This window comes from Streptomyces sp. NPDC050743, from assembly GCF_044456925.1.
GTDB lineage: Bacteria > Actinomycetota > Actinomycetes > Streptomycetales > Streptomycetaceae > Streptomyces.
On record NZ_JBITGJ010000040.1, the window covers coordinates 1 to 56,564 of the forward strand.

General features: G+C 72.7%; 48 protein-coding genes and 3 pseudogenes (1 of these 51 running past the window's edge). 28 read left to right on the top strand and 23 right to left on the bottom strand.

The genetic code is table 11. The annotated features are described in order from the left end of the window. Positions 1 to 221 precede the first annotated feature (221 nt). Genes ACIBJF_RS30570 through ACIBJF_RS30580 form a run of 3 tightly spaced genes read left to right on the top strand, consistent with a single transcriptional unit; the run spans position 222 to position 2,772 of the window. On the top strand, positions 222 to 1,457 hold the full coding sequence (locus tag ACIBJF_RS30570) for an ABC transporter ATP-binding protein (protein ID WP_399178511.1): 1,236 nt from the start codon (positions 222 to 224) through the stop codon (positions 1,455 to 1,457). Next, positions 1,454 to 2,107, top strand: coding sequence for an ABC transporter permease (locus ACIBJF_RS30575; protein ID WP_399178513.1), 654 nt, complete (start codon positions 1,454 to 1,456; stop codon positions 2,105 to 2,107). Before ACIBJF_RS30570 ends, ACIBJF_RS30575 begins: the two co-directional genes overlap by 4 nt. Then, positions 2,104 to 2,772, top strand: coding sequence for an ABC transporter permease (locus tag ACIBJF_RS30580; RefSeq protein WP_399178515.1), 669 nt, complete (start codon positions 2,104 to 2,106; stop codon positions 2,770 to 2,772). Before ACIBJF_RS30575 ends, ACIBJF_RS30580 begins: the two co-directional genes overlap by 4 nt. Here the strand turns inward: ACIBJF_RS30580 and ACIBJF_RS30585 are convergent. Further along, positions 2,738 to 2,890, bottom strand: a complete 153-nt coding sequence (locus ACIBJF_RS30585) for a hypothetical protein (RefSeq protein WP_399178615.1) — start codon at positions 2,888 to 2,890, stop codon at positions 2,738 to 2,740. The genes ACIBJF_RS30580 and ACIBJF_RS30585 overlap by 35 nt on opposite strands. A 107-nt stretch (positions 2,891 to 2,997) precedes the next feature. On the opposite strand from ACIBJF_RS30585, the gene ACIBJF_RS30590 reads away from it, so the two are divergent. Further along, positions 2,998 to 3,957 carry an ABC transporter substrate-binding protein gene (locus ACIBJF_RS30590; protein ID WP_399178517.1) on the top strand — a complete coding sequence of 320 codons (960 nt, stop codon included), beginning with the start codon at positions 2,998 to 3,000 and terminating at the stop codon, positions 3,955 to 3,957. 149 nt (positions 3,958 to 4,106) lie between these two features. On the opposite strand, the gene ACIBJF_RS30595 is transcribed toward ACIBJF_RS30590, so the two are convergent. Beyond that, on the bottom strand, positions 4,107 to 4,562 hold the full coding sequence (locus ACIBJF_RS30595) for a TerB family tellurite resistance protein (RefSeq protein WP_351806638.1): 456 nt from the start codon (positions 4,560 to 4,562) through the stop codon (positions 4,107 to 4,109). A gap of 191 nt (positions 4,563 to 4,753) precedes the next feature. Here ACIBJF_RS30595 and ACIBJF_RS30600 point away from each other — a divergent pair, with 191 nt between their 5' ends. The 3 genes from ACIBJF_RS30600 to tatA are packed head-to-tail and all read left to right on the top strand — an operon-like array spanning position 4,754 to position 8,011. Beyond that, the gene (locus ACIBJF_RS30600; protein WP_399178519.1) at positions 4,754 to 5,122 is read left to right on the top strand and encodes an ArsR/SmtB family transcription factor; all 369 of its coding nucleotides are present in this window, start codon (positions 4,754 to 4,756) and stop codon (positions 5,120 to 5,122) included. After that, positions 5,112 to 7,691, top strand: coding sequence for a magnesium-translocating P-type ATPase (gene mgtA / locus ACIBJF_RS30605; protein WP_399178520.1), 2,580 nt, complete (start codon positions 5,112 to 5,114; stop codon positions 7,689 to 7,691). Before ACIBJF_RS30600 ends, mgtA begins: the two co-directional genes overlap by 11 nt. A 56-nt stretch (positions 7,692 to 7,747) precedes the next feature. Further along, entirely contained in the window at positions 7,748 to 8,011 is a 264-nt protein-coding gene (gene tatA, locus ACIBJF_RS30610) for a Sec-independent protein translocase subunit TatA (protein ID WP_399178522.1), read from the top strand. A gap of 28 nt (positions 8,012 to 8,039) precedes the next feature. Here tatA and ACIBJF_RS30615 read toward each other — a convergent pair whose 3' ends face one another. Further along, entirely contained in the window at positions 8,040 to 8,510 is a 471-nt protein-coding gene (locus tag ACIBJF_RS30615) for a DUF6114 domain-containing protein (protein WP_399178524.1), read from the bottom strand. 5 nt (positions 8,511 to 8,515) lie between these two features. Beyond that, on the bottom strand, positions 8,516 to 9,229 hold the full coding sequence (locus ACIBJF_RS30620; protein WP_399178525.1) for a DUF6230 family protein: 714 nt from the start codon (positions 9,227 to 9,229) through the stop codon (positions 8,516 to 8,518). 586 nt (positions 9,230 to 9,815) lie between these two features. On the opposite strand from ACIBJF_RS30620, the gene ACIBJF_RS30625 reads away from it, so the two are divergent. Next, positions 9,816 to 10,469: a Tat pathway signal sequence domain protein gene (locus ACIBJF_RS30625; protein ID WP_399178527.1), complete on the top strand. Its 654-nt coding sequence runs from the start codon at positions 9,816 to 9,818 to the stop codon at positions 10,467 to 10,469. 30 nt (positions 10,470 to 10,499) lie between these two features. Here ACIBJF_RS30625 and ACIBJF_RS30630 read toward each other — a convergent pair. Further along, positions 10,500 to 11,323: pseudogene (locus tag ACIBJF_RS30630) on the bottom strand (lytic polysaccharide monooxygenase). Positions 11,324 to 11,756: 433 nt separating this feature from the next. On the opposite strand from ACIBJF_RS30630, the gene ACIBJF_RS30635 reads away from it, so the two are divergent. Next, complete coding sequence (locus ACIBJF_RS30635; RefSeq protein ID WP_351806622.1) at positions 11,757 to 12,404, top strand: ScbR family autoregulator-binding transcription factor; 648 nt, start codon at positions 11,757 to 11,759, stop codon at positions 12,402 to 12,404. Positions 12,405 to 12,426: 22 nt separating this feature from the next. Beyond that, positions 12,427 to 13,617, top strand: coding sequence for a damage-control phosphatase ARMT1 family protein (locus ACIBJF_RS30640; protein WP_399178529.1), 1,191 nt, complete (start codon positions 12,427 to 12,429; stop codon positions 13,615 to 13,617). Here ACIBJF_RS30640 and ACIBJF_RS30645 read toward each other — a convergent pair. Both ACIBJF_RS30645 and ACIBJF_RS30650 read right to left on the bottom strand, forming a co-directional pair. Further along, positions 13,610 to 14,872, bottom strand: coding sequence for a cytochrome P450 (locus ACIBJF_RS30645; RefSeq protein WP_399178531.1), 1,263 nt, complete (start codon positions 14,870 to 14,872; stop codon positions 13,610 to 13,612). The genes ACIBJF_RS30640 and ACIBJF_RS30645 overlap by 8 nt on opposite strands. Further along, entirely contained in the window at positions 14,869 to 15,705 is an 837-nt protein-coding gene (locus ACIBJF_RS30650) for an alpha/beta fold hydrolase (RefSeq protein WP_399178532.1), read from the bottom strand. The genes ACIBJF_RS30645 and ACIBJF_RS30650 overlap by 4 nt, the downstream gene beginning before the upstream one ends. 180 nt (positions 15,706 to 15,885) lie before the next feature. Between ACIBJF_RS30650 and cyc2 the strand changes: the two genes are divergently transcribed. Beyond that, positions 15,886 to 18,048, top strand: a complete 2,163-nt coding sequence (gene cyc2, locus ACIBJF_RS30655; RefSeq protein WP_399178534.1) for a germacradienol/geosmin synthase Cyc2 — start codon at positions 15,886 to 15,888, stop codon at positions 18,046 to 18,048. A 702-nt stretch (positions 18,049 to 18,750) separates the two neighbouring features. Here cyc2 and ACIBJF_RS30660 read toward each other — a convergent pair. Further along, positions 18,751 to 19,473, bottom strand: coding sequence for a hypothetical protein (locus tag ACIBJF_RS30660; RefSeq protein WP_399178536.1), 723 nt, complete (start codon positions 19,471 to 19,473; stop codon positions 18,751 to 18,753). Between the two features lie 94 nt (positions 19,474 to 19,567). Here ACIBJF_RS30660 and ACIBJF_RS30665 point away from each other — a divergent pair, with 94 nt between their 5' ends. From ACIBJF_RS30665 to ACIBJF_RS30680, 4 genes are all read left to right on the top strand, one after another. Next, positions 19,568 to 20,434 carry a LysR family transcriptional regulator gene (locus ACIBJF_RS30665; RefSeq protein ID WP_399178538.1) on the top strand — a complete coding sequence of 289 codons (867 nt, stop codon included), beginning with the start codon at positions 19,568 to 19,570 and terminating at the stop codon, positions 20,432 to 20,434. A 159-nt stretch (positions 20,435 to 20,593) separates the two neighbouring features. Further along, the gene (locus ACIBJF_RS30670) at positions 20,594 to 21,163 is read left to right on the top strand and encodes a PDZ domain-containing protein (RefSeq protein WP_399178540.1); all 570 of its coding nucleotides are present in this window, start codon (positions 20,594 to 20,596) and stop codon (positions 21,161 to 21,163) included. 249 nt (positions 21,164 to 21,412) lie between these two features. Then, entirely contained in the window at positions 21,413 to 22,540 is a 1,128-nt protein-coding gene (locus ACIBJF_RS30675; RefSeq protein WP_399178542.1) for an aminopeptidase P family protein, read from the top strand. A 65-nt stretch (positions 22,541 to 22,605) separates the two neighbouring features. Beyond that, positions 22,606 to 23,541, top strand: a complete 936-nt coding sequence (locus ACIBJF_RS30680) for a phosphotransferase family protein (RefSeq protein ID WP_399178543.1) — start codon at positions 22,606 to 22,608, stop codon at positions 23,539 to 23,541. Between the two features lie 105 nt (positions 23,542 to 23,646). Here ACIBJF_RS30680 and treZ read toward each other — a convergent pair whose 3' ends face one another. Then, a complete protein-coding gene (treZ, locus tag ACIBJF_RS30685; RefSeq protein WP_399178545.1) occupies positions 23,647 to 25,392 on the bottom strand; it encodes a malto-oligosyltrehalose trehalohydrolase in 1,746 nt (581 codons plus the stop codon). A gap of 221 nt (positions 25,393 to 25,613) precedes the next feature. Between treZ and ACIBJF_RS30690 the strand changes: the two genes are divergently transcribed. Both ACIBJF_RS30690 and ACIBJF_RS30695 read left to right on the top strand, forming a co-directional pair. Continuing rightward, entirely contained in the window at positions 25,614 to 26,165 is a 552-nt protein-coding gene (locus tag ACIBJF_RS30690; protein ID WP_399178547.1) for an FHA domain-containing protein, read from the top strand. Between the two features lie 110 nt (positions 26,166 to 26,275). After that, the gene (locus ACIBJF_RS30695) at positions 26,276 to 26,689 is read left to right on the top strand and encodes an SSI family serine proteinase inhibitor (protein ID WP_399178549.1); all 414 of its coding nucleotides are present in this window, start codon (positions 26,276 to 26,278) and stop codon (positions 26,687 to 26,689) included. Between the two features lie 55 nt (positions 26,690 to 26,744). Here ACIBJF_RS30695 and ACIBJF_RS30700 read toward each other — a convergent pair whose 3' ends face one another. Together ACIBJF_RS30700 and ACIBJF_RS30705 are read right to left on the bottom strand one after the other, a co-directional pair. Next, positions 26,745 to 27,995 carry a M14 family zinc carboxypeptidase gene (locus ACIBJF_RS30700; protein ID WP_399178551.1) on the bottom strand — a complete coding sequence of 417 codons (1,251 nt, stop codon included), beginning with the start codon at positions 27,993 to 27,995 and terminating at the stop codon, positions 26,745 to 26,747. Positions 27,996 to 28,132: 137 nt separating this feature from the next. Beyond that, the gene (locus ACIBJF_RS30705) at positions 28,133 to 29,683 is read right to left on the bottom strand and encodes a dihydrolipoyl dehydrogenase (RefSeq protein ID WP_399178552.1); all 1,551 of its coding nucleotides are present in this window, start codon (positions 29,681 to 29,683) and stop codon (positions 28,133 to 28,135) included. Between the two features lie 96 nt (positions 29,684 to 29,779). Here ACIBJF_RS30705 and ACIBJF_RS30710 point away from each other — a divergent pair, with 96 nt between their 5' ends. Continuing rightward, on the top strand, positions 29,780 to 30,721 hold the full coding sequence (locus ACIBJF_RS30710) for a LysR family transcriptional regulator (RefSeq protein WP_399178554.1): 942 nt from the start codon (positions 29,780 to 29,782) through the stop codon (positions 30,719 to 30,721). A gap of 6 nt (positions 30,722 to 30,727) precedes the next feature. Here the strand turns inward: ACIBJF_RS30710 and treY are convergent, their stop codons facing one another. Both treY and glgX read right to left on the bottom strand, forming a co-directional pair. Further along, positions 30,728 to 33,103 (bottom strand): malto-oligosyltrehalose synthase, encoded by a 2,376-nt coding sequence (treY, locus tag ACIBJF_RS30715; RefSeq protein WP_399178555.1) that lies wholly within the window; start codon positions 33,101 to 33,103, stop codon positions 30,728 to 30,730. Between the two features lie 189 nt (positions 33,104 to 33,292). After that, positions 33,293 to 35,404: a glycogen debranching protein GlgX gene (glgX, locus tag ACIBJF_RS30720; RefSeq protein WP_399178556.1), complete on the bottom strand. Its 2,112-nt coding sequence runs from the start codon at positions 35,402 to 35,404 to the stop codon at positions 33,293 to 33,295. Positions 35,405 to 35,600: 196 nt separating this feature from the next. Between glgX and ACIBJF_RS30725 the strand changes: the two genes are divergently transcribed. The 4 genes from ACIBJF_RS30725 to ACIBJF_RS30740 all read left to right on the top strand — a co-directional run bounded on the left by ACIBJF_RS30725 (position 35,601) and on the right by ACIBJF_RS30740 (position 40,018). Next, entirely contained in the window at positions 35,601 to 36,401 is an 801-nt protein-coding gene (locus ACIBJF_RS30725; RefSeq protein ID WP_399178557.1) for a Tat pathway signal sequence domain protein, read from the top strand. A gap of 48 nt (positions 36,402 to 36,449) precedes the next feature. Beyond that, positions 36,450 to 37,835: a copper amine oxidase gene (locus ACIBJF_RS30730; RefSeq protein ID WP_399178559.1), complete on the top strand. Its 1,386-nt coding sequence runs from the start codon at positions 36,450 to 36,452 to the stop codon at positions 37,833 to 37,835. A gap of 116 nt (positions 37,836 to 37,951) precedes the next feature. Continuing rightward, the gene (locus ACIBJF_RS30735; RefSeq protein ID WP_399178560.1) at positions 37,952 to 39,190 is read left to right on the top strand and encodes an SAV2148 family HEPN domain-containing protein; all 1,239 of its coding nucleotides are present in this window, start codon (positions 37,952 to 37,954) and stop codon (positions 39,188 to 39,190) included. A 102-nt stretch (positions 39,191 to 39,292) separates the two neighbouring features. Continuing rightward, the gene (locus ACIBJF_RS30740; RefSeq protein ID WP_399178561.1) at positions 39,293 to 40,018 is read left to right on the top strand and encodes a 3'-5' exonuclease; all 726 of its coding nucleotides are present in this window, start codon (positions 39,293 to 39,295) and stop codon (positions 40,016 to 40,018) included. A gap of 34 nt (positions 40,019 to 40,052) precedes the next feature. Here ACIBJF_RS30740 and ACIBJF_RS30745 read toward each other — a convergent pair whose 3' ends face one another. After that, on the bottom strand, positions 40,053 to 40,916 hold the full coding sequence (locus ACIBJF_RS30745; protein WP_399178562.1) for a phosphotransferase enzyme family protein: 864 nt from the start codon (positions 40,914 to 40,916) through the stop codon (positions 40,053 to 40,055). Positions 40,917 to 41,074: 158 nt separating this feature from the next. On the opposite strand from ACIBJF_RS30745, the pseudogene mgt reads away from it, so the two are divergent. Further along, positions 41,075 to 42,332: pseudogene (gene mgt, locus ACIBJF_RS30750) on the top strand (macrolide-inactivating glycosyltransferase). Positions 42,333 to 42,449: 117 nt separating this feature from the next. Here the strand turns inward: mgt and ACIBJF_RS30755 are convergent. Beyond that, positions 42,450 to 44,708: an MMPL family transporter gene (locus ACIBJF_RS30755; protein WP_399178564.1), complete on the bottom strand. Its 2,259-nt coding sequence runs from the start codon at positions 44,706 to 44,708 to the stop codon at positions 42,450 to 42,452. A 424-nt stretch (positions 44,709 to 45,132) separates the two neighbouring features. Here ACIBJF_RS30755 and ACIBJF_RS30760 point away from each other — a divergent pair, with 424 nt between their 5' ends. Beyond that, the gene (locus tag ACIBJF_RS30760; RefSeq protein ID WP_399178566.1) at positions 45,133 to 45,684 is read left to right on the top strand and encodes a DUF1697 domain-containing protein; all 552 of its coding nucleotides are present in this window, start codon (positions 45,133 to 45,135) and stop codon (positions 45,682 to 45,684) included. On the opposite strand, the gene ACIBJF_RS30765 is transcribed toward ACIBJF_RS30760, so the two are convergent. Continuing rightward, positions 45,650 to 46,519, bottom strand: coding sequence for a transglutaminase-like domain-containing protein (locus ACIBJF_RS30765; protein ID WP_399178567.1), 870 nt, complete (start codon positions 46,517 to 46,519; stop codon positions 45,650 to 45,652). The genes ACIBJF_RS30760 and ACIBJF_RS30765 overlap by 35 nt on opposite strands. Before the next feature lie 98 nt (positions 46,520 to 46,617). Here ACIBJF_RS30765 and ACIBJF_RS30770 point away from each other — a divergent pair. From ACIBJF_RS30770 to ACIBJF_RS30785, 4 genes and pseudogenes are all read left to right on the top strand, one after another. Beyond that, a pseudogene (locus ACIBJF_RS30770) lies at positions 46,618 to 47,662 on the top strand (ketopantoate reductase family protein). Positions 47,663 to 47,770: 108 nt separating this feature from the next. Beyond that, positions 47,771 to 48,718, top strand: a complete 948-nt coding sequence (locus ACIBJF_RS30775) for a sigma-70 family RNA polymerase sigma factor (protein ID WP_399178611.1) — start codon at positions 47,771 to 47,773, stop codon at positions 48,716 to 48,718. Positions 48,719 to 48,773: 55 nt separating this feature from the next. Next, positions 48,774 to 49,409, top strand: a complete 636-nt coding sequence (locus ACIBJF_RS30780) for a DsbA family protein (RefSeq protein ID WP_399178569.1) — start codon at positions 48,774 to 48,776, stop codon at positions 49,407 to 49,409. 571 nt (positions 49,410 to 49,980) lie between these two features. Beyond that, the gene (locus ACIBJF_RS30785; protein WP_356308937.1) at positions 49,981 to 50,289 is read left to right on the top strand and encodes a hypothetical protein; all 309 of its coding nucleotides are present in this window, start codon (positions 49,981 to 49,983) and stop codon (positions 50,287 to 50,289) included. A 22-nt stretch (positions 50,290 to 50,311) separates the two neighbouring features. Here ACIBJF_RS30785 and ACIBJF_RS30790 read toward each other — a convergent pair whose 3' ends face one another. The 7 genes from ACIBJF_RS30790 to cysC all read right to left on the bottom strand — a co-directional run. Next, entirely contained in the window at positions 50,312 to 51,049 is a 738-nt protein-coding gene (locus ACIBJF_RS30790; protein WP_399178571.1) for a sirohydrochlorin chelatase, read from the bottom strand. Positions 51,050 to 51,057: 8 nt separating this feature from the next. After that, the gene (locus tag ACIBJF_RS30795; RefSeq protein WP_399178572.1) at positions 51,058 to 51,942 is read right to left on the bottom strand and encodes an ABC transporter permease; all 885 of its coding nucleotides are present in this window, start codon (positions 51,940 to 51,942) and stop codon (positions 51,058 to 51,060) included. Then, a complete protein-coding gene (locus tag ACIBJF_RS30800) occupies positions 51,929 to 52,732 on the bottom strand; it encodes an ABC transporter ATP-binding protein (RefSeq protein ID WP_399178574.1) in 804 nt (267 codons plus the stop codon). The genes ACIBJF_RS30795 and ACIBJF_RS30800 overlap by 14 nt, the downstream gene beginning before the upstream one ends. A 12-nt stretch (positions 52,733 to 52,744) precedes the next feature. Continuing rightward, the gene (locus ACIBJF_RS30805) at positions 52,745 to 53,854 is read right to left on the bottom strand and encodes an aliphatic sulfonate ABC transporter substrate-binding protein (protein WP_399178576.1); all 1,110 of its coding nucleotides are present in this window, start codon (positions 53,852 to 53,854) and stop codon (positions 52,745 to 52,747) included. A gap of 235 nt (positions 53,855 to 54,089) precedes the next feature. Continuing rightward, a complete protein-coding gene (locus tag ACIBJF_RS30810; protein ID WP_365329110.1) occupies positions 54,090 to 55,424 on the bottom strand; it encodes a GTP-binding protein in 1,335 nt (444 codons plus the stop codon). A 2-nt stretch (positions 55,425 to 55,426) separates the two neighbouring features. Next, complete coding sequence (gene cysD / locus ACIBJF_RS30815) at positions 55,427 to 56,362, bottom strand: sulfate adenylyltransferase subunit CysD (RefSeq protein ID WP_399178579.1); 936 nt, start codon at positions 56,360 to 56,362, stop codon at positions 55,427 to 55,429. Beyond that, positions 56,359 to 56,564, bottom strand: partial view of an adenylyl-sulfate kinase gene (cysC, locus tag ACIBJF_RS30820; RefSeq protein ID WP_351806550.1) — the 3' end only. It continues 331 nt past the right edge of the window; the window shows 206 of its 537 coding nt (coding positions 332–537); its start codon lies beyond the right edge, outside the window; it ends in the stop codon at positions 56,359 to 56,361. The genes cysD and cysC overlap by 4 nt, the downstream gene beginning before the upstream one ends.

Genomic DNA, 56,564 nt, shown 5'->3' on the forward strand with positions numbered 1-56,564 from the left:
GCAGCTGGCACCTCACCCCGGCCACCGCATAGCGAAAGGGCCGCCCGGCCCACAGCCGAGCAGCCCCTCAAACAAGATTTTCAGCAGCCTTCTAGCCGGTCGTTCGCCCGCCAAAGCGTCGCAACATTTGCGGTCTAGACTCTCCCCGCAACGGCCTGCGCATCGACGACCGTGGCCGAAAGCGGGCGGAAATCCGCCAAACCCGAAGGGCATTCGGCGTTTTGATACGGATAGAGTCAGTCACGAAGCGGTATCCGGACGGCACGGTCGCGGTCGACCGGCTGTCGCTGGAGATACCGGACCGCGCGATCACCGTGCTCGTCGGGCCCTCCGGCTGCGGCAAGACGACGACCCTGCGGATGATCAACCGGATGGTGGAACCCACCGAGGGCGGCATCCTCCTCGACGGCACGGACATCCGGCAGCAGCCGGTCAACACCCTGCGCCGCTCGATGGGGTACGTCATCCAGAACGCCGGACTCTTCCAGCACCGCACCATCCTCGACAACATCGCCACCGTGCCCCGGCTGCTCGGCTGGAGCAAGCACAAGGCCCGCGCGCGAGCCGCCGAGCTGATGGAGCGGGTGGGGCTCGACGCCGGGCTCGCCAAGCGGTACCCGTACCAGCTCTCCGGCGGCCAGCAGCAGCGCGTCGGCGTGGCCCGGGCCCTCGCCGCCGATCCGCCGGTGCTGCTGATGGACGAGCCGTTCTCCGCCGTCGACCCCGTGGTGCGCAAGGGACTCCAGGACGAACTGCTCCGCATCCAGGACGAGTTGGGCAAGACCATCGTCTTCGTCACGCACGACATCGACGAGGCGATCAAGCTCGGCACGATGGTCGCCGTGCTGCGCACCGGCGGCCGGCTCGCCCAGTTCGCCCCGCCGGCTGACCTGCTCAGCGCGCCCGCCGACGCCTTCGTGGAGGACTTCCTCGGCGCCGACCGCGGCATCCGCCGGCTGTCCTTCTTCCCTTCCACCGGCCTGGAGCTCGAGACCGGGCCGATCGTGGGCGTCGACGCCGACGCCGACCGGCTCGCCGCCCGCGCCGACGCCCCCTATCTCCTCGTCACCGACCCCGACGGCAGGCCGCTCGGCTGGAGCGAGCCGGGCCGGCTCACCGCCGGGGCCGTCGACCCGGCACAACTCCTCGACCACGGACGGCCGTTCGTGCCCGGCAAGGACTCGCTGCGCACCGCGCTCGACGGGGCGGTGCTCTCGCCGACCGGCTGGGCCGTCGCCGTGGACGGCGAGGGACGCGCCGTGGGTGTCGTCTCCCAGCAGGTCATCGGCGAGGCCATCCGCGCCGCCCACAGCCGGGTCGCGGACGGCGGCACCGACACCGGGCGCGCCCGGCCCGCGGACGACACCGATGCCGCACCCGCCGCGGCTGCGGACGACACCGCCGCCCCACCGGGCCAGGGCACGGACGGCGACGCCGACCTCAAGGCCGCCCGATGAACGGCTTCTTCGACCTCCCGAGCGACCTCCAGCACAGCTACCTCGGGCTCGTCGGCCTGCATGTGCGCGAGGGCCTGCTGCCGGTGCTGGCCGCGCTGCTCGTCGCACTGCCCGTGGCCCAGCTCTGCGTACGCTTCCGCTGGGTCTACCCACCCGTCCTCGGCATCACCACCGTGCTGTACTCCGTCCCGTCGCTGGCCTTCTTCGTCGTGCTCATCGACTACTTCGGGCAGAGCGAGACGACGGTGATGATCCCGCTCGCGGTCTACAGCCTGGTGGTGCTGGTGCCGGGCATCGTGGACGGCGTCCGCTCGGTGCCGCCGGAGACCCTGGCCGCCGCGCAGGCCATGGGCTTCGGGCCCGTACGCCGCTATCTCCAGGTCCAGTTGCCCATCGCCGCCCCCGCGATCATCGCGGGCCTGCGGGTGGCCGTGGTCTCCAGCCTCTCCCTGGTCAGCGTCGGCATGCTCATCGGCAACCAGGGCGCGCTGGGCAACATGCTCAACGACGCCACCACGTATCACCGGCCCGCCCTGGCCGTGAACTCGGTGCTGACGACCGCGGTGCTCGGCATCCTCGCCGACGCGCTGCTGGTCCTCGTCCGCCGTCTCCTCACCCCCTGGATGCCGAGGAAGGGTGCCTCCCGGTGAACGTCCTGAACTTCGCGCACTCATTCTTCAGTGACAGCGCCCACTGGCACGGCTACGACGGCATCCCCACCCGGCTCGCCGAGCACGTGAAGTACTCCCTGGAAGCACTGCTGTTCGCCGCGCTGATCGGACTGCCCGTCGGCCTGGTCACCGGCCACTACGGCCGCGGCGGCAACGCCCTCGCGCTGATCGCCACGGCGGGCCGGGCCCTGCCCAGCTTCGGTCTGCTGGTCCTGATGTTCATCTGGATCGGATTCGGTCTGCTGCCGGTGATGATCCCGCTGGTCGTGCTCGCCGTACCACCGATCCTGGTCACCACCTACGAGGCGATCCGCTCCGTCGACCCCTCGCCCGTGGACGCCGCCCGGGGCATGGGTATGCCCGAGGCGCGGGTGCTGTTCCAGGTCGAGCTGCCCGTCGCCCTTCCCCTCATCCTGAGCGGCCTGCGCACGGCGGCCATCCAGATCGTCTCCACCGCCACCATCGCCGCCTACGTCAGCCTCGGCGGGCTCGGCCGCTACATCATCGACGGTCTCTACCAGAAGAACTACGAGAAGGTGGTGGGCGGCGCCACCCTGGTCGCCGGACTCGCCCTGACCACCCTCGTGGTGTTCTGGGCCGCCTCCCGGATCACGGTCTCGGCGGGGGTGCGGCGCAGCGGCTGAGGCCCAGCGGCCGGTGCGGGCGCGCCTGTTCGAGGACGACGAGCAGCGCGTCCCGCACCGAGCCGCGCTCCCGGGCGTCGAAGGCCCCGACCGGAGTCGGGGAGGGCACCAGGGTCATCGATGAGCCTGCGCGGCACGGGCGCGTCGCAACTGACCGCAGATCGAGGCCAATCGGTGATCCGGAGCCCCTTGACTGACCGAGAACCGGCTGGATTGGATCGGTGAGTGACTTCCACCAACCGCATCAGCAGGTCCATCCGGAGGAACCGAGGCGCGGCGGTGGTCGCCCTCGCGGCGGCGACGGCTCTGCTGACGGGCTGTTCCTCCAACGACAAGTCCGGCGGCAACCCGTTGACGGACAGCAAGGCGAGCGGCGACACCGTGGTCGTCGGATCCAACAACTTCCCCGAGAGCACCCTGCTCGCCGACATCTACGGCGAGGCCCTCAAGGCCAAGGGAATCAAGGTCAGTTACAAGCCGAACATCGGCAGCCGCGAGACCACCTACGGGCTGATCAAGAACGGGTCCCTCTCGGTGCTGCCCGAGTACAACGGCGCGCTGCTGGCCTACCTCGACCCGAAGGCCACGCCGAAGACGGCCGACGCCACCACCACGGCCATCGAGGCCAAGTTGGACTCCAAGCTGACCCTGCTCAAGCCCTCGCCGGCCGAGGACAAGGACTCGGTCACGGTCAACGCGGCCACCGCGACGAAGTACCACCTCACCGAGAAGTCGACCATCGCCGACCTCAAGGACATCGCCAAGGACCTGGTCATCGGCGCCTCGCCGGAGTTCCAGACCCGGCAGCAGGGCCTGGTGGGCCTGAAGTCGGTCTACGGCCTGCAGTTCAAGTCCTTCAAGGCGCTGGACGCGGGCGGCCCGCTCACCCAGTCCGCGCTGAAGAAGAACGCCGTGCAGGTCGCGGACATCTTCACCACGGACCCGACCATCTCCAAGGAGAAGTTCGTCGTCCTGCAGGACCCGAAGAACCTCTTCGGCTTCGAGAACGTCCAGCCGCTCGTCTACAAGAGCGCCCTGTCCCAGAAGGGCGTCGACGCGCTCAACGCGGTCTCGGCCAAGCTCGACACCGCGACCCTGCTGGATCTGGACACCCAGGTGCAGACCCAGAACAAGGACCCGCTGGACGTGGCCCAGGCCTGGCTGAAGTCCGCCGGACTCGCCTGACGTCTCCCTAGGCACGACCGCGTAGACGCCGGCGCGGGTGCCCCCGGGACACCGGGAGCACCCGCGCCGCACGTTGAAGGGCGCGGGGCTGTGTCCGATGTGCGGCTTTACCGCGTGGACGTGACCAGCCGGGGCGCGGACCCGTGGGCTCAGAGGTCGAACTCGTGCGGCGGCAGGTCCAGCGTGTAGCACGCCTCGCGCACGACGGCCTGCTCCGTCTTGTCGAAGTCGCCGTCCGCGCCGCCGATCACGATGCCGATCTGGATCACGGCACGCGCCTCCGCCGGTTTCTTCTTCGCCTTGGCGATCTCCTGCAGCACGCTCACCTTGCCGAAGGCGAAGTCGGTCGTCAGCTTGTTCAGGTTCTCCTCGAAGCGGCGCCTGAGGTCGTCCGCCGGGAAGTTCTGCAACACCTCGTTCGTGGCGATGAGCTGGGCCACCCGCTGCCGCTCCGACGGATCAACGGTCCCGTCCGCCGCCGCAACGAGCGCGCACATCGCCATGCTCGCATCGCGGAACGCGCCGCTCTTCAGGTCGTTCTTCTTCGCCTCCAACTGGGTCTGCATCTGCGACGCCGACTCCTTGATGCGGTCCCACAGGGCCATGCGCACTCCTCGTGTCACTCGTGAACCACGGCCGGGTCTTCCGGCACACCCGCCGCGCCTTCTACAACACCGTAGAAACTCCAGCACCGTGGAAACTCCCGGGGCCGCCGGGAAGTTCCTGCGACCTAGACTGAGTCCTCGCACAGAGACGGAACAGACCGAACACAGCACGACGCGGAGGGAAGGCGACAGTGGCGACAGCGCCCGGCACCGGCTACCAGGACCCCTCCGCCGAGGTGCTCACCGAGGCGGCCGCCGCCTTCGGACTGCTCGCCTCGCCCGCCCGGCTGCACATCGTCTGGGCGCTGATCCAGGGGGAGAGCGACGTCACCGGGCTCGCCGAGCGGGTCGGCGGCGCGCTGCCGGCCGTCAGCCAGCACCTGACCAAGCTGAAGCTCGCCGGGCTCGTCCGCTCCCGTCGCGAGGGCCGCCGCCAGGTGTACTTCGTGGACGCCGCCGGGCAGGCCGCCGTCGTCGACGTCGTACGCCTCCTCGTCGGCCGGCTCACCGAACGGGCGGCGGCCGCACCGGCCTCGGCCCGCCGCCTCCGTGGCCTCTGAGACCCCGACGGGCCCGGCGAGCGGACCGGGGACCGGCCCGGCGAGCGGCACGTCCCTTCAGGTGCTGCGGCGCCTCGACACCGGACCGCGCGGGCTCACCGACGCCGAGGCCGCCGCCCGGCTCGCCACCCACGGGGAGAACGCGCCGCCCCGCCCGCGCACCCCCTCCGCGCTCCGGCGCTTTCCACGGGGCCTGCGCGACCCGTTCACCACCGTCCTGCTCACCCTCGGCCTGGTCTCGGCGTTCGTCGCCTCGTGGGGTACCGCCGCGGTGATCCTCGCCCTGGTCGCCGTCAGCTGCGCGCTGCGCGCGGCCGGCGAGCGCCGCGCCGACCGCTCCCTCGCCGCCCTGCGCGAACTCGTCGCCGGCACCGCCACCGTGCTGCGCCGCACCGACGACACCGCCGCCCCGCGCGCCCACGAGGTCCCGGTGGCCGATCTGGTCCCCGGCGACGTCGTACGGCTCGGTCCGGGCGACCTCGTGCCCGCCGACGTACGACTGCTGCGCGCCCACGGCCTGACGGTGTCCGAGTCGGCGCTCACCGGCGAGTCCGCGCCCGTGGCCAAGGCCGCGGCCGAGCTGCCCCGGCCGCTCGCCGAGTCCCATCTGTGCTTCCAGGGCAGCGCGGTCGTGGCGGGCGGCGCCACCGCGGTCGTCGTGGCGACCGGGGCGCACACGCGGTTCGCCGCCGCGCAGCGGACGCCCGAGGCGCGCGTGCCCAGCGCCTTCGACCGGTCCGTGCACGGCATCGCCTGGGTGCTGGTCCGGTTCATGCTGCTCACCCCGCCGCTGGTGCTCATGGCCGGCGCGGCGCTGCGCGGACGGGGGCTGCAGACGCTGCCGTTCGCCGTGTCCGTGGCCGTCGGACTCACCCCCGAGATGCTCCCGGTGATCGTCACCACCTGTCTCGCCCGGAGTGCCGCGCTGCTGGCCCGTACCCGCCGGGTCGTCGTACGGCGGCTGCCCGCGCTGCACGACCTCGGCGCGATCGACGTGCTGTGCGTGGACAAGACCGGCACCCTCACCCAGGACCGGCCGGAAGCCGCCCGCTCGCTCGGACCCGACGGCCGGGACGATCCGGAGGTGCTGCGCTGGGCGGCCGTGGGCGCCTGGTGGACCCTGCAACTCGCCGAACTGCCCGTCCCCGACGCGCTCGACGAGGCGCTGCTCGCCGTAGCGGGAGCCGTGGGGGAGGAGTACGACGGGCTCGCCGCGCTGCCCGTCGCGCCCGGCCGGCGCCTCGCGACCGCCGTCGTCGCCGGCCGGCCCGGCCGGCACCTGCTGATCACCAAGGGCGCCGCCGAGGACGTCCTGGAGCGCTGTGAGCTGCCGGACGGCGAGCGGCGGCGGCTGCTCGCGCTCGCCGCGCGCGAGGCGGAGACAGGGCAGCGGGTGCTGGCCGTCGCCACCGCCGAGCGGCCCGCCCGCACCCGTGCGTACACACCCGCCGACGAACGCGGTCTCACCTTCCGCGGCCTGGTCACCTTCCACGACGAACTCGCCCCCGGCGCCGCCGAGTCCCTGCGCACCCTCGCCGCCCTCGGCATCCGGGTCCACATCCTCACCGGCGACCACCCGGCGACCGCGGCCCGCGTCTGCCGGGAGGTGGGCCTGGAGCCCGGTGACGTACGGATCGCCGGGGGCGGCGACGCCCAGGGCCGCGCGGACGCGACCCCGGCCCGCACCGGCGTGGTCCCCGCCGGTACCGCCACGGTCGTCGCCCGTTGCACGCCCGAGGACAAGGCCCGCGTCGTCACCGGGTTGCGGGCCGCCGGGCACACCGTCGGTTTCCTCGGGGACGGCGTCAACGACGTGGCCGCGCTGCTCGCCGCCGACGTCGGGATCGCGCCGCGCGGGGCCGTGGCGGTGGCGCGGGAGAGCGCGGATGTCGTGCTGGCCGAGAAGGACCTCACCGCCGTCGGGCACGCCGTCACCGCCGGCCGGAGCAGCAGCGCCAACATCGCCGCCTATCTGCGGGTCACCCTCTCCTCCAACCTCGGCAACGTCCTCGCCATGCTCGCGGCCGGACTGCTGCTGCCCTTCCTGCCGATGCTCCCCGTCCAGGTGCTCGCGCAGAACCTGTGCTTCGACGCCGCCCAGCTCGCCTTCGCCCACGACCGCCCGGCCCCGAGCGAGCTGCGCCGGCCGACCGTGCTGCGGCCGCCCGCCTTCCTGCGCTTCATCACCGGCTTCGGCGTGCTCAACGCGTTCGCCGACCTCGCCACCTTCGACGTCCTCGCGCTCGCCCTGAACGGCCCCGACGCCCTGGACGACCAGGCCGTGTTCCATTCGGCCTGGTTCACCGAGAACCTGCTCACCCAGGCACTGGTCATGCTGCTCCTGCGCGACGGCCGGCGTCTCGCGCGTGGTGGCCGGCCCGGACCGGTCGGCTGGGCCGCCGCCTTCCTCGCCGCCGTCGGACTGGCTCTACCGCCCAGCCCGTTGGGCACCGCGCTCGGCATGACCGCCCTGCCCGCCCCGTACCACCTGCTGCTCGCCGCCGTCCTCGGCCTGTACGCCCTGGCCCTCACCGTCGCGGCGAGCCGCCACGCGCGGCGCCGGCCGTAGTCCGCGGGTTGTACAGTTGCGCAAAACAGCAAGCTTTTCCGAGAAGGGGGGCGGTCGTGCTCCGCAATGGACTCGAGCCCTGGCACCTGTTGATCGTCGCGATCGTGTTCCTCGTGCTGTTCGGTTCCCGGAAGCTCCCGGACACCGCGCGAGCGCTGGGCAAGTCCATGCGCATTCTCAAGAGCGAGGCGAAGGCGATGAAGGACGACGCCGGCGCGCCGGTCGTCGAGCCGTCGCAGGTCGTGCCCGCGAGCGAGGCCCGCACGCCGGCGGCCGAGCGGACGGCCACGGAGACGGGGGCGTCCGCCCAGCCCCGGTGAGCGCGGGGCTCCGTGCGTCACCGGGCCGTCAGACGGCCAGGCCCTCCGCCCCCTGCGGGTCCTCGGCACCCTCGGCCTGTGCACGCGCCGCCGCCTTCGCCCGCTCGCGGCGCCCGCGGCGACCGACGCGCGGCTCCTGGTCGGGGAGCCAGCCGAAGGTGAGGCAGCTGCCGGTCACGCCCAGCAGGAGGCCGATGAGGAAGCCGCCCAGGTTGGACGTGACCCAGGTGCCCAGGGAGAGCAGGACACCGGTGATGGAGTAGAACAGCCGCTGGGCCGGGTTGAAGAGGATCAGCAGGCCCAGCAGCGCCATCAGCGTCGGCAGCAGGTAGCCGGCCACCCCCTGCATGCCGATGTGCATCACGACCTTCAGCGAGGCCTTCTCGGTGAGCAGGATCTCGCCGCCGGCCAGCGCGAGCAGCAGCCCGCCCCAGAACGGACGGCGGGCCCGCCAGCCGCGGAAGGCGGCCCGCGTTCCCCGGCGTGGACGGTCGGCCACCGCGCTCAGCAACCCGAGTCGCTGAAGCGGAGCTTGAGACCGGGAAGCTTGAACACACCTGCCGTCGTCGCGTAGTTGGTCTGCCGCAGATTGGCGATGTGCACGGTGTCGGCCTGCTGGCTGAAGACGCCGATCGGGCCCTTCACACCCGCCTTGGTCAGCGTGCCGGCGTCGTTGCCGATCTCGATGTTGTCGAACGCGGCGTTGCCGGACAGCTCCGTGGAGTCCGTGGTCAGGTCGCTGGCCTTTACCTTGTCCGCGCCGCCGCCCGCCGTGATCAGCAGGTTGGTGCCGCCGAGGTCGACGCTCTGGCACAGATGGTCGAGCGTGGCGTTCTTGATCGCGGAGGTCACCACCAGCACCTGACCGCCGGTGTCCCCGGCGTTCGGGCTGCCGTCCGCCATGTTGTCGAGGCCGCCGAACTGCTCGAAACCGGTTCCGTTCAGTTCCGTCGCGGTGACCGTGAACGGCATGCCGGAGATCGCGAACTGCACGCCCAGCGCCCCCTGGGCGGTGAGCACGGCGAGACCGGCGGCGACGAGGGTGGCGGGTACCGCCATCACCGCGGCACGGCGGGCCCGGACCCGGCCGCGCCGCTCGCCGGCGGCGGTTCCGGCCGCGTGCGGTGCTTCGGAGGCTTCCGAGGCTTCTGAGAGTGAACCGTTTCCCGGGTGCTCGGGGGTGTTGCCGACGGACGGGACGTCCGGGGACGAGGCCATGTCTGCTCCCATGGGCATGGATCTGCGGGTTGGGCTTCAGCGGCGCGGTGTCCTGGCGCGGACAGCGACTGTCGCGTACGCCTCCTCGCACCCCGGCGGAGCAAGGGCTTTCTCGTTACGCGGCAGTAGCCTGCGAGGAAGTTACCGCCGGTTACTTCGGGAGGTCAAGGTAGTTGTGAAAAAAGGGTGCCGGATGTGCGCGAGCTGCGATCGCGGTCCACAACTCCCTTGACAGTGCTTGACGTTGACGGTTGATCAGGTCTACAACTTCCCCTGTTTCCACGGATCCGTGGCGCCGGATCCGCCGAGCGGCACCGGATGCGTTGCCCGGCCTCACGCCGACCGCTCACCTCGGCCGACAGAAACCGTTCACATCGGTGCGGCACCGCATGGCCGCTTCACCCCCGCCGTGCCCGGCCGCCCCCTGCCGGCCCGGCCGAAGGCCTTCCCCCGGGCCTTCGGCCGGCGCCTGTACCGCCGCCGTCGCCGGACCGTCGCGTACGGAGAAGGCGCACGGCCCCGCGCCGGCGGCACCACGCACCCCCACCCACCTCACCCGGACCCCACCCAGGAAAGAGGCGCCCGCATGCGTACGCGATCCCTTCTCGCCCTCGCCGGCACCATCACCGCACTCGCCCTCGCGGTCGCCGCCCCCGCCTCCGCCGACGGCAGCGCCGTCCTCACCACCGGCGGCGCGGGCGGCACCGCCGTGGCGACCGGTGACACCCTCACCGCGCCGCTGGCCTCCGGCACGTCCGCGACGCTCTACTCCAGCGCGACCGGCACCAGCGGCGTCAGCTGCACGTCCTCCCAGTTCACCGCCACGGTCACCGACAACCCGACCGCCCCCGGCACGGCCACCGAGTCCGTCACCGGGCACACCTTCGACAGCAGCTCCTGCACCAGCAACGTCACCGGCGTCCTCGGTGTCAGCAGCATCACCGTCGACAACCTGCCCTACACGGCGACGGTCGCCTCCGACGGCACCCTCACCGTCTCGCCGGCGAGCGGCTCCACCATCCAGACCACGGTCAAGCTGCGCACCCTGCTGGGCTCCATCACCTGCGTCTACCAGGCGGCCTCCCTGACCGGAAAGGCCGACAACGCCGACAACAGCATCAGCTTCACCAACCAGCAGTTCACCAAGACCTCCGGTTCGTCGCTGTGCTTCGCCAACGGCTACTTCACCGCCAAGTACGCGCCCGTGACGGACGGCGGCACCCCGGTCTACGTCAACTGAGCAGCCAACTTCTCTGATAATCAGCAGAGTTCAGCGCCGTCGCAGACGCACTGCGAGGGCGGCGCCCCCGGTGAGCACCAGCACCGCTGCGGCGCCGCCCGCCAGCACGGGCGCCGAGGGGCCCGAGTCCCGGGTGACGCGCCCGCCGGCGGCGGAAGCCGGACTTGCCGACACGGCAGGTCCGGTTTTCGTCTTCCCCGCCCCCTTCTCGCCCTTCTCCGCAAACACCACGTCGGAACACGAGTAGTAGGTGTCCGTCGTGCTGCTGTTCTGCCAGACGGTGTACAGGACCTGACGGCCCGTCCGGTCCGTCGGCAGTGTCGCGCCGATGTGGTACGCCCCGTCGCGCAGCGGCGGGTCGGTGACCTGCGCGAAGGGCCGCTCCGGCAGATCGGACCAGGCGAGCGGTTTCGCCGGGTCGTAGCCGGGCTTGGTCAGATACAGCCGGAACGTGCCCGCGTGCGCGATCGTCGAGGCGTACGTCATCGTCAGTCTGCCGCCGGGCGTCAGCCGGGTCGCCGGCCAGTCCCGCCGCGCCAGGTCCAGGCCCCGGTACGCCGGAAGGTTCCCGCTGCACAGTCTGCCGTCCGGAATCACCTTCCTGTCACGGCCGTTCACCCCTGCCACGCGCAGGTTGTCCCACGCGGTGAAGGGAGCGCCGTTCGCCGCGACCGCCGCCCGGCAGGCCGCCGAGCGGCCGGCCTCGCCGCCCTCGGGGGAGCAGGCGTAGACCCGGCTGACCGGATCCGTGGGGGCCCCGTGCGCCTGGGCAGGCCCCGCCGCCACGACAGGAGCAGGAGCGGGGCCGCGGCGGCGGCCGCCGTGACGCTCGGGCGGGCGGTCGTCCGGGTCATCCGGGATGTCTCCTCGGCGGGCGCGGGAACGGGGTCTGCGCGGTCCAGTACGGCGGGGACGGTCCGTGCGTTCAGCCGGACCGGCGGATCGGTGGTCCGGGGGGCGAAAGCACCGACCGGTACGGACGTTTCGCGCCTCCTTCAAGACACCGTTGAGGAGCCGGCGGTCGTCCTCGTATCGTGGCGATCATGGGTCCGGCACCCGCCGCCCCGCGGCTGCCGGAAGCGGCCGGGCACGGAAGGGGGGATGCGTCCTGGTCTCGTCGTTCGCGGACCGCCGAGGGGCCGTCCGACGCCGGATCGGCAGGTGACACGTGTCCCGGCGCCGGTCCGCACCCCGGACTGCCGCTGCCCTTCGGTGAGTTATCGTGTGCAAGGGGTCAAAAACAAACCGCATGTCCCGTTCGTACGAGTCGCGAGGAGGGGTCCGAGGATGGCGAGGCAGTTACGCGCCGAACAGACCCGGGCAACGATCATCACGGCCGCCGCCGATCTGTTCGACCGGCAGGGCTACGAGTCCACGAGCCTGAGCGACATCGTCGCGCACGCGAAGGTCACCAAGGGGGCGCTGTACTTCCACTTCGCGGCCAAGGAGGACCTCGCCCACGTCATCCTGGAGCTCAACGCGGGCGCTGCCAAAGCGCTGGTCGCCGAGGTCGAGAGCCGCGGCTGCTCCTCGCTGGAAGGTCTGATGCGCACCACGTTCGGGATCGCCAGACTCGCCGTGGAGGACCCGGTGCCGCGCGCCGCGCTCCGCCTCGCCACCGCCGGCGTCGCCGTACGCCCGCCGCTGCGGCACCCGTTCACCGAGTGGCTGGAGTTCGCCACCCGGAAGTTCACCGGAGCCGTCAGGGAGTCCGATGTGCACGGCGATCTCGACGTCGGGATCGTCGCGCACTCGCTGGTCTCCTTCTTCGTCGGCACCCGCGTCGCAGGCCGCTCGCTCGAACCGGTAGGTCGGCTTCCGCGCCGGGTTGCCGAGATGTGGCACCTCCTGATCCGGGGCCTGGTCCCGGTGCACCGCCGTCCCCGTTACGTCACGCTCGCCACGCAGCTGGAGCGGGAGATCAGAACCGCCTGAGCCGCGCGATACGGTGACGGACATGCCCTCCACCCCGTTCGCACCCGTGATCCTCGGCAACGAACCCGGCTCGTTCCCGCACAGCGTGCTGGCCGAACGGCACCCCGCGATCATCGGCCGGGTACGGGACGCCTTCCCGTACGGCCCCGGGCAGCACCGGGCACTGGAGGAGCTGCTGAAGAGCTGCACCGAGGGGACGGTCGAGCCGCTGCCCGCCGGTGCCCCGGACCGGGACCGGTGGCAGGAGTGGGGCCTGGCCGGCTGTGCCGGGAACTCCTGGTACGACGTGCCGTGGCTGTGGTCCGAGAGCTACTTCTACCGCCGGCTGCTGGAGGCCGTCGGCTGGTTCGGCCCCGGCGCCTGGCAGGGCATCGACCCCTTCCGCCCGTTCAAGCGCGCCGAACTCGACGCGCCGGAGACGGACGAGGAACTGGCCGCACTGGACGCCCTGCCCGGCCTGCCGGAGGAGGCGCGGGCGCACGCCCTGCTGCACGGCTCGCTGTGGGGCAACCGCGCCGACCTCGGCTTCCGGCTCTCCGCCGAGGGCGCCGAGGCCCGGGACCCGGCCCCCGCGCTGGTCGCCGACGACAGTACGGCCCTGTGGTCGCTGCTGCCGCCCGACGGCACGGCCACTCTCGTCCTGGTCGCGGACAACGCGGGTCGCGAACTCGTCCCGGACCTGCTGCTGATCGCCCATCTCCTCGCCGAGGGCCGGGCCGCACGCACGGTGCTGCACGTCAAGCCGTACCCGTACTACGTCTCCGACGCCACCACCGCCGACGTCGTCGACGCGCTGCACCGGCTGCGCGCCGCCTCCGGCGCGGCCGCCGAGTACGGGCGCGTGCTCTGGTCGGCCATGGCCGACGGCCGCCTCACCGTGCGCGCCCACCCCTTCTCCTGCGCCCCGCTGCCGTACGAGGAGATGCCCGACGACCTGCGCGCCGAGTTCGCCGCGGCCACCCTGACCGTCTTCAAGGGCGACCTCAACTACCGGCGTCTGGTGGGCGACCGGCTCTGGCCGCCGACCACGCCCTTCCAGGAGACGACCGCCTACTTCCCCGGCCCGGTCGCCGCGCTGCGCACCCTGAAGTCCGACGTGATCACCGGCCTGTCCGCGGCGACCGAGGCCGCGCTGGTGGCGGCCGAGGACGGGCGCTGGCGCACCAGCGGCACGCACGCGCTGATCCAGGTTTCCGGCGCCGACGTCAAGTGACCTGCACGCGCAGTGACTTGATGCCGTTGATGAAGTTCGACACGAGACGCCCGGCCGGCGCGGCGAGCCGCGGCTCGGGGACCACCCGCAGCACCTCCTCGTGGAGCAGCCGCAGTTGCAGCCGTGCGAAGTGGGCGCCCAGGCAGACGTGCGGGCCGTCGCCGAAGGACACGTGCGGGTTGGGGGAGCGGGCGAGGTCGAGCCGGTCCGGATCGGTGAAGACCCGCTCGTCCCGATTGGCCGAGGCGTGGAAGACCACGACCTTGTCCCCGGCCCGGATCCGCCGCCCCGCGAGTTCCGTGTCCCGCGCGGCGGTCCGGCGGAAGGTCAGCACGGGCGGATGCCAGCGCAGCAACTCCTCCGCGGCGGTGGCCGGTTCGACCTTGCCGGCCCGCAACGACGCATAGGCCTCCGGGTGCTCTGCCAGGGCCAGCAGTCCGCCGGGGGCCGCGCTGCGCACGGTGTCGTTGCCGGCGACGGTGAGCAGGAAGAAGAACATCTCCATCTCACCCTCGGCGAGTTCGGCATCGTGGGCGAGCGTCGTCATGATGTCGTCCGCCGGATACCGGCGTTTGTACGCGGCCAACCGGTGGGCGTACGCGAACATGTCCTCGAGCATCGCCGGGGAACGCGGATTGACCGGCTTCCCCGTCCCGTCCAGCACCGCCGGACCGGCCTCGTCCGGGTCCTGGTAGCCGATGACCCGCTGCGTCCAGTGCAGCAACAGCCGCCGGTCGCTCTCCGGCACGCCCAGCAGATCAGCCAGGTTGAGCAGGGCGTACTCGTCGGTGACGGTGGCCACCAGGTCGGCCGAGCCGTCCCCGTGCCGGGCCTGCCGCAGCGCACCGGCGAGCAGGGTGCGCGCCCGCTCCCGGGCGACGGCCGCGAACCGGTCGACCCGGCCCGGCGTGAACGCCCGGCTCACCAGCCGCCGCAACCGTCCGTGCTGCGGCGGGTCCTGATTGAGCATCATGCGGCGGATGAAGGGCAGGTCCTCCGGGTCCGGGTCGCGGATCTGGGTCGCACCGAGGCGGGAGGAGTACGTCGTGGCGTCCTTCAGCACCCGGACGACGTCCGCGTGCCGGGTCACCGCCCAGAAACCCGGCCCGGCCGGCCAGCCCAGCACCTCCGGCTCTTCCTGCCAGGCGACCGGGTGGCCCTCGCGCAGCAGGCGGTAGTCGTCGTGGGGCACACCGACGGCGTACCGGCGCGGGTCGAACACGTCGGGCACCGGACGGGTCTCGCGCACGCTCACGCCGGCTCGCCCTCGCCGACGGCGGCCACGGCGGCCGCCGGGTTCCCGGCGTAGGCCGGCTTCTCGGCGTCCGCTCGCAGGAAGTCCTCGACCACGCGGATCAGGTCCAGCGGGGACTCGTCCATGGCGTAGTGCCCGGCGAACGGCAGGGCCACGAGCTCGGCACGCGGATACCAGGACATCCAGGTCTGCCGCATGACCTCGGGCGGGAGGGCCGGGTCCAGCTCCCCGGCCACGGCCAGCGCGGGCACCTCGCTGCCCTCGACGTCGGCGTGGAAGTCCTCGGCCGCCCAGGAGCCCAGCCAGGCCCGGAACGCATGGGCGTCGCTGCACTCCAGCGAGCGCGCGACCATCCGGTCCAGCCAGGCGGCGGGACGCCGGCCCCCGGTGGTGAAGTCGATGATCGCGCGCCGGTTCTCCGGCTTGTGCGCGGCGTCCTCGAACAGCGCGGCCTGCTCGCCGGCCAGCGGCACCCCCGAGGCCGGCACCGGGGAGACACCGACCATCCGGCGCAGCCGGTCCGAGGCCGTGGCGGCCAGCCGCTGTGCCACCGCGCCGCCCATCGAGTGCCCGATCACCGAGAACCGCTCCCAGCCCAGATGGTCGGCCAGCTCCACCAGGTCCCCGGCCGCCTCGGCCGTCGTGTACGCGCCCGCCGCGTCCCGGGCCTCGCCGTAACCGCGCAGGTCGACCAGCGCATAGGTGAAGGAGGTGCGGTCGAGGTCCGGCAGGACGGTGGCGTAGGCGGAGCGGTCGGCGAACCAGCCGTGCACGGCGAACACCTTGTGGGCGCCGTCGCCGTGCACCTCATGGGGCAGCACAAAGGAGGTCATGGGCCTACCGTGGCCCGTCAGCGAGGGCACGGCAAGGGCGCGGACGGGGCATACCGCGGGGCCCCGCGACGGTGCTCGTCCGAGCCCGGAGGTTCCCCTGTTCCCCGGCGGTTCACGCGATGGTGTGATCATGTCCCGTGTGGCGGATGGGCGTTGGAGACCGCGGGTAGGGCCCCGGCCATGACGCAGCCGTTCGAACTCCCGCACTTCTACATGCCGTATCCCGCGCGGCTCAACCCGCACCTCGACGAGGCCCGTGCCCACTCGACCGAGTGGGCACGCGAGATGGGCATGCTGGAAGGCTCCGGGATCTGGGAGCAGGCCGACCTGGAGGCGCACGACTACGGACTGCTGTGCGCGTACACCCACCCCGACTGCGACGGACCGGCCCTCTCGCTGATCACCGACTGGTACGTGTGGGTGTTCTTCTTCGACGACCACTTCCTCGACATGTACAAGCGCACCCCCGACCGCGCCGCCGGCAAGGCGCACCTGGACCGCCTGGCCCTGTTCATGCCGCTCGACCCGGCAACCCCCGTGCCGGAGCCGGGGAATCCCGTCGAGGCGGGGCTGAAGGACCTGTGGGCGCGCACGGTGCCGTCGATGTCTCTGGACTGGCGCCGCCGCTTCTCCGTGGCCACCGAGCACCTGCTCAACGAGTCGATGTGGGAGCTGTCGAACATCGACGAGGGGCGGATCGCCAACCCCGTCGAGTACATCGAGATGCGCCGCAAGGTGGGCGGCGCCCCCTGGTCGGCCGGGCTCGTGGAGTACGCGACCGCCGAGGTGCCCGCCGCCGTCGCCGGCACCCGGCCGCTGCGGGTCCTCATGGAGACGTTCTCCGACGCCGTCCACCTGCGCAACGACCTGTTCTCCTACCAGCGCGAGGTCGAGGACGAGGGCGAGAACAGCAACGGCGTGCTGGTGCTGGAGACCTTCTTCGGCTGTACGACCCAGGAGGCCGCCGAGACCGTCAACGACATCCTCACCTCACGTCTGCACCAGTTCGAGCACACCGCGCTCACCGAAGTCCCCGCCGTGGCGGTGGAGAAGGGCCTCACCCCGGACCAGGCCGCAGCGGTCGCCGCCTACACCAAGGGGCTGCAGGACTGGCAGTCCGGCGGCCACGAATGGCACATGCGCTCCAGCCGCTACATGAACAAGGGAGCGCGGCCCGGCGCGCCCTGGCAGCTGTCCAGCGGCCCCGGTGTGTCGGCCGCCGACGTCGGTGCGCTCCTCGCCTCGGCCGCGCAGGAACGCCTGCGCGCCTACACCCACCTGCCGTACCAGAAGGTCGGCCCGTCGATCCTGCCCGAGTTCCACATGCCGTACCGGCTCGAACTGAGCCCCCACCTCGACGACGCGCGCCTGGGCCTCGTGGGCTGGTCGCACCGCATGGGCATCCTGGAGGAGGGTGTCTGGGACGAGGACAGACTCGCCGCCCACGACCTCGCGCTGTGCTCCGCCGGCCTGGATCCGGACGCCACCCCCGAGGCGCTCGACCTCAGCGCCCAGTGGCTCGCCTGGGGGACGTACGGCGACGACTACTACCCGCTGGTCCACGGCCGCCGCCGGGACCTCGCCGCCGCCCGGCTGACCACCGCCCGGCTGTCGCAGTGCATGCCCGTCGAGGGCGGGCCGGCCCTCGTCCCGGCCAACGCGATGGAGCGGGGGCTGATCGACCTGTGGGCGCGGACGACGGCCGGCATGACCGCCGACCAGCGGCGCGGCCTGAAGACGGCGGTGGACACCATGACCGAGAGCTGGGTGTGGGAGCTGTCCAACCAGCTGCAGAACCGCATCCCCGACCCGGTCGACTACCTGGAGATGCGGCGCGCCACCTTCGGCTCCGACCTCACCCTGAGCCTGTGCCGGATGGGCCGCGGCCCCGCCGTCCCGCCGGAGGTGTACCGCAGCGGCCCGGTCCGCTTCCTGGAGAACGCCGCCGTCGACTACGCCTGCCTGCTCAACGACATTTTCTCGTACCAGAAGGAGATCGAGTACGAGGGTGAGATCCACAACTCCGTCCTCGTGGTGCAGAACTTCTTCGGCGTCGACTACCCGGCCGCCCTCCGTGTCGTACACGACCTGACGACCCAGCGCATGCAGCAGTTCGAGCACGTCGTAGAGCACGAACTGCCCGTGCTCTACGACGGCTTCGAGCTCTCGGAGGCGGGGCGGGCCGCGATGGACGGCTATGTCCTCGACCTGCAGAACTGGATGGCCGGAATCCTGAACTGGCACCGGAGCGTGGACCGCTACAAGGCCGAGTGGCTGGGCCGCCGCTCACACGGCTTCCTGCCCGGCCGGGCGCCCGCAGCGCCGGCCCTCTCACTCGGCTGACGGTCGCGGAATCCGCTCGTGCGGAACCGGGCACTCCGGGAACTTCGGTGAGCCCACGGCGGCGCATACGGCGGCCATGGAGAGGGCCACACGGGCTGAGCCACGGCGGCGGCCCGCGACTCGCGGACCGCTGGGCGGCCGGAACCACGGAGTACGTCCGGGGCCACGGCGGGCGGCCTGTCCGAGGGCCGGTGGACCGAGACGGCCGTCGGCTGGTCGGGCGGTCGGGTGGTCTGAGGGGGAGGCCGTCCGATACTCGGGTGGCCCGGCACCTCGGTGGTCGCGGGGGGCGGCATTTCGACGGCCGGGCGGCCGGAACCACGGAGTACGTCCGGGGCCACGGCGGGCGGGCTGTCCGAGGGCCGGTGGTGCGGGGCGGCCGTCGGCTGGTCGGGCGGTCGGGTGGTCTGAGGGGGAGGCCGTCCGATACTCGGGTGGCCCGGCACCTCGGTGGTCTCGGGGGCGGCCTTTCGACGGCCGGGCGGTGGCCCCAAGGCTGGAGGTCCGGGCGTCCTCGAACCGCCGCGCAGAGGCCATGCCCCAAGGTCCGGAGGCCCAGGCGCCCTCGAACCGTCGCGCCGAGGCCTGCCGCGTTTTCGGCCGCGGCGTCGGGCGGTCCGTCCGTCCGGGGGTCGGGTCGTCCGGGAGAGGGCGGCCGACCGGCGCCGGGCCGGGGCGCGGTGGTCCGAGGGGCGGCGGGGCTCAGGCCGGGTGGGCGAGTTCGCGGGACGCGTGGTCGGCCGCGGCTTGCGCCAGGGCCCTGATCATCGGGTGCGGGCGCGCGGGGTCGCCGGAGAGTTCCGGCTGGAACAGGGACGCCAGGAAGAAGGGGTGGCCGGGCAGTTCGGCGAGCCGTACCTGACCGTCCTCGTCGTGGCCGGAGAACCGCAGTCCGTGGGCGCGGAGCGTGTCGAGGTGGCGGGAGGGGCCGTAGGCGCAGAAGTACCGCTCGACCGTGCGCGGCGCGCCGATCACGGACTCCGCCAGCGAGCCCGGCTCGATCGTCACCGCGGCCTCATGGCCCACCAGCGAACAGGCCAGCGGCTCGATGAGCGGGTCGGTGGCGTCCGGGTCGTTCTCGGCGTGTGCCACCCCGGTCAGCCCGCACACGTTGCGGGCGAACTCCAGCACCGCGTGCTGGAAGCCGCCGCACGTGCCCAGGAACGGAATGCCCTCCTCGCGCGCCGTGCGTACGGCCGCGAGGACACCCGCCTCGCTGCGGTACGGGCTGCCCGGCAGCACCCACACCGCGTCGAAGCCGCGGACCGCGCCCTCGGCCTCCGCGTCCGTGGAGGGGATCCAGTACGCGTCCAGGACCAGCCCGTCGCGTTCGGCCAGGGCCTCCAGCAGAAGCGGCACGCGCGTGTGCGAAACGACATGGGGCGAGCGGTCGCCGACGAGGGCGACGGTGGCGGTGTTCGTCATGCCCCTCATCCTCCGGGCCACCGCGAGTTCACGTCCAACGATGATTACTGCACCATCGATAAGCAGAGCTGATGGTGATGCGATCCTGGGCCGCATGGACCCGCACCTGCTGCGCACATACGTCACCGTGGCCCGCCTCGCCTCCTTCTCGGAGGCCGCCCGCGAGCTGGGCTACACCCAGTCCGCGGTCTCCCAGCACATCGCCGCGCTCGAACAGGACCTGGGCGCACCCCTGCTGACCCGGCGCCCCGTCGCGCCCACCGCGGCCGGCGAGCGGCTGCTGGAGCACGCGGGCCCGCTGCTGCTGCGGCTGGACGCGGCCCGCGCCGACATCCTCCGCATGGCCGCCGCACCCCAGCGCGGTCTGACCCTCGCCACCACCCCGACCGCGCTCGGCGCGGGCGTCCTCGCCGCCCTCCCGCCGGCCGGCGTCACCCTGCGCGTCCTCACCCGCGCGGAGATTCCGCCCGCCGTCGCCACCGGCACCGCCGACCTCGGCCTCCTCGACGGGCTCGCCGCACCCAGCGATCCGCTGCGCCTGCCGGACGTGGCGCCGCTGACCACGCACGGTCTCGCCGAGGAACCCGTGAGCGTCCTGCTGCCCGCCCGGCACCCCCTCGCCACCCGGGCCGGCCTGCGCCTCGCCGACCTCGCCGACGCCCGCTGGCTCGACGCGCCCGACGCCGCCCTCCCGCTCGGCCAGCTGCGCGCCGCGACCGGCAGCCGCGCGTTCCGTTCCGCCCTGCGCTACGAGGGCACCGACCTGCGCACTCTCACCGCCCTCGCGGCCGCCGGCCACGGCCTCGCCCTGCTGCCGAGCTCGGCCGCCACCGCCGTACCCGGCACGGTCGCCGTCCCCCTCACCGCGCCCCGGGTCGTCCACCGCACGGAACTCGTCCACGGCGGGAGTCCCGGAGGAGCGGCGCGGGAGGTGGTGCGAAGGCTGGTGCGAGCGGTGTGACGCCCGCGCCGCGCCGAAGGACATGGGCGCTGGGTGTGCCCCGACGCCGGCCCCTTTGGGCTATGGCTACCCTCCGCCACGCTCGGGCCAGTCTCACTCGTTCGTGTCTCGTCGCGGCCCTGCGCCCCGGGTAGAGCACCAGCCGGAGGCGAGCGAACCATGGAACAGACTGTGTTGCGTCCCAAGCCGATGCCCGGTCAGGACCGGGGGGAGAGCGGCACCCCCGGCCCGCCGCACCGCCCGCACGCCGCGCCACGGCGCGGACGGCGGCTGCGGACCCTGCTGTTCGTCCTGTGCACCGGCACCCTGCTCGTGCTGTCCGGTGTCGGCATGGGCACGGTCGGCGCCACCGTGATCGGCATGAGCAAGCTCGCCGAGCTGCAACGCCAGGCCCCGCCGGCCAGGCCCGCGCCCACCGCCCCTGCCGGTACACCCGCCCCGAGCCCCGCTCCCGCCGCCGCGACCGGGGCGACCCTGGGCGTCGAGGCCGTCGACGCCGACAAGGTGGGCGCGCTGGTCGTGGGCGTGCACGTGCCCGGCCCCGGCTATACGGCAGGCCTGGTCCGCGGGGACGTGCTGCTGCAGTTCGGCTCCGCCCGCGTCGACACCGCCGCCGACCTCGCCCGGGCCGTCGCCCAGGCCCGCCCCGGGAAGCAGGTGCTCCTCACCGTGCGTCACAGCGGAGGGGGCTACCAGCAGTTGACGGTCGTACCCGGCGTGGTGACGTGAGACGTGCGCCCTGCCTCACGAGGCTTCAGCGGGCCGCCGCGGGCCCCGCCGCACGACTCTCGGTCACCCCGGGAAACCCGCTGGTGACCGTCCGCCCGGCGCGCCATGATGGCCCCATGCCGAGTCCCTTCCGAGCCGACCGCGCCCCGCGGGGAGCACCGGCGATCGGCTCGCGTGACCCTGTCCGGCCGGGCAGGATGCTGCCCGAGACGCCGACGCCCGTTTCCCCACCCGCGCCCGGAGGCCCGGATGACCGGTAGTACGCCCGCGACCTTCACCGCCGCCGACTACAGGGCCCGCATGGAGCGTGCCGCGCGCTCCGCGGCCGACGCCGGCCTCGCGGGACTGCTCGTGGCGCCGGGACCGGACATGGTCTGGCTCACCGGCTACACGCCCACCGCCGTCACCGAACGGCTCACCGTGCTGGTCCTCACCCCCGGCCGGGACCCCGTGCTCGTCGTGCCCACCCTGGAGGCCCCCGACGCCGAGCACGCGGCCGGCGCGACCGCGCTGACCCTGCGCGACTGGACCGACGGCAAGGACCCCTACGCCGTCACCGCCGCCCTCCTCGACGGCCAGGGCCGGTTCGGCATCAGCGACAACACCTGGGCCATGCACCTGCTGGGCCTCCAGCGGGCCCTGCCGCAGACCTCCTACGCCTCGCTCACCGACGCCCTCCCCATGCTGCGCGCCGTCAAGGACGCCGCGGAACTGGAACTCCTCGCCGCCGCCGGAGCGGCTGCCGATGCGACGTTCGAGGAGATCCGCAAGGTTCCCTTCGCCGGCCGCCGCGAGTCCGACGTCGGCCAGGACCTCGCCGGCCTGCTGCGCCGCTTCGGCCACTCCCAGGTCGACTTCACCATCGTCGGCTCCGGCCCCAACGGCGCCAACCCGCACCACGAGGTCGGCGACCGCGTCATCCGGCGCGGCGACATGGTCGTCCTGGACTTCGGCGGCCTGAAGGACGGCTACGGCTCCGACACCACCCGCACCGTCCACGTGGGTGAACCCACCGAGGAGGAGCGCCGGGTGCACGACATCGTGCGCGAGGCCCAGGAGGCGGGCTACCAGGCCGTACGGCCCGGCGTGGCCTGCCAGGAGGTCGACCGCGCCGCCCGCGCGGTGATCACCGACGCCGGCTACGGCGAGTACTTCATCCACCGCACCGGGCACGGCATCGGCGTCACCACGCATGAGCCGCCGTACATGATCGAGGGCGAGGAACAGCCCCTCGTGCCCGGGATGTGCTTCTCCGTCGAGCCCGGCGTCTACCTGCCCGGCCGGTTCGGGGTGCGCATCGAGGACATCGTCACGGTGACCGAGGACGGCGGCCGCCGCCTCAACAACACCACGCGTGACATGGTCATAGTGGGCTGACAGACCGCTGAGGCGACCCAGGGGACACACCCTCGACGACATCCAGGAACGGCGACGCGCGACCCATGACCCAGGCACCGGAACCCACCGCGGACACCGTCCGCAGACTGGTCCGTTCGCTGCTCAAGGAGGGCGGCGCCGACACGGCGGGCCCCGATGTGCGGCCCGTGACGGAGGGCAGCGCGCACACGTGGTGGGTGGGCGCCCGTCATGTGCTGCGCCTCGCCCCCGACCGCGAGGCCTCGGTGCTGCGCCGCCGGGAACTGCGCCTGCGCGACCTGGTCCGGCCGCACGTGCCCGTCGCCGTCCCCACCAGCGTCGCGCACGGCGACTGGGCGCCCGGCCTCGCCTACACCCTGGACACCAAGGTGCCCGGCGGCACCGCCGACGAGCACGACGTGTCCGCCGTCGGCGAGGCCGATCTCGCCGCCCTGCTCACCGGGCTGCGCGCGGTGCCCGCACGGCAGGCCGAGACGCTCGGCGTGCCGCGCACCGCCCCGCGCTCCCTGGAGGCGCTGCGCCGCATGGCCGTGCACGCGGCCGAACGGCTCGCCGCCGCCGACGAGTTCGACGCCGCCCGGCTGCACCAGCTGACCCCGCCCGGCGCGGCCCAGCTCACCGCGCAGCCCGGCACCGCCGTCCTCACCCACCACGGCCTGACCGGCGAGCACGTGGTGGCCAGCGCCGACGGCCGGGTGCGCGGCATCCTGGACTGGACCCGGGCGTCCCTGGGCGACCCCGCCGAGGACATCGCCGGCCTGGCCGTCGCCGTCGGCTCCCCGGCGGCCGTCCGCGCCGCCACCCTCGCCGGCTACGCCGCCCGCCCCTGCCTGCGCGGCCTGTGGCTCGCCCGCTGCGACACCGTCATCCACCTCACCGACCACCTGGACGGCCGCGCGGGCGGATCCCCCGCGCTCCTGCGGACCCAGCTGCGGCGCGCCTGGGAGCCGATCCTGCTGGAGCGGTTGTCGGACTTCAAGGAGGACGAGCCGGAGCCGTAGCGCACCGACTCCGGCCCGCGGCGCGCGCCTGCCGGGGGTGCCCACGCGGCGGCAGGCGCGGAGCGGACACGGCCCCGCGCCGCTACGGGGCACGGTCGGCCCCGCTCAGGGCTGCGCCAGCACCACGCACGACTCCCCGGGCACCTGGAGCAGCCCGTCCGCTCCCGGAAGCTCCACCGGCTCCCAGGCCGCCAGGACCGTCGCGGGGCGGGTGCCCAGCGGGATCGCCGCGGGTTCCTTGCCGAGGTTCACCGCCACCCGTACGTCACCGCGCCGGAAGGCCAGCCAGCGGGCGTCCTCGTCGTAGGCCACCTTGGTGTCGGCCAGGTCCGGGTCGGTGAGGTCCGGCTGCTCGTGCCGCAGGGCGATCAGCCGGCGGTACCAGGCGAGCACGCTCGCGTGGGGCTCGTGTTCCGGTTCCGACCAGTCCAGGCAGGACCGTTCGCGGGTCGCCGGGTCCTGCGGGTCCGGTACGTCCTCCTCGGCCCAGCCGTGCGCCGCGAACTCCCGCCGCCGGCCCCGCCGTACCGCCTCGGCCAGCTCCGGATCGGTGTGGTCGGCGAAGAACTGCCAGGGCGTGCCCGCCGCCCACTCCTCGCCCATGAACAGCATCGGCGTGAACGGCGAGGTCAGCGTCAGCGTCGCCGCGCAGGCCAGCAGCCCGGGGGACAGACGGGCCGCGAGCCGGTCGCCCTGGGCGCGGTTGCCGACCTGGTCGTGGGTCTGGCCGTAGCCGAGCAGCCGGTGCCCGGCCACCCGCGCGCGGTCCAGCGGCCTGCCGTGGTGCCGGCCGCGGAAGCTGGAGTACGTGCCGTCGTGGAAGTAGCCGGCGGTGAGCGTCTTGGCGAGCGCGGCGAACGGGGCGCGCGCGAAGTCCGCGTAGTAGCCCTGCGACTCACCGGTCAGCGCGGTGTGCAGGGCGTGGTGGAAGTCGTCGTTCCACTGCGCGTGCAGCCCGAGGCCGTGCTCCGCGCGCGCGGTGATGAGCCGCGGGTCGTTCAGGTCCGACTCGGCGATCAGGAACAGCGGCCGGCCCAGCTCGTCGGCGAGAGCGTCCACGGCCGCCGACAGCTCCTCCAGGAAGTGGCACGCGCGCGTGTCGTACAGCGTGTGCACCGCGTCCAGCCGCAGCCCGTCGATCCGGTAGTCCCGCAGCCACGCCAGCGCGCTGCCGACGAAGAACGCGCGTACCTCGTCCGAGCCGGGCCCGTCCAGGTTCACCGCCGAGCCCCACGGCGTGTGGTGGGCATCGGTGAAGTACGGCCCGAAGAGCGGCAGATAGTTCCCGGACGGGCCCAAGTGGTTGTGGACGACGTCCAGGACGACGCCCAGACCGAGCTCGTGCGCCCGGTCCACGAACCGTTTCAGCGCCTCCGGGCCGCCGTACGGCTCGTGCACCGCCCACAGCGACACCCCCTCGTAGCCCCACCCGTGCCGCCCCGGGAACGGACACACCGGCAGCAACTCCACATGGGTGACACCCAGTTCCACCAGGTGCTCCAGCCGGGCCGCCGCCGCGTCCAGGGTGCCCTCCCGGGTGTACGTGCCCACGTGCATCTCGTAGAGCACCGCACCGGGCAGTCCACGCCCCGCCCACTCGGCACGCCACGCATGGCGCCCGTGGTCCACGACCGCGCTCAGCCCGTCCGGCCCGTCCGGCTGGCGGCGCGAGCGCGGGTCCGGCCGCACGGGGCCGTCGTCCAGCGCGAAGCCGTACCGGGCGCCGTCACCGGCCTCCGCCTCCCCCGTCCACCAGCCCGCGCGCTCCGGATCACGCGCCAACGCGCGCGTGCCGCCCTCGCAATGGAGCGTCACTCGGTCTGCCTGCGGTGCCCACACCTCGAACTGCACGGACGGTTCCCCTTCGTCTGTGATGGCTTGCGTCTGTGAGCTTGCGCCTGTGATGTCTCGCCTGCTCACCGTGATGTCCCGCGCCCCCATCGTGCCCGCCGGGACGATCAATCCGCTTTCGAATCCGTCCTTTCCCGGTGGGTGTCGTGGAAGTACCCGCAGATCGGCGTCGATTCCCCGTTTCCTGGACACCCGGGGTTCACTGCCCGACAATCACCAGCGTGACGTCGTCCTTCGAGTTCTCCACGTACCCCGCGCGGCTGTCCGACGCGGAGCGCGACAAGGCGCTGCAGGTGCTGCGTGACGGCGTCGCCATGGGCCGGCTCTCGCACGACACGTTCGTGCGCCGCATGGAGCTGGCGCTGGCCGCCCGCCGCGCCGACGAACTGGCCGCCCTCGTCGCCGACCTGCCCCGGGAGAACCGCTTCTCCCGCGCGGTCTTCGGCACCGTCGAGGCCGTCTCCGGGTTCACCGTACGGCTGCGCCGGGCCTGGCAGGCCGAGCGGCTGCCGAAGCTGCTGCTGCCGCGTCCGGAGCACACCCATCCGCTGCGCATCGGCCGCGACCCGGCCAACGGGCTGCGCCTGAACCACGAGACGGTCTCCCGCGTGCACGCCGAGCTTCGCCGTCAGGGCGGCATGTGGGTCCTCAGGGACCTCGGCTCCACCAACGGCACCACCGTCAACGGCCGCCGGGTGATCGGCTCGGTCGTCGTCAGCGAGGGCGACCAGGTCGCCTTCGGCAGGGTGGTCTTCCGGCTCGCCACGAGCTGAGCGGCGACGGCCGCTCCCGTTCGAACGGGTGCTCCCGGCACACGCGCGTGCCGTCCCGATCGGGTGAGCCGGGCTGTGGTACGCGGGCCGGCGTGCCGATGGAAGGGGGCATGACGTACCTCACCAGAGCGACAGCGGCGGGCGGCGCCCTGCTGGCGGCCGCGGGGCTCCTCGCCGCGGGGCCGGCCCACGCGGCGTCCCGCGACCTCCTCCCCGGCAACTGGCTCTACCTCACCGTCACCAAGGGTGAGACGAGCTCGAGCGACGCCCGGGGCACCCTGCTGCTGTGCGATCCGCCCGTGGGCCACCCGCACGCGGCCGAGGCTTGCGCCGAACTCGCCGCCAGGGACGGCGACATCGGCCGTATCCCGCCCAAGGACGTCTTCTGCCCGATGATCTACGCCCCGGTGACCGCCCACGCGAGCGGCCGGTGGAACGGCCGGCCGGTCGACTTCCAGGAGACCTACGCCAACACGTGCGCCATGGACGCGCGGACCGGCGAGGTGTTCGCCCTGGGGGACTGACCGCCGGCCGGGCGGCCGCAGGCGTGGACGGGGGCGGCGCGTGGGCCGGCGTGGCTCACACCGCCTGCTCGCGGGCCTGCTGCGCCGCCACCAGCACCGTCCGGGACTGGTGCTCCACCTGGTGCTCCAACGGCACCCAGCGGGCCCGGAAGCGCGCCGCGAAGGCATCGCACCAGTCGGTGACGAGCTGTTCCAGCCGCGGCGCCGCCCGGTCGTCCGTCTCCCGCAGCACCCGCAGCAGCATCGCCGCCGCGCGCAGCGGCAGCCGCCGCCCGAAGGCGTCCACACTGCCGACGTACGCCATCGTCGTACCCGCGGGCGGGGTGTGGATCCAGTCCTCGGCCAGGCCCGGGATCAGCTCCAGGGCCCAGCGTGCCGCCCGCAGCAGCGGACCGTCCTCGCCGTCGAGCCGGGGCAGCGCCTCGGCGAGGATCCGCTCCACCTCCAGCGAGTCCCGCAGCAGCCGCTGGGCCAGGCGCCGCATCGCCGCCGCCGGCGCCGGGTGCGGCGCCGGATCGTCCACCAGGTCGCTCGCCCACATGGGCACCTCCACCACGGCCGTCAGACCGCCGTACCGGTGCGCGTGGTACCAGGTGCTGTGCCGGGCGTCGTCCGGCATGCTCGGGTAGGCGACGCCAGTCTCCGGGCCGGGCATGACATGCACGCCGGGGCCGGAGGCCGGCCAGCCGGCGGCGTCCGAGGCGCCCGTCTCCACCGGGATGTGCAGCTGCGCCGCGGACTTGGCGAACGGCTCCGCGAGCCCCGGCACGTCCTTGGTCAACTGCACCCAGCTGCCGCCCAGATCGGTGCCGTGCAGGGTCACCTGGAGGTAGGGCCGCAGCTCGTCGATCACCCCGGTCAGCGCCCGGGTCTCGGGCGGCAGCCGGTCCGGCGGCAGCACGGACGGCGACCACTCCGGCTGCTCGGCGCCCGTCGGCCGGTAGAAGCCGAGGTGGTAGTCGAGCAGGCTGCGCGGCGCCGGCGTCACATGCAGGCTCGCGCCGTCGGGATCCGCGCACAGCAGGAAGTGCCAGGACGTGTCGGCCCGCAACTCACGCTCGGCCAGTACGCGTTCGGCCAGCACCCGCAGGGTGGAACCCCCGGTCGGCTCGTTGGCGTGGGCGCCGGCGACCACCAGCACCGCCCGCCGGGCGTGCCCCACCGACAGCAGGTGCAGGGGTCTTCCCGCGCGCGAGACGCCCACCCGCCTGAGCGAGCACAGCCCGGGTTCCTGAGCGGCCAACGCCTTCGCGGTGGCGACCAGTTCGGGAACGCTGGGGTAGCGCAGCTCCGGCAGAAGACTCACCCCCGACTTGTTCCGCCCGGCTTCGCCCTCCAAGTCCCGCACGCGAAGGGTGAACTGTCAAGCATTCGGCGAGGGAGGCTGCGGGGGCGCCCGGACGGAATCGCGGGGGTGCGGAGGGCGCGGTGCGTGCCGTGCGTTCACTGCTGGTGCAGGCCGCGTCCCGCGAGCGTCAGGAACACCTCGCCCACCGCCTCCGACAGCGTCGGGTGCGCGTGCACGTGCCGGGCCACGTCCGAGGGCTCGGCGTCCCAGCCGACGATCAGCTGGCTCTCGGCGATCATCTCCGACACGTTCGGGCCGACCAGGTGCACGCCGAGCACCTGCCCGCCACCGGCCTCGGCGACGACCTTCACCATGCCGCCTTGGCCGTGCACCATTCCCTTGGCCACGGCGGTCAGCGGCATCGTGTTCACCTCGACCTCGCGCCCACGCGCGCGTGCCTCCGTCTCGCTCAGTCCCACCGAGGCGGTCTGCGGCGCGGAGTACGTCACCCGGGGCACGGCCGCGTAGTCCACCGGCGCCGACGGCAGCCCGGCCAGTGTCTCGGCGACCAGCAGGCCCTCCGCGAACGAGGCGTGGGCGAGGCCCGGCGAGGGCGGCGGCAGCAGGTCCCCGACGACATGGATGCCCCGTACGGCCGTCTCCAGCCGGTCCCAGTCCGCCGGTACGACGAACCCCCGCTCGTCCGCCGTCAGGCCGGCCGCCGACAGGTCCAGGCCCTCGGTGACCGGCGCCCGGCCGACGGCCACCAGCAGCCGCTCCGCCTCCACCGTGCGTGGCTCACCCCGCGTGGTGCGCACACGCGCGCGTACGCCGTCGTCCAGCACCTTTGCGTCCAGCAGTCGCGCGCCCGCCCGCACATCGATCCCGCGCTTGCGCAGCCCGCGCGTCAGATGCCGGCTCACATCGGGGTCCTCCAGCGGAACGATCCGGTCCGCGGCCTCGACCAGGGTGACCTCCGCGCCCATGGACCGGTGGAAGGATGCGTACTCCACGCCGATCGCGCCCCCGCCCAGCACCAGGACGGACGCCGGCAGCCCCGGCGCGAACAGGGCGTCGTCGCTGGTCACGACGCGCCGCCCGTCCGGTTCGAGACCCGGGAGCGTGCGCGGGCGTGAGCCGGTCGCGAGCACGATGCCCCGGCGCGCGGTGAAGTCGTGCACGCCGAGGGCGGATTGCGGCTGCGCGCCGGGCGCGGCATCGTTGCGCGGGCGCGTGGCGGAGGCGTGCGCGCTCGGCGCGTGCCCGTTCGGCGCTCCCGGCCCGGAATCCCTGCCCACCTCCTGCACGCGCACCGTGCGCGCCCCCGTCAGCCGTGCGCTGCCCCGCACCACACGCACGCCGGCGTGCGCCAGATGCGCCTCGACCCCCTTGTGGTTGCGCGCCACGATGTCGTCCCGCGTGGCCACCAGGGCCGCCCAGTCGACGGAGTCCAGCGAGGCCTTCACACCCCACCGCTCGCGTGCCTCGGCGATGCCGTCGACCAGTTCGGCGGCGTGCAGCATCGCCTTGCTCGGGATGCAGCCCCGGTGCAGACAGGTCCCGCCGACCTTGTCGCGTTCGACGAGGACGACGTCCAGCCCGAGGGCGGCGGCGCGCAGTGCGGTGCTGTAACCGCCCGTGCCCCCGCCGATGACGATGACGTCCGCTGTGTTCGTGACCTGCGTGGTCATGCCCCGTGTGCTCATGGTCCCAGCCTCCGCCCACCCCTTGCCATGAGTCCAAGGCAGTGTTCTTGTGGAAGCCATGCAGGACGTTTATCGGTCTCGGGGGAGGGCGCGGAGTTGAGTCTGCGGCAGATGGAGTACTTCGTGACGGTCGTCCACGAGGCGTCCTTCACCCGCGCGGCGGAAGCCCTGCACGTCACGCAGCCCGCGCTCTCGCACCAGATCAAGGCCCTGGAGAAGTCGGTCGGTGGCGCCCTGCTGGAGCGCATGACCCGCGGCGTGCGCCTCACCCCGATGGGGCGGGCCTTCCTGCCGCACGCCGAACTCGCCGTCCGCAGCGCCGCGCAGGCCCGCCGCGCGGCCCGCGCCACCGCCGGCGCCGAGGGCGGCGAACTGCACGTCGCCACCCTGCACTCCCTCGCCGTGGGCGTCCTGCCCGATGTCTTCGCCCGCTGGCGCGAGGCCCGTCCCCGGGTCCTGCTGAGGCTGCACGAGTACGCCACCGCCGAGGCCCTGGAGGAGGCCGTCCAGCGCGGCGCCGCCGACCTCGCCTTCGGCCCGGTGCCCGCCGACCCGCCGGGGACCGTCGTACCGGTCGGGGAGGAGGAGCTCGTCCTGGTGGTCCCGTTCGACGACCGGCTCGCGGGCCGTACGACGGTGACGCTGCCCGAACTCGCCGACCGCGCCTGGGTCCGCTGCGCGCTGGAACCCGTCGTGCACGGCGCACGCTTCCTCGACTGGGCGTGCGGGCGGGCCGGGTTCGCACCCCGGACCGCCGTGTGGACCGAGCACACCTCGACCGCCGTGCGGATGGCGGCGGCCGGTGTCGGGGTGTGCGTCGCGCCCGCCCACATCGTGCGCGGGGCCGTCGGTGAGGACTGCACGGTCCTCAGCCCCGACCCGGCCTGGAAACGCCCCCTGGCCGTCTACGCGCGCGTGGCGCCCACTGGAGCCGCCGAGGCCTTCGTGGACCTCCTGCGCACCACCTGGCGCGCTCTCGGAGACCTGCCGGAACAGCCGTACGAGGACTGCCGACTACCGGCGGCGCCCGTCCGCTGAGCCGCCTCACCCCTCCCCGACCCGCTCCAGCAACACCACCGGCAGCCGGTCGAAAAGGTCCGCCACGCGCGCGTCGCCGGTGAACTCCCGCTCCGGGGCGAGCACGTCCGCCCACCGGCCGGGCGGCAGCGCCAGCCGGGTCTCCTGCCAGCCGCCCGCCTCCGCGAGCCGCAGCGACAGCCGGGTCACCGCCGTCACCACCTCACCGGAGCGCGCGAACGCCAGGCAGTGGTCCGCCGCCGGTCCCTCGGCCGCCAGGGGGTCGTACGACGCGGCCGCGCCGAACGCGCCGGGACGGCGGGCCCGCAGCCGCAGCGCCGCCGCCGTCAGCGCGTCCTTCTCGCCGGGCACCTCGGGCGGAAAGGCCACCGGACGCCGGTTGTCCGGGTCCACCAGCGACCGGCACTCGCCCTCCGTGCCCTGGTACACGTCCGGCACCCCGGGCATCGTCAGATGGACCAGGGCGGTGCCGAGCACGTTGGCCCGGATGTGCGGCTCCAACGTCTTGCGGAAGGCCGCCACACGCTCACCGGGCGGCCCGCACGGCCCCGCGGCGACGAACGCGGCCACCGCCTCCTCGTACGGCGGCTCCTGCTCCGTCCAGCTGGTGTACATGCCCGCCTCGCGCACATGCTTCAGCAGCGCTCGCTGCACCCGCTCCTCCTCGGCCGGCCCCAGCCCGAACACCGTCTGCCAGGCCGCCCAGGCCAGCTGCCCGTCCGGCACGCCGACACCCTCCTCGGGCCGGTTCACCTCGGCCAGCAGCTCCGCCCACCGGCCGGGGCACTCGGTGAGCACGGCCAGCGCGGCGCGTACGTCGGCGCTGCGCTTGGTGTCGTGCGTGGAGACCACCGTGCCGGTGACCGGCCAGTCGCGCTGCACGCGCGCGCAGTACGCGTGGAAGTCCTCCGGGGACACCCCCGGCCGGCCCGGGTCGCCGCCCACCTCGGTCGCCGACAGCAGCGGCACATAGCGGTAGAACGCCGTGTCCTCCACCGACTTGGCGCGCAGCGCCGACGCCGTCTGCGCGAACCGGGTGCGGAACTCCACCCGGTCGGCGTGGTCCGGCGCGCCGGCGTCACCGGGCGGCTCGACCAGCAGCCGGCGCACGATGCCGACGGCCTCCGCCTCCTCGGGCACCACGAAGGCGAGCCGGGCCTCCTCGGCGGCCTCCTCGGTGACGACGGCAGCCGCGTCACCGGAGGCGTACGGCCGGTACACCCGCATCCGCACCAGCAGCTCCTCCACTGCCGTGCGCAGCGCCCAGGGGGCACGGTCGCGCAGGCCGAGGTCCGGCGAGGTCGCGCACAGCCGGGTGGCCACCCGGGTGAGCCGGTCGGTCTCGGCGGCCAGCTCGTGCGTGAGCACCTTGTAGGCGGCCCGCCGTGCCGTCGCGTCCCAGTTGCCGCCCCGGTCCGTCTGCGGCGCCGCGAACGCCCGGTAGCGGCCCAGCAGTTCGTACGCCCCCGTCTGGTCGGTGAACAGGCCGTCCACCTGGCGGAGGGCGTCGTAGCCGGTGGTGCCCGCGACAGGCCAGGACGCCGGCAGGGGTTCGCCGTCGGCGAGGATCTTCTCCACCACCGTCCAGCGCCCGCCGGTCGCCTCGTGCAGCCGCGCGAGGTAGCCGTCGGGGTCGGCGAGCCCGTCGGGGTGGTCGACGCGCAGCCCGTCGATGACGCCCTCGCGCAGCAGCTGGAGGATCTTGGCGTGGGTGGCGTCGAACACCTCCGGATCCTCCACGCGCAGCCCGATCAGCTCCGAGATGCTGAAGAACCGCCGGTAGTTCAGCTCGGTGCGGGCCAGCCGCCACCACACCGGGCGGTACCACTGGGCGTCCAGGAGCTGCGGCAGCGGCAGGTCGTGGGTGCCCTCGCGGAGCGGGAAGGCGTGCTCGTGGTAGCGCAGCACGTCGCCGTCGACGACGAGATGCTCCAGCTGCGAGCCGACCGGACCGCCCAGCACCGGCAGCAGCACGCGCCCGCCCTGCGCCTCCCAGTCGATGTCGAACCAGCGGGCGTACGGCGAGCCGGGCCCCTCGCGCAGCACCTCCCACAGGGCGTGGTTGTGCCGGGGCGCCATCGCCATGTGGTTCGGCACGATGTCGGCCACCAGCCCCAGACCGTGCTCCCGCGCGGTCCGCGCCAGCGACCTGAGGCCCTCCTCGCCGCCCAGTTCCTCGCGTACGCGCGCGTGGTCCACCACGTCGTAGCCGTGCGGGGAGCCGGGCACGGCCTCCAGGACGGGGGACAGGTGCAGATGCGAGACGCCGAGCGACGCCAGGTACGGTACGGCCGCCGCGGCGGCGGCGAACGGGAACGCGGGCTGGAGCTGCAGCCGGTAGGTGGCCGTGGGCACCTCCGGTCCGGGTCGCGCAGAAGTCATGGAAACCTACGTACCCAGCCCGCCGCCTTTCGTGTCATCGGTCGTGGCACGGACCCCACGCACGCGTGCCCGGCTTCGGGCGAAGGAGAAAAGGGCAGACCCATCCGGCCTACGCGACGGCCGCAGCGGCGGCGCCGGCAACCGTCCGCGGCACCGCCTTTGCCCTGCCATCACAAGCTCCCGCCCGGCCTATGTGGGCCGCTGCAGCACGGTCAGGCTTCGGTCGGGCAGGGTGAGGCGGTCGCCCGCCTCGATCTTCGGGCCGGACCCCGGTGGCACCCCGTCCGGACGGGCCGTGTCGACGACCACCTGCCACTGCCGGCCGTGGTTGACCGGCACCAGGAAGTCCAGCGGCTCCGGGGAGGCGTTGAACATCAGCAGGAACGAGTCGTCGGTGATGCGCTCCCCGCGCGCGCCGGGCTCGGAGATCGCGTTGCCGTTCAGGAACACCGTCAGCGCGGAAGCCCGCGCCGAGTCCCAGTCCCGCTGGGTCATCTCGGCACCCTCGGGGGTGAACCAGGCGATGTCGGACAGATCGTCGTGGGTGCCCTCCACCGGACGGCCGTGGAAGAAGCGGCGCCGGCGGAAGGCGGGGTGGTCACGGCGCAGCCACACCATCGCGCGGGTGAACTCCAGCAGGTCGCCCTCGGCGGGCTCCGGCCAGTGCACCCACGACAGCTCGCTGTCCTGGCAGTACGCGTTGTTGTTGCCGCTCTGGGTGCGGGCGAACTCGTCGCCGTGGCTGATCATCGGCACGCCCTGGGACAGCATCAGCGTGGCGATGAAGTTCCGCATCTGCCGGGTGCGCAGCGCGAGCACGTCCGGGTCGTCGGTCTCGCCCTCCGCGCCGCAGTTCCAGGACCGGTTGTGGCTCTCGCCGTCCCGGTTGTCCTCGCCGTTGGCCGCGTTGTGCTTCTCGTTGTACGAGACGAGGTCGTGCAGCGTGAAGCCGTCGTGGCAGGTCACGAAGTTGATCGAGGCCAGCGGGCGGCGGCCGTCGTCCTGGTAGAGGTCCGAGGATCCGGTCAGCCGGGAGGCGAACTCCGCGAGCGCCCGGGGCTCGCCGCGCCACAGATCCCGTACCGTGTCCCGGTACTTGCCGTTCCACTCGGTCCACAGCGGCGGGAAATTGCCCACCTGGTAGCCGCCCTCGCCCACGTCCCAGGGCTCCGCGATCAGCTTCACCTGGGAGACCACCGGGTCCTGCTGCACCAGGTCGAAGAACGACGACAGCCGGTCCACCTCGTGGAACTGCCGGGCCAGGGTCGCCGCGAGGTCGAAGCGGAACCCGTCGACGTGCATCTCGGTGACCCAGTACCGCAGCGAGTCCATGATCAGCTGGAGCACGTGCGGGGACCGCATGAGAAGCGAGTTCCCGGTGCCCGTGGTGTCCATGTAGTAGCGCGGGTCGTCGGTGAGGCGGTAGTACTGCCGGTTGTCGATGCCCTTGAAGGACAGCGTCGGGCCCAGATGGTTGCCCTCGGCGGTGTGGTTGTAGACGACGTCCAGGATGACCTCGATCCCGGCCTCGTGCAGCGCCCGGACCGCCGACTTGAACTCCAGCACCTGCTGCCCGCGGTCGCCCCAGGAGGCGTACGCGTTGTGCGGGGCGAAGAAGCCGATGGTGTTGTAGCCCCAGTAGTTGCTCAGGCCCATGTCGACGAGCCGGTGGTCGTGCACGAACTGGTGGACCGGCATCAGCTCCAGGGCCGTCACCCCGAGCTTGGTCAGGTGTTCGATCAGTGCCGGATGCGCGAGCGCCGCGTAGGTGCCGCGCAGTTCCTCCGGCAGCCCCGGGTGACGCATGGTCAGCCCCTTGACGTGCGCCTCGTAGATCACCGTGTGGTGGTACTCGGTGCGCGGCGGCCGGTCGTCGCCCCAGTCGAAGTACGGATTGATCACCACCGAGGCCATGGTGTGCGGGGCCGAGTCCAGGTCGTTGCGGCTGTCCGGGGCGCCGAAGTGGTAGCCGTACACCTCCTCGCCCCACCGGACCGTGCCGCTGACCGCCTTCGCGTACGGGTCGAGCAGCAGCTTCGCGGAATTGCAGCGCAGCCCGCGCCCGGGGTCGTACGGGCCGTGCACCCGGAACCCGTACCGCTGTCCCGGCATCACGCCCGGCACGTACGCGTGCCGCACGAAGGCGTCGCTCTCGCGGAGTTCCACCGCCGTCTCCGAGCCGTCGTCGTGCAGCAGACACAGCTCTACTCGGTCCGCGGCCTCCGTGAAGACCGCGAAGTTGGTTCCGGCGCCGTCATAGGTGGCGCCGAGCGGATACGCCTCTCCAGGCCAGACCTGCATGGCTACGACTCTCCCAGGTGTGCCGCCGCCCCGGGGCCGCGTTGGCCCCCGAGTCGCACCGAATTGACGGAACCTCCCGTGTCCTGCCTCCCTCTTACCCACCGACCAGCGCGCACGACGGCTCTCGTACCCGCCGTGTGCCGAACCAGTGGGGCAACACGTACTCCCGGACGACCATGGGGAGCAGGGGGACAGTGTGCGTGAGACAGTGCACCGCCATCTGGGCACGTTAGTGGCAGCAGTGGCCCTCGCGACGGTGGGGACCGCCGCGATGGTCGCGATCACCCTGCCGGGCACGGCGGGGGCGGACACCTCGGCGGGAGCGCGCGGCGGTACGGGGGCCGGGCGGGGCCCGGACGCGGTCCGGCCCGGTGTCGTCGAACAGGCGCCCGCCGAGGGCGGCAAGGGCACCGGCCGGGATCCGCTCACCGACGACGAGATCCGGCGGGCCGAGAAGATCGCCCTGAACCGGCGGCTGCTGACCACCGGCGAGAACGTCGACGGCGGCCGCGGACCGCAGCGGCTGAGCGCCGACCTCGCCGAACCCGAGCCCGGCGAGGTGGACGACCCGGCCGCGCCGCGACGGGCCGACATCACCTTCTACGACTACAAGGACGACACCCTCGTCACCACAACCGTCGACCTGGACACCGGCAAGGCCGAGCGGACCGGCACCCAGCGCGGCGTCCAGCCGCCGCCCAGCCGGGACGAGAACGCCGAGGCCGCCCGGCTCCTGATCGCCTCCCCGCTCGGCGCGGGCCTGAAGGCCGACTACAAGGACGCCACCGGCAAGGAGCTCACCTCCCCGGACCAGCTGCTGCTGAGCGGCGGCATCTACCGGGCCGCTCCGGGCGCCCAGCCGGCGGTCCTGGACCAGTGCGGCGTGCACCGGTGCGTCCGGCTGTTCACCAAGGTCAGGAAGGGGCCCTGGATCGACACCCTGTCCCTGGTGATCGACCTGAGCGCCCGCAAGGCCGCCGCCCTGGACCGCGGCTGACCGCACGTTTCCGCAGACCTGTACCTCCTGAAAGGGAGCCACTTCGTCATGCCCGAGTACGGAATCCGCCGTGCCCGCAAGGCGGCGGCCGCCGGTCTGACCGTGGCCGCGCTGGCCGCCGGCGCGACGACCGCCGCCGGACCGGCCGCCGGCGCGACGACCGCCGCCGGACCGGCCGCCGGCGCGACGACCGCCGCCGGACCGGCCGCCGCCCGCCCGACAGCGGCCGCCACCACCGCGCCCGCGGCCGACTGCAGGGCCGCCTACCGCATCGAACAGAAGCTGTCCACCGGCACGACCTGGCGCATGTGCTGGCATTACGACAGCAAGGCCGGCCTCGTCCTGGAGAAGGTCAGCTACCAGCCCAAGGGCGAACCGAAACCGATCAAGGTCCTCAACAGCGCGAGACTCGCCCAGATCCACGTCCCCTACGACGACGGACAGCACGAGTACAGCGACCTGACGGACGAGGACTACGCCGCGTCGCTGATGAACCTCTCGCCCGCCGAGTGCCCCGGCGGCACCATCAGGACCGTCAAGGTGCCGGACGCCGTGGACCCGCAGCACCCGAACGTCCAGGGCCTGTGCACGACCACCCGTCCCCGCGGCCACGCCTACCGCATGCACGACGACCTCGGCACGGGCAAGGTCTACCAGGCGCAGGGCAAGGACTTCCTCGTCTACACCGTCAACCAGGTCGGCTGGTACGAGTACATCACCGAGTGGCGCTTCCAGGACGACGGCACGATCGCCATGAACGTCGGCGCGACCGGCAGCCTGTCCTGGGAGGACTACGACTCCGGCGACGGACGCGGCTGGCCCGTCGGCAAGGGCGCCAAGGCCTACGCCACCAGCCACAGCCACAACGTCTTCTGGCGGCTGGACTTCGGCCTCGACGGCTCGTCCAGGACGAAGGTCGAGCAGTACGACTCGGCCGTCAGCCCCCGCACCGGCCGGCAGCAGGGCCCGACCACGAAGACCACCCGCACCCAGGTCACCAGGGAAACGGCGGGCGACCTGAAGGACTACCGCTGGTGGCGGGTGGTCAGCGCGACCGGCAGGAACAGGGACGGACACGCGCGTTCGTACGAGATCGTCCCCGGACCCACCACCAAGTACCTCGGCCGCGGCTTCACCAAGCACGACCTCTACGTCACCGAGTACAACCCGTGCGAACTGTTCGCCAGCAACAACCCGAAGTGCGGCCACGGGCACCCCGCGGCCGTCGACCGGTGGGTGGGTGGACAGACCCTGACGCACCCGGTGATCTGGATGAACGTCGGTTTTCACCACATCGCGCGGGACGAGGACCAGCAGCCCATGCCGGTGCACTGGCAGGGCTTCGCCATCGTCCCCCGGGACGTCACCGCTATGAATCCGCTCACTCCGCGTGACCTGGCATGGCAGAACGGCCATTGGGAATCGCGTAGTTGAGGAAAACAGTTGAGAAACCGACCTGTCCATCCGGCTGCACCGCCCACCCCTCGCGGAGTACCCTTCCTTGATCGTTGAGACGGGAAAGGCCCGGGGGATCGGAAGGCGGTGCACGGGTGGGCTCGGGAGGCCTGGAGCTGCCCCCTGGTGACGAAGGTCACGAGGGGAACTCCACAGACGTCCCGCCCGGCGCGGTGTCCCTGGCCCGCCCGATGGACCCAGGGGCCATCGGGCCGGAGCTGGACTGGGACGCCGACGCCTGGCGCGAGGTGCGCACCCGTGCCCAGCGGGCCGGCCGGGCCTACATCTGGCTGAACCTCGTCGAGCAGCGGCTGCGCGCCGTCGTGGCCGCCGTACTGCGCCCCGTCTACGAACCCGTGCACGGGGACGAGTGGGTGGTCGCCGCGGCCGGTCCGGCCGGACAGGAGTGGGTGCAGCGCGCCGTCGCCGTCCGCGAGGTCAGCCGCCGCAAGGGCTACTTGCTCGACCCGGCCGACGACAACGTGCTCAGCTTCCTCACCCTCCCCCAGCTGCGCGAGCTGATGGTGCAGCACTGGCCGTGCTTCGAGCCGTACTTCGACGAGCGCCGCGACCTCGAACTCGCCCTGGACGAGCTGGAGGTGACCCGCAATGTCGTCTCCCGCAACCGGGCGCTGTCCGAGGCGGTCCTGAACCAGGCCGAGCGCGCCTCCGCCCGGCTGCTGGAGATGCTCGGCTCCGGCGGTGACGTCCCCTCGTCGCGCCGGCTGCCGGTGGACGCGGTCGAGGACCTGGTCGGCGACCGGTACGCGGACGTCGTCGCCGTCCACCCCGACCGGGTGCGGCTGATGCGCCAGTTCCCCGCCGAGGACCTCTTCGGCGGCGCCCGCCGCCTCGACGCCATCGGCATCGGCCTCAACCTGCTGGTGCAGAACTTCTCCGGCCGCCGCCTGGTCCGGCTCGCCGAGACCGGCTGCCGCGTACGGCTGCTCTTCCTCAACCCGGCCTCCAGCTCGGTCAAGCGCCGCGAGCGCGAACTCGGGATGAAACGGGGCGAACTGGGCCGCTCGGTCGAGATGAACATCCTGCACATGCGCCGGGTCCGCTCCCGGCTGCGCGACCCGGGCGCCTTCGAGATCCAGGTCTATGACGAGACGCCGCGCTTCACCGCCTACCTGGTCGACGGCGACGGCGCCGACGGCATCGCCGTGGTGCAGTCCTATCTGCGCGGGGCGCGCGGGATGGAGTCGCCGGTGCTGGTGCTGCGCAACGGCAGCAAGCTGGTCAAGTCGGACGACGTCGGTGAATCGGGCCTCTTCCCCACATACCGCGAGGAATTCGAGCTGGCGTGGGCGGATTCGCGCCCGGTGTCCTGAACTGTCCGTGACGGCAAGCGGAACGCGATCCTCTGATTGTCAGTGCCGCGTGCGATGGTGGAGGCCACTGGGGGAAAGCACCACCAAGAAGGGGGGCCGCCCATGGGCTGGCACCGGGAGCTGCTGATCGGCTTCGACCTGGAGACGACCGGGACCGATCCGCGCGAGGCGCGCATCGTCACCGGCGCGGTGATCGAGGTCAGGGCCGGTGAGCCCATGGGACGCAAGGAGTGGCTGGCCGATCCGGGGGTGGAGATCCCGGCCGACGCGGTGGCGGTGCACGGCATCAGCAACGAGCGGGCGACGGCCGAGGGCCACCCGGCCGACCGGGTGGCCGACTCCATCGCCGACGTCCTGGTCTCCTACTGGAGGACGGGCGTCCCGGTCGTGGCCTACAACGCCGCCTTCGACCTCACCCTGCTCTCCGCCGAGCTGCGCCGCCACGCCCTGCCGTCCCTCGCCGACCGCCTGGGCGGCGCCGCCCCCGCCCCGGTCGTCGACCCCTACACCATCGACCGCTGGGTCGACCGCTACCGCCGCGGCAAGCGGAACCTGGAAGCGGTCTGCGCCGAGTACGGCATAGCCCTCGACGCGGCCCACACGGCCCCGGCCGACGCCCTCGCCGCCGCACGCCTCGCCTCCGCGATAGCCGACCGCCATCCGAAGATCGCATCCCTGAGCCCGGCCGAACTCCACCGGCGGCAGATCGAGTGGTACGCGCAGTGGGCGGCGGACTTCCAGGCGTTCCTGCGGCGCAAGGGGGATGCGGGGGCCGTGGTGGACGGGGTCTGGCCACTGCGGGAGTTGACCGAGAGCCAGCCTGCGTAACCGGTTTTCGGCGCGTAGAAACAGCTGAGCACTGTCAGAACGAGTACCAACGGACGGTCTCGTCCCCGTCCCGCAACGACTCCACCCGCCGCCGGAATTCGTCCCGTGCCTTCGGATTGCTCGGCGCGTGCTGGGCCACCCAGGCGCAGCTGGCCGTCTCCCGGGCCCCGCGCAGCACACCGCATCCCTCCCACTCCCGCACATCCCACCCGTACGTCTCGGCGAAGGAGTCGTACGCCTCGGCGGGCAGCCCGTACCGGTCGCGGGAGAGGGCCATGACCACCAGGTCGTGCTCGCGCAGGTCCGCGGAGAAGGTCTCCAGGTCGACCAGGAGCGGGCCGTCCGGGCCGACGTACACATTGCGGGGCAGCGCGTCGCCGTGGATCGGGCCCGGCGGCAGATGGGGCGTCAGCGCGGCCGCGGCCGCCGCGAACCCGTCCCGGCGCTCACGGAGATACGCCGCGTCCGCCGGATCGATCGCGTCGCCCGCGAGCCGCAGCCACCGCTCCACACCGCCCAGCAGCTCGCGGGGCGGCAGGACGAAAGGAGGAGAGGGCAGTGCGTGCACGATCCGCAGCAGCTCCGCCAGATCGCGCGGCTCGGCGGGCCGTACCGGATCCGGCAGCCGCTGCCACACCGTCACCGGGTGCCCGTCCACCAGCCGAGGCTTCGGCTCCGCCGCCCGTACCGCCGGCACGCCCGCCTCGGCCAGCCAGCCGGCGATGTCCAGCTCGCGCCGGGCCCGCTCGAGCAGCTCGGCGTCGCGGCCCACCTTCACCACCAGATCACCGGCGGCGAACACGGCGTTCTCGCCGAGGGCCAGGAGAGCCGCGCCTCGGGCCGGACCCGGCAGCACTCCCGCCGCGGCCAGTACGTCCCGTGCCCGTGCCTCGTCCATCGTGCCTCCGTGCCGCGCCGTCGTCCCGTGCCATGAGCGGACCCGGCCGCCGCCGTGCGGGTGCCGGACGCGTGCCGGTTCCGATCGGGTCTCGCCGATCAGTCTCGCATCCGCACAGGTCGGCCGGCCGCGCCCTGCTCTCGGGCCGTCGCCGGGTCCTGCGGGAAATCGCTTTGAACGAGACGTCTCGTCTCGTCTACCCTCGGTACCATGACCACGCCCGCCCATATCGCCATGTTCTCCATCGCCGCGCATGGCCATGTGAACCCGAGCCTGGAGGTGATCCGCGAACTCGTCGCCCGGGGCCACCGGGTGACGTACGCCATCCCGCCGGTGTTCGCCGAGAAGGTGGCCGCCACCGGCGCCCGGCCGGTGCCGTACACCTCCACGCTGCCCGGACCCGACGCCGACCCGGAGACCTGGGGGACCACGCTGCTGGACAACGTGGAGCCGTTCCTCGCGGACGCGATCCAGGCGCTTCCGCAGCTCGTCGCGGCCTACGCGGGTGACGAACCCGACCTCGTGCTGCACGACATCGCCTCCTACCCGGCCCGCGTCCTCGCCCACCGCTGGGGCGTCCCGGCGATCTCCCTCTCCCCGAACCTCGTCGCCTGGGAGGGCTACGAGGAGGAGGTGGCCGAGCCGATGTGGGCGGAGCCGAGGAAGACCCCGCGCGGGCAGGCGTACTACGCCCGGTTCGCGGCGTGGCTGGCGGAGAACGGGATCACCCAGGACCCGGATTCCTTCGCCGGCCGCCCGGCCCGCTCGCTCGTCCTCATCCCGAAGGCGTTGCAGCCGCACGCCGACCAGGTCGACGAACGCGTCCACACCTTCGTCGGCGCCTGCCAGGGCGACCGGAGCGACCAGGGCGACTGGCAGCGGCCCGCGGGCGCCGGGAAGGTCGTGCTGGTGTCGCTGGGCTCGGCCTTCACCAAGCAGCCCGCGTTCTACCGCGAGTGTGTCCGCGCGTTCGCGGACCTGCCCGGCTGGCACCTGGTCCTGCAGGTCGGCCGCCATGTGGACCACGCCGACCTGGGAGCCGTGCCGGAAAGCGTCGAAGTGCGCGACTGGGTGCCGCAGTTGGCGATCCTCCGGCAGGCCGACCTGTTCGTGACGCACGCCGGGGCGGGCGGCAGCCAGGAGGGGCTGGCCACGGCCACGCCGATGATCGCCGTACCGCAGGCCGTCGACCAGTTCGGCAACGCCGACATGCTCCAGTCTCTCGGCGTCGCCCGTCGGCTGGACACCGGGGAGGCCACCGCCGACCGCCTCCGCGAGACCGCGCTCGCCCTGGTGGACGACCCGGAGGTGGCGCGGCGCCTGAAGGACGTCCAGGCGGAGATGGCGCAGGAGGGCGGCACACGTCGGGCGGCGGACCTCATCGAGGCCGAACTGCCGGTCCGGGCGGGGGAGTAGGCGCGCTGCAGCGCCCCGAAAGGGGCGTGGGGAACCGCGCGACCAGTTCCCCACGCCCCGCACCCGCGCCCGGTCTCGACCGCCCCGGCGGGCAGGCACCCTGCACGACCCGCCGGATCAGACCGGCAGCCGCTCGCCCTCCTCCCGTACCGGCCCGGAGGCGACCGCGGCCGGCGTCTCGTCGTGCGTGAGGTCCGGCAGCCAGTGGAGCCACTTCGGCAGGTACCAGTTGCGCTCGCCGAGCAGGGCCATCACGGCGGGCAGCAGCACACCGCGGATGACCGTCGCGTCGATGAGGACCGCGGCGGCCAGGCCCACGCCCATCTGCTTCATGGACTGCATCGACAGCGTGCCGAAGATCGCGAACACGGCGACCATGATGACGGCGGCGCTGGTGACGACGCCGGCCGTGGTCACCACGCCGTGCCGGATCGCGTCCTTCGTCGTGCGGCCGTTCATGCGGGCCTCGCGGATCCGGGACACCACGAACACGTGGTAGTCCATCGACAGCCCGAACAGGATCACGAACAGGAACAGCGGCAGCCAGGTCACGATCGCGCCGACCCCCTCCGCGCCCACCAGCGAGGCGCCCCAGCCGTGCTGGAAGACCGCGACGAGGATGCCGTACGCGGCGCCCACCGACAGCAGGTTGAGCACGATCGAGGTGATGGCCACGGTCAGCGAGCGGAAGGACAGCAGCATCAGCAGGAAGGCGAAGACGATCACGAACGCGAAGACCGGGACCACGGAGCCGAGCAGCTGGTCGTTGAAGTCGTGGTTGCCGGCCACCTGCCCGGTGATCGGCGCCTGCACACCGGCCACCTTGCCGAGCGTGGCGGGCCGCACCTCGTCGCGCAGCTCGTCCAGGCTCTTGATCGCCCGGTCCATGTCGGAGCCGCCGACCAGCGGCACGGAGACCAGCGCGACGTTCTGCGCGTCGTGCACCCGGATGTCGACCGGGCCGCGCGAGGCGCCCGAGGAGATCGCCCGCTGCTTGAAGTCGGCCAGCGCCTGCCGTACCTCGGGCGCGTTGATGTCCTTGGCCTTGACGACGACCTGGGCCGGCTCACTGCCGCCGGGGAAGGCGTCGTTGACGCGGTTGTACGTCTGCACGATCGGCAGCGACTTCCCGAACTCCTGGTCCAGGGTGAGCTGCTGGGTGTTCATGCCGAGCGCGGGCGCGGCCACCGCCAGCAGCGCGCCCGCCGCCACGACGACGGAGACCAGCGGCCTGGCCAGCACCCCGCGCAGGACGGTGGTCCAGACCCGGCTGCCCTCGTCCGCGGCCCGCTTACGGCTCCGGTTGCGGCGGCTCAGGAACGGGATCCTGCCCTTCTCCACCCGCTCGCCCAGCAGCGACAGCAGCGCCGGCAGGACGGTCACCGACCCGACCATGGCGACCGCCACCACCATCAGCGAGGCCAGACCCATCGCCTCGAACTCGGCGAGCCCGGTGAAGAGCATGCCGGCCATCGCGACGCACACCGTGACGCCGGAGACGATGACCGCCCGGCCGCTGGTGGCGGCGGCGATCCGCAGAGCGGTGCCCGGGTCCCGCCCGGCCTCCCGTTCCTCGCGCTCGCGGCGCAGATAGAACAGGCAGTAGTCGACACCGACGGCCAGACCGACCAGCAGCATCACGGAGTTGGCGGTGTCGCTCATCGGCTGCAGATGGCTGACGAGGCCCATCAGACCCATCGTCGCCATGATCGCGGTGATCGCGAGGGCCACCGGCAGCAGCGCCGCCACCAGCGCCCCGAAGGCGATCAGCAGGATGCCGAGGGCGACCGGCACCGCCGAGTACTCGGCCTGCTTGAAGTCGTCCCCGAAGGCGTCCTTGTACTGCTTCTGCATGCTGGCGCCGCCGATCTCCTCGATCCGCAGCGAGCCGTGCGCCTTCTGCACTCCGTCGACCGCGTTCAGCACCGGCTCGACCCGGTCGACGGCCGTCTCGGCGTCCCCGCGCATGTCGAACTGCACCAGCGCGCTGCGGCCGTCCCGGGAGATGGTGTGCGTGTCGTACGGCGAGGTCACGGCCGTGACCTTCCCGGTGCCCTCGACGGCCTTCACCACGTCGGCGACGGCGGCCCGGAACTCGGCGCCGGTCGCCATGACGGAAGCATCCTTGGCCTGGATCAGGACGGTCTCGCCGGCCGGCTGTTTGATGCCCGCGTCGTCCATGATCTGGGCGGCGGTGTGCGTCTCGCCCTTGAGCTGGTTGTTCTCGTCGACGTCGACCCGGCCCGCCGCCGAGCCCAGCCCCATGGCCAGCACGACGAACAGCACCCATATGCCCACGGCCGCCCAGCGGTGCCGGGCGCTCCAGCCGCCGGCGCGGGCGGCCAGCCCCCGCACCGGCACGTCCCTGTTCCCCATCGCGGGTCTACCCCCTCGTGTGCGGTGGCGACCCCCTGTCGCCACGTCTGCGCTTGCTCCGGTACGACCGTATGAGCCAGGTAAACGCGTCTCGTCGTGCTGTCCGGTGAACTCGGCGACCCGCCGGTCAGCACTGGGGAGGACAGTGGCCCCTTACACCTATCCGTGCTTCTCGGGGGCGCGTCTCGGGGTTCTGGCGGCCTGCTCCGCCGGCCTGTTCCGCAGACCGGCGGACATGGGTTGTCCGTTCTGCCGCCGGCGCGGCGGTTGGTGATTACGAAACCTTGTTGAACAAGTCACAGCTGCGTGTAGCGGTTGATCCGCCGCCCGCCGATCGGCGAGAGTTTCGCGCAGCCCCGCCCCGCGCGGGCCCGGCCGTCGTGCCCACCCCCACGGGGCACGACGGCCGTTCTACGCTGAGCGGGTGACGACCTACGCGGCGCTGTTGCGCGGAATCAACGTCGGCGGCAGCAGGAAGCTCCCGATGGCCGACCTCCGTACGCTGCTGACCGGCCTCGGCCACACCGGCGTGCGCACCCATCTGCAGAGCGGCCAGGCCGTGTTCTCCACCGGCCACGGCGACGAGGAGTCGCTCGCGACGGAGCTGAGCCGGGCGATCGAGGAGCGGTTCGGCTTCCCGGTCGACGTGATCGTGCGCGACCACGCCTACCTGAAGGCGGTCGCCGAGGCGTGCCCGTTCCCGGCCACCGACCTGGAGCCCAAACAGCTGCACGTCACGTACTTCTCCGCCCCGGTCATCCCGGACCGCTTCGCGGACATCGACCCCGCCGCCCACCTCCCCGAGGAGTTCCGCCTCGGCGACCGCTGCCTGTACCTGTACGCCCCCGAGGGCCTCGGCCGCTCCAAGCTCGCCGAGGTGCTGTCCCGCCGCCCCCGGACCAAGGGCCTGATCGCCACCAGCCGGAACTGGAACACGGTGGTCAAACTGGTCGAGCTGACCGATCCGGGAGCGTGACGGACCGCCGTCCGAGGAAGGTCGTGTGCGCGACGATCTCACGGGGTACGGCGAGCCTCGGGTCCGCGTGCAGACGGCGCTGCTCCTCGACGGTGCCGGCGGCGGCCACCCTGTCCAGCAGCGCGAGTTCGTCCGCGGTGAGGGGGTGCTCCGCGTCCCATGGCCCCCAGCCGTCCCAGGGGAGCGTCTCGGTGCCGGCCACACAGGCCAGGTCGAGCACCACGCTGTGGGCCACCATCGGCAGACCCCGCAGCTCCGGTACGCCCCAGACGCCGAAGGTGTCCGGGTCCGCCTCCCCGGCCCGGCAGGCCCGCCACGCCTGCCCGGCCACGATGAACTGGTCCCGGGGCACGTCCAGCGGGTCGAACGGCACGCCGTAGCGGTCGTCGTGGACCTGCGGGTCGGCCAACCGCCAGGCGCCGCCAGGGAGCTGGTACTCGGTCACCCAGTGGTCGTCGTGGAAGCCGGCGACAAAGTAGGCGGCGTACCCGCCCCGGACGCGGGCCGGGGTGCCGGTGGCGCGCAGCAGGGAGCACAGCAGCAGCGCGTAGTCCCGGCAGGTGCCCACGAACCGCTGCTCGTACGGCCGTTCCTCGGTGAGCGGTCCGGACCCGCGCTCGCGCAGGATGCGCAGGATCTCCGTGACGTACCGGGACTCGGCGTCGTGGTGCAGCCGTTCCTCGGGGATGGCGCACCCGAAGCGCTCGCCCTCCAGCCGGTGCAGGATCAGCCCGCGCACCAGTGCGGTGAGCCGGCGCGGATCGCGGGGCAGGGCGGCGACGTCCAGGTCGCCCGGATCGCTGTACGGCGTCTGCCGCAGGTAGAAGTCGTCCATGCCCCGCACGCTTCGCCCTGCCCCAGGGGCAAGGTCAAGCGCGAGCCTTCCCGGGGATCGACGGGCAGGGCCACGTACGCGTGTGCGACGCTCTGCCCATGCGGTACATCATCATCGGGGCCGGAGCGGTCGGCGGGACCGTCGGCGGGCGGCTGGCCCAGGCCGGGCGTGCGGTCGTCCTCGTGGCACGCGGCAAGCATCTGGCGGCACTGGCGGAACACGGGCTGCGACTGCGGGTTCCGGAAGGGGAGTTCACCCACCGGCTGCCCGCCGTCGACGGGCCCGGCCCGCTCGGCGAGCTGCGCGCCGACGACGTCCTCGTCCTCGCCGTGAAGACGCAGGACACCGTGGCCGCCCTCCACACCTGGGCCGACGTGCCCGTGGCCGGTGGGGGCACGGCGGCCGAGCGGCTGCCGCTGGTCCTGCTGCAGAACGGGGTCGAGAGCGGACGGCTCGCACTGCGCCGCTTCCGTCATGTGTACGGCGTCTGCGTCTGGCTGCCCTCGACCTTCGTGGAGCCCGGCGTGGTCTCCGCCGCCGGCCGTCCGCTCACTGGCGTCCTGCACCTCGGCCGGCTGCCGCACGGCACCGACGACACCGCCCACCGGATCGCCGCCGACCTTGCGGACGCGCACTTCGAGGCGCCGGTCGTGCCCGACGTGGCCCGCTGGCAGTACGCCAAGCTGCTCGGCAACCTCGGCAACGCCCTGGAAGCGGTGAGCGGGCCCGTCGCGGGTGCGGCCGCCGAGGGCGCTGTACGCGCGCGTGCGGGCCGAGGGCGAGGCCGTGCTGGAGGCGGCCGACATCGCCTGGGCGAGCGCCGAGGAGCAGCGGGCGGCCCGCGGCGACAAGGTCACCCTGGTGCCGCTGGACGGGGCCCCGCGCGGCGGCGGTTCCTCCTGGCAGTCCCTCGCCCGGGGCACCGGCACGATCGAGGCCGACTACCTCAACGGGGAGATCGCGCTCCTCGGCCGGCTGCACGGCGTGGCGACCCCGCTGAACGAACTGCTCCAGCGGCTCGCCAACCGGTTCGCCCGGGAGCGCCGGGCCGCCGGGTCGCTGCCGGTCGCGGAACTGGTGCGGACGGCCGACGCGGCCGAGGACTCGGTGTCGGCCGACTCCGTTGCGCCGCACGGCAGTTGATCTTCCGGCCGGTTCGGCGTTTCGTAGGACGTGGTCGGTGTTTCGCAGGGCGTGGACCGCACACACGAGGGCGGGGGAGCGGTGGACGAGTTCACGGACGGGACGTGGGTGGACGGCGTCGAGGAGGACGCCGGGCGGCGGCTCGCGGAGCGGTTCGAGGCGGACCGGCCGCATCTCACGGCCGTCGCCCACCGGCTGCTCGGCTCGGCCGCCGAGGCCGACGACGCGCTGCAGGAGGCCTGGCTGCGGGCCAGGGACACCGACCTCGACGGGATACACAACCTCACCGGCTGGCTGACCACCGTGGTGACCCGGGTCTGCCTCAACCTGCTGCGCGCCCGCCGCAACCGGCGCGAGGACTTCCTCGAGGCCTACGACAACGCCCACGGCACCCCGGCGGTCTCCGCCGAGGCCGACGACCCGGCCCGGGAGGCGCTGCTGGCCGACCAGGTCGGGGTCGCGCTGCTGGTCGTCCTCGACACCCTCGGCCCGGCCGAGCGGGTCGCCTTCGTGCTGCACGACATGTTCGCGGTGCCCTTCGAGGAGATCGCCCCGCTGATCGACAAGACCCCGGCCGCCACCCGGCAGCTCGCCAGCCGGGCCCGCCGCCGCGTCCAGGGCCGGCCGGCCGCGCCCGCCGCCGACGCCGCACGCCGGCGCCGGGCCGTCGAGGCGTTCCTGGCCGCCACCCGCGGCGGTGACTTCACGGCCCTGGTCGCGCTGCTCGACCCGGACGTGGTGCTGCACGCCGACGCGCTGGTCGTACCCACACCCGAACCGATCACCGTGCGGGGCGCCGGGCCCGTCGCCCAGGGCGCGATGGCCGCCATGGCGCGCGCCCGGCTCACCGGACTCGCCCTGCTGGACGACGAGTTCGGCCTGGTCATGATGGAACGGGGGTACCCGCGCCTGCTCCTGGCCTTCGCCTTCGGCACGGACGGCCGGATCACCCGGATCGACGTCGTGGCGGAACCGGAACGCCTGCGCGCGACGGAGATCTCGGTGGCGGACCCGGGGCACACCGGAGACGGTGACGCCGAAGGATTGGACCAGTGAACCGAGAGCGGATTGGTCCGGGACACTGAACCAATGCGGCACTAGCGTCGCTGCCATGACGTACCGCGACACCGCCACCGAGCCCGCCCCGACCCGGATCGACTTCTTCTTCGACCCGGCCTGCCCCTTCGCCTGGATCACCTCCCGCTGGCTGCTGGAGGTCGAGCGCCTGCGCCCACTGGACCTGCGGTTCCGGGCGATGAGCCTGTACCTGCACAACATCGGCAACGAACTCCCCGACTGGTACCGGGACCTGGTGGACCGCTCGATCGGCCCGGTGCGGGTCGCCGTGGCCGCCGCCGAACGGCACGGCGAGAAGGTGCTGCGCGACCTGTACACCGCGTTCGGCACCCGGATCCACGAAGGCCGGATCGAGGACTTCGACCGGGTGATCGCCGAGTCCCTGGCCGAACTCGGGCTGCCCGCCGACCTGTCGGCGGCCGCCCACGATCCGTCGTACGACGAGGCGGTGCGCCGCAGTCACGAGGCCGGCGCCGAGCCGGAGACGGGCGGCTACGTGGGCACGCCGACCCTGCACATCGACGGCACGGTGTGGTTCGGTCCCGTGCTGCGCGCCGTTCCGCGCGGCGAGGAGGCGGCCGAACTCTTCGACAGCTTCCGGGTGCTGGCCCGCCACCCCGACCTGTTCGAACTCAAGCGCACCCGCACCGGCGCCCTCCGCTTCGACTGACCGGGAGCGGACTGGCCGATAAACGTCGCTCGCGCGCGTCGAGCCGGCCGCTCGTGTGACATGCGGGCCGTGACCGACGCAGTACGAAGAGCCGCCGCGGTCCGACGTCACAGGGGAGCGCCGGACCCCGGCGGCCCTCTACCACGAGCCCACCGCCCAAGGCCAGCCCTCGCCGAACCTCGCGACAAACTCATCCCGTTCTCCCTAGGGTGAAGCGCGCAGACGGCCGGAAGGGGTGAGGGGGGCCGATGAGCGTGACGGGCAGGACACCGCGGGACCGGAAGGCCCCGGCGACCGGGCGCCCCGGGGTACCCCTCCGGGCCCGGTCAACGGGCGCCGGTCACCCGGATGGGTGGCGATTTTCGGCCTACTCGACGCCGTATCCGCGCGTCACCGCTCCCCGACCTGGTGCGGGGCGGCCCGCAGCCGCCGGGCGCCGGCACCAGGCGTCGGTAACGTCAGCCGCACCAGCACTTTCGGCAACGAGAGCCTGGTCGCCCGCGCCGAAGCAGCAGCCGTAGCCACCCCCCACCCCCCGAAGGCTCCTTCGGACCACAAGCGAGGACAGGACATGAGTACCTACAACTTCGGGAACGGGCCCATCGATTTCGCCCGTATCGACCCCAGGAACGGCGCACCCGACCTGGAAACCCTCATGGATGTGGCGGACCGGCTCACCGAGGCACTGCGGGCCGAGTACCCGGGGATCGCCGGTAACGGGGAGGTGGTCCAGGCGGAGCTGGCCCTGTCCGCGGAGGACGGCCTGCCGCCCAACCGGGGCCGGATCCGCACCGCACTGGAGAACGTCGCCATCACGGCGGGCGCGGGCACCGCCAGCCTCACCTTCACCCAGCACCTCCTGCACGCGCTCGGCCTGTGACCCCGGGAAGGCCGGGGGACGATCAGGCGCCCAGGGCCGTCAGCACCGGCCGGCGCGCCGTGTCGTAGCGCTCCAGCAGCACCCGCGCCACCTCCGGCGCGGGGCCCAGCACGTCCGCCAGTACGTCCGCCCCGGCCGCGCCCCGCGCGATGCGGTCCGGCAGAAAGCCGGGGGCCAGGACGTACGGCGCGACGGCGACCCGCTCGCACCCGAGGGCGCGCAGCTCGGCCACGGCGTCCTCGGTGCGGGGCAGGGACGCGGAGGCGAACGCAGGCCGCACGGCGCACCACCCGGTGTGCCGCCACTCCCGCGCGATTTCTGCGATCACTGCGATCGCCTCCGGGTCGGTGGACCCCGCCGAGGCCAGCACGACCCCGGTCGAGGACTTGTCGGCGGGACTCAACCCCGCCTCGTACAGCCGCCGTTCCAGCGCCGACAGCAGCAGCGGCGACGGGCCCAGCACGTCCGCCTGCCGGATCCGCAGCCGGGCCGGCGCCTCCCGCAGCACGGCGGGGATGTCGGCCTTGGCGTGGAAGGCGCGGGTCAGCAGCAGCGGCAGGGCGACGACGTCCCGCACGTCCTCCGCCGCGAGGGACTCCAGCACGCCCTGCACGGAGGGCACGTTGAAGTCCAGGAAACCGGTCTCCACGCGCAGCCCCGGCCGCAGCGACCGCACCCGCTCCACCAGGGCGTGCACGGTCGCCGCGTGCCGTGGGTCGCGGCTGCCGTGGGCGATGACGAGGAGAACCGGACGGCGCATCGTGTGCCTCAGCCCTTCACCAGCAGGCCGCGGCTGCGCAGCACCCACCGCTCCAGCGGGCTGAAGATCAGCAGGTCGATGGCGATGCCGACGAACAGGATGAGCAGGATGGCCTCGAACACCATGGCCATGTCGCCGGCGGTGCGCGCGTTCTCCAGCAGCTGGCCGAGGCCCGTGCCCAGGTCGGGGAAGTTGGCGATGATCTCCGCGGCCATCAGGGAGCGCCAGGAGAAGGCCCAGCCCTGCTTCATGCCCGCCACATACCCGGGCAGCGCGGCCGGCAGGGTGACGTGCCAGGTGCCCTTCAGGCCCGTGGCGCCCATCGTGCGGCCCGCCCGCAGGAACAGCGGCGGCACCTGGTCCACGCCGGACACCAGACCGTTGGCGATGGACGGCACGGCGCCGAGCAGGATCACCGCGTACATCATCGAGTTGTTCAGGCCCAGCCAGATCACCGCGGGCGGCACCCACGCCACCGACGGCAGCGACTGCAGACCGGACAGGATCGGGCCGATGGCCGCGCGCACGAACTTCACCCGCGCCACCAGCAGGCCCAGCGGGGTGCCGATCAGCAGCGCGAAGCAGAAGCCGAGCAGACCGCGCGAGACGCTGGTCCAGATGTAGCCGAGGAGGTTGCCCTCCAGCCAGTCCTTCCGGATCGCCTGCCAGACGGCCGACGGGGACGGCAGCTTGGTCGGATCGTCGACGATCTTCAGGGTGATCAGGCCCTGCCAGACCACCAGGACCACGACGATCGCGGTGACCGGCGGGACGATCTTGTCGACGAGGGTCTTGCGGAACGGCGTACGGCCCGGCTGCGCGGTCTCCAGCGCGTCGAGGCCCGCCTCCACGCTCCCCGTCTCGCGCGAGGTCGTCGTCTCAGTGCTGGCCATGGCGGCGGATCTCCCCACGCAGTACTTCGGTGATCTCCAGGGACAGTTCCGCCACGGGCGCGTCCTCGATGCGGCGCGGCTGCGGAATGTCGACCTCCCACTCCCGGGCCACCCGGCCCGGACGGGAGGACAGCAGCACGACACGCTGCGCGAGCCGCACCGCCTCGCGCACGTTGTGCGTCACGAACAGCACGGACAGCCCGGTCTCCGACCAGATGCGGGTCAGCTCGTCGTGCAGCACGTCCCGCGTGATGGCGTCCAGCGCCGCGAACGGCTCGTCCATCAGCAGCAGGCCGCTCTCCTGCGCCAGCGCGCGGGCCATGGCCACCCGCTGCCGCATACCGCCCGACAGCTCGTGCACACGCTTGCCGTACGCGCCCTTCAGCCGGACGAGTTCGAGCAGCTCCTCGGCCTTGCCGCGCCGCTCGGACTTGGCAACCCCCCTGAGCCTCAGGGCGAGTTCGATGTTCTTGCCCGCGGTCAGCCACGGGAACAGGGCGTGCTCCTGGAACATCAGGGCCGGGCGCCCGTCCGTGGTGATGGACCCGGCGGTGGGCCGGTCCAGGCCCGCCACCAGGTTCAGCAGGGTGGACTTGCCGCAGCCCGAGGCCCCCAGGAGAGTGACGAACTCGCCGGGCGCGACATCGAGGCTGATGTCGTCCAGGACGAGCTGCTGCCCGCCGGGTGTCGCGAAGGACTTCGAGACATGCTCGAGGCGTGCGGCGTACTCGACCGACTCGGCGGCCTTGGCGAGAGTCGTGGCCATGGTCGTCACCTCCTGGGAACTCATCGGGAACGGGCGTCAGCTGGTGCCGAGACCGGCGGCGTCGACCGGGCTGCCACCTGAGGCCTTGAGGACCTTGTTGAGGATCGTCAGGTCGTAGATCCCCTTGAGGTTCGGCGCGTCCAGCAGGCCGGCCTTGACCGCGTGTGCCGCCTCGGTGCTCAGGGTGGAGGCCAGCGGGTCGTTGGTGAACTGGATGGACTTCCACGCCGGGTCCAGGACGTTCGCCGGCAGCGCCTTGCCGGAGTCGATGCCCAGCTGCTTGTTCGCGGCCGCCTTCGCCTGGTCCGGGTTGGCGTTGATCCACTTGTTGGCCTCGACCGAGGCCTTCAGCACCGCCTCGACCGCCTTCGGGTGCTCCTTCAGGAAGGCCTGACGCACGATGATGTTCGTGATCACGAACTTCTTGTCCGGCCACAGCGTCGACTCGTCCAGCAGCACCTTGCCGCCCTCGGCGACCAGCTTGGACGCGGTCGGCTCCGGCACCCAGGCGCCGTCGACCGACCCGGCCTTGAAGGCGTCCGGGGTCACCTTGTTGTCGCTGCGGACGACCGTGACGTCACCCTTGCCGCTCTGCGGGTCGACCTTCCAGCCCTGCTCGGCCGCCCAGTTGAGGAACGCCACGTCCTGTGTGTTGCCCAGCTGAGGGGTGGCGATCTTCTTGCCCTTGACGTCCTTCAGGGACGAGATCTTCTTCGGGTTCACGACCAGCTTCACCCCGCCGGACGCCGAACCACCGATGATCTTCAGGCTCTTGCCGTTGGACTTGGTGTAGCCGTTGATCGCGGGGGAGGGGCCGATCCAGCCGATGTCGATGGAGCCGGAGTTGAGCGCCTCGATCTCCGACGGACCGGCGTTGAAGGTGGCGTAGTCCGCCTTGGTGGCGCCCAGCTCCTTCTGGAACAGGCCCTGCTCACGGCCGACCAGCGCGGTCGCGTGGGTCAGGTTGCCGAAGTACCCGATCTTGACGGAGTCGAGTCCGTCGATCTTCTTGGCGCCGGCGGCGACCTTCGTGGTCTCGTCGTTCTTGGACTCGGAGCCATAACCGCAGGCGGCGAGCGTGAGCAGGGGAAGTGCGGCGAGCGCGGCAATGCCGCCTCGGAAAAGCTTCGAGCTGATGGCAGGCACGGGAGGGGTTCCTCTCGTTGGCCCGGCGGTCACGGTCTCTCAGGTCGTGGCCGGGAGATCGGCAAAGGGTCTTCGTCGCTTCCGGGACGTCGGGTGGGGGGTGTGGGCGCGCATGCAGTGCGCGTACGTCAGCACACACATCGCGCCACCCCGCCCTGTCCGCTGCCGAGGGTGCCGCTGCCGACGCGGCCGCCCTCCTTCGCGAACGTCGCGTAGACGTCGGTCGTCCTCATGCTCAGAAGTCCCAGCCGTCGTCGTCGGACTCGTCCTTGACCGGCTCCGGGGAGGCGAACGACTCGCCGACCATGCCCGCGGTCAGCGTGGTGCCGTCGCTCGGGTCGATCAGGATGAACGAGCCGGTGCGCCGCGAGTCGGCGTAGGAGTCGACCGGCAGCGGCTCGGCGGTACGGATCTTCACCCGGCCGATGTCGTTGGCGACGAGCAGTCCCGGGTGCGGGTGCAGGGACAGGTCGTCGAGCGTGAGCCGGGACGGGATGTCCTTCACGATCGCCTTGACCGTGCGGGTGCCGTGCTTGAGCAGCACGCGGTGGCCGACGGTCAGCGGGGCGTCGGCGACATGGCAGACGGTCGCCTCCACGTCCTGGGTGGTGGCCGGCGCGTCCTTCGTCGGCACGATCAGGTCGCCGCGCGAGACGTCGATGTCGTCCTGGAGCAGCACCGTCACCGACTGCGTCGTCCACGCCACGTCCACCGGCTCGCCCAGCAGGTCGATGCCGGCGATCCGCGTCGTCCGCCCGGACGGCAGGACCGTGACCTCCTCGCCGACCCGGAAGGTGCCGGCCGCGATCTGGCCCGCGTAGCCCCGGTAGTCCGGGTGCTCGGCGGTCTGCGGCCGGATCACGTACTGCACGGGCAGCCGCGCGTGGCAGTGCGCCAGGTCGTGGCTCACGGGAACGGTTTCGAGGTGTTCCAGGACGGTCGGGCCGCCGTACCAGTCCATGTTGGCGGACGGGTCCACCACGTTGTCACCGGCGAGCGCCGAGATCGGGATCGCGGTGACCTCGGGCACGCCCAGCTCGGTCGCGTACGCCGTGAACTCCTCGGCGATCGCGGCGAACACCCTCTCCTCGTACCCGACGAGGTCCATCTTGTTGACCGCGAGGACGACGTGCGGGACCCGCAGCAGGGCCGCGATCGCCGCGTGCCGGCGGGTCTGCTCGACGACGCCGTTGCGGGCGTCGACCAGGATCACGGTCAGCTCGGCGGTGGAGGCGCCGGTGACCATGTTGCGGGTGTACTGCACATGGCCCGGGGTGTCGGCCAGGATGAACCGGCGCCGCGGAGTGGCGAAGTAGCGGTAGGCGACGTCGATGGTGATGCCCTGCTCCCGCTCGGCGCGCAGGCCGTCGGTGAGCAGCGCGAGGTCCGGGCCGTCCTGGCCGCGGCTCGCGGAGACCCGCTCCACGGCCTCCAGCTGGTCGGCGAGGACCGACTTGGAGTCGTGCAGCAGCCGTCCGACGAGCGTGGACTTGCCGTCGTCGACGGAGCCGGCGGTGGCGAACCGCAGCAGCGTGGTGGCCGAGAGCGCCTCGGTCGTGGTCGTGCTCATGCCTAGAAGTACCCCTCGCGCTTGCGGTCTTCCATCGCGGCCTCGGACAGCTTGTCGTCGGCGCGGGTCGCGCCCCGCTCGGTGAGCCGGGAGGCGGCGATCTCGGCGATCACGGCGTCCAGCGTGGTGGCGTCGGAGTCGACGGCGCCGGTGCAGGACATGTCACCGACGGTGCGGTAGCGGACCTGGCGCTTGACGACGGTCTCGCCGTCCTTCGGGCCGCCCCACTCGCCGGGGGTCAGCCACATGCCGCTGCGCTGGAACACCTCGCGCTCGTGCGCGAAGTAGATCTGCGGCAGCTCGATGCCCTCACGGGCGATGTACTGCCACACGTCCAGCTCGGTCCAGTTCGACAGCGGGAACACCCGGACGTGCTCGCCGGGGGCGTGCCGGCCGTTGTACAGGTTCCACAGCTCGGGGCGCTGGCGGCGCGGATCCCACTGGGAGAACTCGTCGCGCAGCGAGAAGACCCGCTCCTTGGCGCGGGCCTTCTCCTCGTCCCGGCGCCCGCCGCCGAACACCGCGTCGAACTTCTCGCTCTGGATCTTCTCCGTCAGCGGAAGCGTCTGCAGCGGGTTGCGGGTGCCGTCGGGACGTTCCTTCAGCACACCGCGGTCGATGTAGTCCTGGACGGAGGCCACATGGAGCCGCAGCCCGTGCCGGTTCACCGTGCGGTCGCGGTACTCCAGCACCTCGGGGAAGTTGTGCCCGGTGTCCACGTGCAGCAGCGAGAACGGCACGGCCGCCGGGGCGAACGCCTTCAGCGCCAGGTGCAGCATGACGATCGAGTCCTTGCCGCCGGAGAAGAGGATCACCGGGTTCTCGAACTCGCCCGCCACCTCGCGGAAGATGTGCACCGCCTCGGACTCCAGCGCGTCCAGGTGCGACAGGGCGTACGGGCTGTCCGTACCGTCCTCGACCTTGGCCACGGTCGTCATGCCAGTCCCCTCTCGCTCAGCAGGGCGTACACGCTCGCCGCGGACTCCTGCACGGTCTGGTGCTGCGACTCGATCCGCAGATCGGGCGTCTCGGGCTCCTCGTACGGGTCGTCGACACCGGTCAGCCCGGTCAGCTCGCCCGCGGCCTGCTTGGCGTACAGCCCCTTCACATCGCGCACGCTGCACACCTCGACCGGGGTCG

What these genes read in the sequence shown, in the direction of transcription:
- ACIBJF_RS30575 (WP_399178513.1), top strand. Translation starts at nt 1,454, where the DNA reads ATGAACGGCTTCTTCGACCTCCCGAGCGACCTCCAGCACAGCTACCTC.
- ACIBJF_RS30585 (WP_399178615.1), bottom strand. Translation starts at nt 2,890, where the DNA reads ATGACCCTGGTGCCCTCCCCGACTCCGGTCGGGGCCTTCGACGCCCGG.
- ACIBJF_RS30595 (WP_351806638.1), bottom strand. Translation starts at nt 4,562, where the DNA reads ATGGCCCTGTGGGACCGCATCAAGGAGTCGGCGTCGCAGATGCAGACC.
- ACIBJF_RS30620 (WP_399178525.1), bottom strand. Translation starts at nt 9,229, where the DNA reads ATGGCCTCGTCCCCGGACGTCCCGTCCGTCGGCAACACCCCCGAGCAC.
- ACIBJF_RS30625 (WP_399178527.1), top strand. Translation starts at nt 9,816, where the DNA reads ATGCGTACGCGATCCCTTCTCGCCCTCGCCGGCACCATCACCGCACTC.
- ACIBJF_RS30635 (WP_351806622.1), top strand. Translation starts at nt 11,757, where the DNA reads ATGGCGAGGCAGTTACGCGCCGAACAGACCCGGGCAACGATCATCACG.
- ACIBJF_RS30640 (WP_399178529.1), top strand. Translation starts at nt 12,427, where the DNA reads ATGCCCTCCACCCCGTTCGCACCCGTGATCCTCGGCAACGAACCCGGC.
- ACIBJF_RS30650 (WP_399178532.1), bottom strand. Translation starts at nt 15,705, where the DNA reads ATGACCTCCTTTGTGCTGCCCCATGAGGTGCACGGCGACGGCGCCCAC.
- cyc2 (WP_399178534.1), top strand. Translation starts at nt 15,886, where the DNA reads ATGACGCAGCCGTTCGAACTCCCGCACTTCTACATGCCGTATCCCGCG.
- ACIBJF_RS30660 (WP_399178536.1), bottom strand. Translation starts at nt 19,473, where the DNA reads ATGACGAACACCGCCACCGTCGCCCTCGTCGGCGACCGCTCGCCCCAT.
- ACIBJF_RS30665 (WP_399178538.1), top strand. Translation starts at nt 19,568, where the DNA reads ATGGACCCGCACCTGCTGCGCACATACGTCACCGTGGCCCGCCTCGCC.
- ACIBJF_RS30670 (WP_399178540.1), top strand. Translation starts at nt 20,594, where the DNA reads ATGGAACAGACTGTGTTGCGTCCCAAGCCGATGCCCGGTCAGGACCGG.
- ACIBJF_RS30675 (WP_399178542.1), top strand. Translation starts at nt 21,413, where the DNA reads ATGACCGGTAGTACGCCCGCGACCTTCACCGCCGCCGACTACAGGGCC.
- ACIBJF_RS30680 (WP_399178543.1), top strand. Translation starts at nt 22,606, where the DNA reads ATGACCCAGGCACCGGAACCCACCGCGGACACCGTCCGCAGACTGGTC.
- ACIBJF_RS30695 (WP_399178549.1), top strand. Translation starts at nt 26,276, where the DNA reads ATGACGTACCTCACCAGAGCGACAGCGGCGGGCGGCGCCCTGCTGGCG.
- ACIBJF_RS30705 (WP_399178552.1), bottom strand. Translation starts at nt 29,683, where the DNA reads ATGAGCACACGGGGCATGACCACGCAGGTCACGAACACAGCGGACGTC.
- treY (WP_399178555.1), bottom strand. Translation starts at nt 33,103, where the DNA reads ATGACTTCTGCGCGACCCGGACCGGAGGTGCCCACGGCCACCTACCGG.
- glgX (WP_399178556.1), bottom strand. Translation starts at nt 35,404, where the DNA reads ATGCAGGTCTGGCCTGGAGAGGCGTATCCGCTCGGCGCCACCTATGAC.
- ACIBJF_RS30730 (WP_399178559.1), top strand. Translation starts at nt 36,450, where the DNA reads ATGCCCGAGTACGGAATCCGCCGTGCCCGCAAGGCGGCGGCCGCCGGT.
- ACIBJF_RS30740 (WP_399178561.1), top strand. Translation starts at nt 39,293, where the DNA reads ATGGGCTGGCACCGGGAGCTGCTGATCGGCTTCGACCTGGAGACGACC.
- ACIBJF_RS30745 (WP_399178562.1), bottom strand. Translation starts at nt 40,916, where the DNA reads ATGGACGAGGCACGGGCACGGGACGTACTGGCCGCGGCGGGAGTGCTG.
- ACIBJF_RS30755 (WP_399178564.1), bottom strand. Translation starts at nt 44,708, where the DNA reads ATGGGGAACAGGGACGTGCCGGTGCGGGGGCTGGCCGCCCGCGCCGGC.
- ACIBJF_RS30765 (WP_399178567.1), bottom strand. Translation starts at nt 46,519, where the DNA reads ATGGACGACTTCTACCTGCGGCAGACGCCGTACAGCGATCCGGGCGAC.
- ACIBJF_RS30780 (WP_399178569.1), top strand. Translation starts at nt 48,774, where the DNA reads ATGACGTACCGCGACACCGCCACCGAGCCCGCCCCGACCCGGATCGAC.
- ACIBJF_RS30785 (WP_356308937.1), top strand. Translation starts at nt 49,981, where the DNA reads ATGAGTACCTACAACTTCGGGAACGGGCCCATCGATTTCGCCCGTATC.
- ACIBJF_RS30790 (WP_399178571.1), bottom strand. Translation starts at nt 51,049, where the DNA reads ATGCGCCGTCCGGTTCTCCTCGTCATCGCCCACGGCAGCCGCGACCCA.
- ACIBJF_RS30795 (WP_399178572.1), bottom strand. Translation starts at nt 51,942, where the DNA reads ATGGCCAGCACTGAGACGACGACCTCGCGCGAGACGGGGAGCGTGGAG.
- ACIBJF_RS30800 (WP_399178574.1), bottom strand. Translation starts at nt 52,732, where the DNA reads ATGAGTTCCCAGGAGGTGACGACCATGGCCACGACTCTCGCCAAGGCC.
- ACIBJF_RS30810 (WP_365329110.1), bottom strand. Translation starts at nt 55,424, where the DNA reads ATGAGCACGACCACGACCGAGGCGCTCTCGGCCACCACGCTGCTGCGG.
- cysD (WP_399178579.1), bottom strand. Translation starts at nt 56,362, where the DNA reads ATGACGACCGTGGCCAAGGTCGAGGACGGTACGGACAGCCCGTACGCC.